Source organism: Pseudoalteromonas sp. Ps84H-4 (genome assembly GCF_024124645.1).
Lineage (GTDB): Bacteria > Pseudomonadota > Gammaproteobacteria > Enterobacterales > Alteromonadaceae > Pseudoalteromonas > Pseudoalteromonas lipolytica_C.
In genome coordinates, this window is record NZ_JAMXSK010000002.1 from 173,015 (window position 1) to 229,899 (window position 56,885).

Sequence of the window (56,885 nt, forward strand, 5' to 3'; positions counted from 1 at the left end):
GCCCATGAGTGACCTTGTAAACCAATTTTGTCTGGATCAGCAATGCCTAAATCAATTAACTTTTGAGTGGCATTGATCATCGTTTGGGTTGACGATTTGCCCGGATGACCAATTTCAAAACGGATATCAGGTAAGAAAATCGCATAGCCATTTGAGGTAAACATCGGGAAGTTAGGGCGATGATTTAATTCCATTTTCGGGAAGTCATACATGCGTTGGCTCATATAGCGGTAGAAGTACACAACCACCGGAACCTTATCGCCTTTTTTGTAGCCCGCTGGCTTGATTAATACGCCTTGTAAATCTTCACCATTAAACCCTTTGTAACTAATGAGCTCAGGTTTTTCACCCCATGCAAAGTTGCTAATTTGTGGGTTTAGGTTGGTAACACGCTGTGGCTTTTTAAAGCTAAAGTCAGTTTGGTAGTAATCAGGGAATTGCTGATATGTTTGCGCAGTAAATAGGTATTTGTCGGCATTTTTTGCCTTTTTCACCACATCATAGCGCTTTTTACCCGATAGTACTTTGCTTACTTTATTGCTTGTTAAGTCAAGCTTGGCAATTTCAGTTTGCTTATCTTGCAGGTTGGTTGCGCTTAGCAATAATGTTTCGTCTTTGGCAAAGCCCACTTGGTCTTTATCAAGTTTAATAACACGATATTGGGTATTGGTTTCTTTACCTTGGGTTAGGCGCGTTGCCTTTTGTGTTGCGACATCAAAAGCCCAAATATCAAATTTGCTGTAAACCAGTACTTGGCTGCTGTCGTTTAACCAGCCTGCAAAACCATAACCCGGTTGAGGTGATGGGTAGTCATGCTTATCATCGGCAAAAATAGCATTAATTGCTTTAGATAAGGTCGAAACCTTGTTGTTACCTAAATCTTTTAGCTGAACTTGGCTGTCTTGAAAAAATGCTGCAAATTGGCCATTTGGCGCAAGGCTTGGTCTAAACGGATAGTCGCTGATGATAGCGGTTTGTTTACCAGTTTTAACATCCACGCTGAAGTAATCTGCGTAAAAACCGCCATACATAACACGTTCTAGGTAAGGTAGGTCTGAGTAACCTAATAGGGCTTCGCGATGAGTATTTAGCGAAACCTCTGGCATGTTTGGTGTGCTAAGCTGCACAACTTGCTGACCATTTACATGATAAACCGCTTGGTAGTGGCGCAGCTTATTGGCTTTGTTCCATTGCTGCTCTTCGCGTGGTTTTATTTCAGCGTCTTTGTTGTGCCAAACGTTTAGGCCTTTTTGGTCGCGAATGGTATCGAAATCATATAAAGAAGCTTCATCTTTGTATTCTTTTGCGGCAACTTTTGCAGCGAGTTTAGGGTGGTTTTCAAAGTATAAACGAGCACCATCTTCAGACCATTTTAGCGATGCTGTTTTGCCAATAGTCCAGCTGCTATCTGCAGAGTGAATGGTTGAAAGCGCCCCGTTTTGTAAAAGCTGTAAGCTGTGGTCACGACGGCGTGTGTCATCATTAACGTAATTACCAATTAACAGCGCTGCGGTATTGCTGTTTGGTTGCCAAGCAATTTTATTTGCCACAACGCCCGGCTCATCAATTAGTACACTCGTTGCAAAGTCATTATTAAGCGCAACTAATACAACTTGGTTGTCGGCACCATTGCTGTAGCTTTGGCTTGCTAATAACTGCTCACCGGTGCTGCTAATCGCATAGCTGAATACATTGTTTAGGGTGTGAGTGGTTTTGTCTTGAAGGTTAACAAGCACTAAATCAAAGCTTTTATCTTTTTTGTCTGGCTTGATTTCGCTGCTGTTTTCGTCTTTTTCTTGGTCGTCTTTTTTATCTGCTTTTTCTGCTTTCTTATCGAGTCGGTAAGCAAGCCATACACCATCATCCGATAACGCGTAGTCTTTTACATCGTTAAACGTTTGTTGCTCACCATTTTTAGTATTCACTAAAACTAGGTTATTTTTTAGTTCATCTTTTTTCTTGGTGGTTTCTTTTTCAAGCAGGGTAGGTACCTGAGTAAAAGCCACCCAGTTTGCTGCTTTATTAATAGTAGGGCGAGTACCGCGCTCAACGCTGGCAAGCAGGGTGTTATTGTTTAATGTATAAACCTGACCTTGTGCATTACCGCGATACGGGTCAGCACTAAAGCTAAGAATTTGGCCATCTTCAGAAAGTTGGGTGCCTTTTGCGTATTTAAAATCAAACACGTCTTTAAATTGCAGAGCTTCTTTCGCACTAACTTGTGCACTACCAAGGCTTGTCACCAAGGCTAAGCTCAAAAGTGATAATTGCGCTTTCATTCATCTTTCTCGTTGTTTTTAAAATGATGCACCCAGTGTAGCGTTTTAAATTAACAATTCGAGTAGATACGATAAGTGGCGTGTTTGGGGAGGTGAGCTGATAGCTGTAAGCTTTAAGCTATCAGCCATAAGCTAAAAAAGAGGTCGGTAGGTTTTGTTAAAAGGGTAGCAGCGGGTTTACCCCGCGTAATTTTAATTTCACCGTTGCGCGATATGAAATCGCGCCTACGGCTAATTTCCTACAACCAAATCTTTTGTAACTCTGGCCATTGTTTTTCAAATTGTGCACTTGGTTTTGCTTTAAAGTCGCTGCGCACGAATTGATTCATCTTACCTTCTACGTAGGCGAGTAAGAAGTTGGCTAGGGTGGTTTCGTCTGATTGAAATGCTTTGCCTTCGCGCAGTTTGCGTTCGCGTAGCACTTGCTTGAACTGAGTTTCTAGCTTTTCAAATAGGCCTTGTACACGCTCACGTAAACGCTCTTGTTCACCTTGCAAGGCATCACCGGTCAAAATGCGGGTAATACCCGGGTTTTTCTCAGCAAAGGCTAATAATAGCAGTAAAATATTGTACACACGTGTTTGGCTTTCTTTCTCATTTTCTAAAATGAGGTTAATGCGTGATAACAGGGTATCTTCAATAAACTCGATTAGGCCCTCAAACATCCGTGCTTTACTCGGAAAATGACGATACAACGCAGCTTCAGACACACCTACCTCAGCCGCTAGTTTTGCAGTTGTGATACGTTGACCTGGGCTGGTTTCTAACATTTGTGCGAGTGCTTGCAGAATCTGCTCTTTGCGATTACTTCTTTTTGTCGCAGGCATGACCATTCCTTTCTTATAATTTATTACTTGCGCTCTTAGGAGTCAGACAAGCCATTTTTTGTGCAAATGAGAGGCTTATGTTAATGTTTTATTCAGTTTCTTTCCAGCATTTTTACAAACGCTTGGCAAGCTCAGTCATCACGCTCATGGCCAAATCTTTTTTACTTCCCATCGCTAAATCTAGCTGCTCATTGTGCCAGAAAAGTGTTAAAGCATTATGATCAGAATTAAAGCCAAGGCCTTCTTTTGATACGTCATTTGCGCAGATCATATCGAGATTTTTGTTCTTTAATTTACCTTGTGCATAGCTTGCAACATCTTGGGTTTCGGCGGCAAAGCCCACGGTATAAGGACGGTTTTTGCTAAGCGCTGCAACGTTTGCGATAACATCTGGGTTTTTAACTAAAGTGAGGGTTAGTTCATCACCTTGTTTTTTCATTTTTTGCTCATGAATTGCTGCTGCACGGTAATCGGCTACTGCTGCACAGCCTATAAAGGCATCTGATTGTACGGCTAGTTGCATTGAGGCGGTGAGTAATTGCTCAGCACTTTCTATAGTAGTAAGCAGGGCATTAGCAGGTGCTTTAATTGTCACTGGGCCAGAAATTAAGTTGACCTTTGCACCTAAAGCAAGTGCAGCCTCGGCAAGGGCATAACCCATTTTGCCAGAGCTGTGATTAGAGATATAACGAACTGGGTCGAGGGCTTCTCGGGTTGGTCCTGCTGTAATAGTAATGGTTTTGCCAGCAAGTAATGGCTCTACTTCAGGTTGTGTACAAAGCGCGACTAACTCGTGAGGCTCTAACATACGGCCTGCGCCTACATCACCACAAGCCTGCTCGCCTTTACCTGGGCCCCAAATAGCCACGCCACGTTCGCGAAGTGTGGCAATATTTGCTTGTGTAGCAGGATGGGCATACATTTGCTGGTTCATGGCAGGTGCTACAGCCACTTTTGCAGGGGTGGCTAATAGAAGTGTTGTCAGTAAATCATCGGCAATACCCATTGCCATTTTCGCTAAAATATTACTGGTTGCAGGGGCAACTAAAATAAGGTCGGCCCATTTAGCAAACTCAATATGGCCCATTGCTGCTTCTGCTGCTGGGTCGAGTAATGAATCAGAAACAATTTCACCGCTTACCGCTTGCATTGTTAAAGGAGTAATAAAGTGTTTTGCCGAGTCGGTCATGACGACTTTAACTTCGCAGCCTTGATCTTTTAAACGGCGGACAAGCTCTGCACATTTATAGGCTGCAATACCACCACTCATACCTAGCAGGATTTTTTTATTTACTGATTTAGTCATTACGTGAAATTTAACTTTTGTCGATATGGGCTAACGATAGCAAATCTTTACCGATAGCATGAAGTTTTCTTTTTCATGACAGGAAAAAACTGGATTTTCTAGGTTTTATAGTACAGTTTAGTCATTGATATAGTTGTTTTAAGGATGAAGCAATGCCATTAACCGATTTACCTCTATCAGCAAGGCCTCGCGAGAAGCTACTTGCTAAAGGTGCTAAAGCACTTTCAGATGCAGAGCTATTAGCAATATTTTTACGCACAGGCGTGCCGGGCATGAATGCTATTGAGCTTGCAGAGCATTTACTCAGTATAAATAGTTCATTGCAAAACTTGTTTAACGCGAGCGAACAAGAATTCTGCGCACAAAAGGGCTTAGGGGCGGCTAAGTATGTTCAGTTGCAAGCGGTACTTGAATTAAGCCGGCGCTATATGCTTGAGCAATGTAAACGCGAGGCACTATTTAATTCGCCACAAGCTGTGTACGACTACTTAACTATTCAGTTGCGTGGTTTGCAGCAAGAAGTATTTATGGTGCTGTATTTAGATAATCAAAATCAATTAATTAAAGACGAAGTACTTTTTTACGGCACTATTAATGCAGCTTCTGTGTACCCACGCGAAGTCGTTAAAGCAGCATTACGTAATAATGCCGCGGCGCTGATTCTTGCCCATAACCATCCAAGTGGAGTAGCTGAGCCAAGTCAGGCTGATAAATTGATCACCACGAAATTGCAGCAAGCGTTAGCCTTAGTTGATATAAATGTGCTGGATCACATCATAGTGGGAGGTGAAAATTGTGTGTCGTTTGCCGAAAGAGGGCTTATATAAAGCTTGTTAGGCTAGAGAGTGTGTTAAAAATGAGCAGTTTAGGGCGATTTTAGAAATTAGTTTAATTTAAATGCAGTTTTTACTTTCCCTAAGGGCATTCGATCTTTATAATTAGCCGCTATCAAATTTACACATGAGCTGATTGGATAAGATCTGTTACTTGATCTTTGCCTGTATAAGCTGTATAAAGAGCGCCCTTCGATTTATCCCGGGGCACAAATACTGGCCTAAGGGAAAATTAAGCTCGAGCGAAGTTATTGGAGATATATAGACATGTCTAAAGTATGTCAAGTTACAGGTAAGCGTCCAGCGGTTGGTAACCACCGTTCACACGCGAGAAACGCGACTAAACGTCGTTTCCTACCTAACCTACAAACTCACCGTTTTTGGGTTGAAAGTGAAAAACGTTTTGTAACACTACGCACTACTACTAAAGGTATGCGTATTATCGATAAAAAAGGCATCGACGCGGTTCTTACAGAAATCCGTGCTCGTGGCGAAAAAGTTTAAGGAACTGAATCATGCGCGATAAGATCCGTTTAGTTTCAACTGCTGGTACTGGTTTTTTCTACACTACCGACAAGAACAAGCGTAACATGCCTGAAAAAATGGAAATCAAAAAATACGATCCTAAAGCTCGTAAACACGTGATTTTCAAAGAAGCTAAAATCAAGTAATTTTAGTTTTCAGAATCTCAAAAACCCAGCCTCGGCTGGGTTTTTTGTTTTTAGCGCTTAGAAAATTTTATTAGAGCACAATAATCTAGCTTGGCTTGCTGTTTTATCTTGCTTAATTATCAATCTAAGCGTAAAATGCGCGCTCATTTCGGCTTATTAAATTTAATTCCTTGCCTTAAACCGACTGGCCGAAACGGTAGAAGGCTCTATTAACCGTAAGGAATATCCATGCGTCATTACGAAATCGTATTCATGGTTCACCCTGATCAGAGTGAGCAAGTAGCTGGTATGATCGAACGTTATACTGGTTCTATCACTGAAGCTGGTGGTACTATCCACCGTCTTGAAGACTGGGGCCGTCGTCAATTGGCTTACCCAATCGACAAGCTTCACAAAGCTCATTATGTTCTTATGAACGTTGAAGCACCTACTGAAGTAATCAGCGAGCTAGAAACTACTTTCCGCTACAACGATGCAGTGCTTCGTAACTTAGTTATGCGTACTAAAGACGCTGTAACTGAAGCATCTCCTCTTGCGAAAGAAGAGAAGAAAGAAGCACCAGCTGCTTAATCGTTTTGAGTTCAAGCATGGCGCTTGCAGTTGAGACAAAAAGATGAGCCAACCGCTTAATCCTTATATGAATCAGCTGACACTATCTGGGGTTGTATGTAAAACCCCAAAATATAGTCAAAGCCCTGCTGGTATACCGCATTGTATTTTTGTTCTTGAACATAAATCGATGCAAGTTGAAGCAGACCTTAACCGTAATAGTTATGTCAGGCTTCAAGTTGTTGCCAGCGGCACGCCATTGCAACAACAGACTCAACAATTGCACGTTGGGCACCAAGTGCAGGTGACGGGGTTTTTAAACCGTCACGAAGGTCGAAGCGGCTTAAGCCAATTGGTCTTGCATGCTCAACATATAGAAAGAATTTTTTGAGGAATTATACTCATGGCACGTTATTTCAGACGTCGTAAGTTCTGCCGCTTTAAAGCGGAAGGCGTACAACAAATCGATTATAAAGATCTAGCTACTCTTAGAAACTATGTTACAGAAAGTGGCAAAATCGTACCTAGCCGTATCACAGGTACTAGCGCTAAATATCAGCGTCAGCTAGCAACTGCTATCAAGCGTGCTCGCTACTTAGCCCTTCTTCCATACACTGACTTACATAAGTAAGCAGCGGATTAACAGTTTTTAAAAGGTGTAGAGACATGCAAGTTATTCTACTAGACAAGATCGCAAACCTAGGTGGCCTAGGTGACCAGGTTGTAGTTAAATCTGGCTTCGCACGTAACTTCCTTTTCCCAAAAGGTAAGGCAGTTCCTGCAACTAAAGCTAACATCGAAACTTTCGAAGCACGTCGTGCTGATTTAGAAGCTAAGATCGCTGAAGATCTAGCTGCTGCTCAAGCTCGCGCTGACAAGTTAGAAGCATTAGCTGAAGTTACACTAGTTTCTAAAGCTGGTGACGAAGGCAAGTTATTCGGTTCTATCGGTACTCGCGACATCGCTGAAGCTATTTCAGCTGTTGGCGTTGAAGTTGCTAAATCAGAAGTTCGTTTACCTCTAGGTACTATCCGTGAGACTGGCGAATTTGACGTAGCAATCGCAGTACACTCAGACGTAACGGCTACTATCAAAGTAATCGTTATCGCTGAAGCTTAATAGCAATATTAAGTAAAAAAGGCCGCGCTTAGGTGCGGCTTTTTTGTGCCTGAAATTTGAGTAATAGCCACTTTCTGAATTAGCCTTAAACACGCTTAATTGTAGCGTTTTGTACCGCTATCAACTCATAGGTTTACGGTAAATGGTATTAGTTTTCACGCTTTAAATACCTAATAGATAATCCTATAATCTTACCTATTTTACAAACAAGCATTCTTTTTTCTTAATTTTATTCTTCTTATTAGTATAATCGGATGAATAAAGGTAAATTGGTTAAAATTGACACTGACAACGCTGTCATTTATATTGTTTTAACAAAAAAGTATTAGAGGTATTAAGATTGTTAAATGCGCTCGTGTTAAGTGGACAAGGTAAGCAACGTGGTTTTACATTAGTTGAATTACTTATTGTTGTAGCAATTATAGGTATTCTCTACAGTGTGGCATTACCCGCTTATACTGAGCATATGCAGCGCAGCCGACGTGCTGATATTCAACAAGAATTACTTCAATATAGTGCAAGTCTTGAGCGTATCTATTCGCGAAATGGTGGATATCCCAATACATTCACAACGCAAGATACTAGCTATTACTCTTTTACTTATACTGCCACCGATAAAGCTGCTGGTGCAGTGAGTGATTTTAAAAACCGTGGCTACAGTTTAAAAGCAACACCTAATACGGGATCTGCACAAGCGGGCGATCGCTGTGGTGAGCTTGTCGTTAACCATGATGGTAGTTACAGCGCGACAGCCAATGATTGTTGGGAGTAACTAAGTTGCGTCGTTTAGTTGGTTTTACCCTAGTTGAATTATTAGTGGTGCTCGGTGTTATTGGGATTTTGGCAAGTCTTGCATTGCCATCTTTTAGCCAGCAGATTTTGCAAGATCGCGTCATTACTACCGCAAATCAACTCAACAACGTTTACAAATATGCACGCAGTGAAGCTGTAAAACGCGATAAGTCGATTCGATTAGTTGTGAGTGATAACCGCTGGGAAGTGACTTTAAATGAAGCCGGTGTTGATACTATTTTAAAAGCATTTTCTGTGACAAAAGCTGGAGTTAGCGTCAATTTGGTCTCATTAACGGTGAGTGCCAGTGGTGAGGTTGATAGACAAGCAAGTATTCGTATTCAAGATGAGCATGTTAACACCACAGACTATGTGATGTGTGTACTTAAAAGTGGGCAAAATTGGTTAGTTGAAAGTTCACAGCGAGGGTGTGCATGAACAAACAAGCAGGTTTTTCATTACTAGAGGTCATGATTTCTGTTGTTATTGCTGGGATAGCGTTATTGGGTTTAGCTGCAGCGCAGTTGAAGTCTTTACAGTATGCGACCAATAGTTTTCATTATACGGTGTCACTTATTCAAGGCCAAAACACAATTGAGCGTTTATGGCCGCATGTCTGTGAAATTCAAAAAACCGATCCCGCTTTGTTTCAGGATGCCACTTTTAGAGAAAGCCTTAAGCCACAAGTAAACGACTACCAACTGACGATTCCGGCTTCTTACAGTAACGATATGCAAATAAATGTTGGCTGGGTTGATAAACGTATGACTGATAACGCTGAAAACCAAATTAGTTTAAACGCCAGTTTTCCCGATTTATCGGCGGCTTGCTAATGATGAAGCGTGGTAAGGGTTTTAGTTTAGTTGAGCTGATGGTTGCACTTGCAGCAGGGGCATTTTTACTTGCAGGCGTGAGTTTATCTTATTCGGCTATTAAAAGTACGATTGCGGTAAGTAAAGAACTTGAAAACGCCCAAGAAGTGATTCGCTTCACAAGTAAAGTGTTCACCCGAAGTATAAAACAAACGCAATTAACGCCAATCGTTAGTGCAGATAACAGCACGATCACAATTACGCAGCCAAGTGGCGTTATTGCCTGTGATGGCTCTATTACCACGTCTCAAGTGACAGAAATCTATCGTTTAAATGGCAACGACTTATTATGCTCGTTAAATGGTGCGGTTGCCGAACGCTTACTAACTGGTATTGAAGCATTATCGTTTAGTTTATCTGGTGACTTGGTCACGATAAGTGTCAAACCACGGGATTTACCAACTCAATTTGGTCAAGGTATCAACATCGATATTGCCTTAACGAACGCAATTTTACTCAAAGCATATGGGAATAGTCGTGTTTAATAAACAAGCTGGTTTTACGCTTTTTACGGTTCTTATTTTAACCAGCATGGCGAGTATTGTGGTGCTGAGTTCATTACGCGAAACAATTGTACAAGAGCGCTTAAGTGGTAATTTTCAGAAAAAACTAAACAGTCGTTTACTAGCCGAAAAAGGTGTTTTTGAACAAGCTAAGTTATTGCAGCAAACTATTAATCGAGAAGGTATTCTCGCGGTTGATGAGTTGATCAATAAAACAAGCGATGCCTCAGGAGTGGGCGTTATCGCTGCTGATGCTACGTTTAATGCCAGTGTAAGTAAAAATGCCGATGGTGAACTAGAAATTGCCAGTTTAGGTCAGCGTTTTGAGGGAGATGCACAAAGTAATCTAGTTGCACGCTTTGCACTGCAAGGAGCTAAAGGAAGCTCTGTATTTACTAATGCGATGGTGGGTTGTAAAGGCGTTAACTTATCGGGGAGTGGCAGTATTGATAGCTACGACTCTAGCAAAGGTAGCTATGAAGAAACAAAATCGAATGATGGCGATGTATCGACCATCGCTGGTGATTCGGATGTTGTGCTGTCTGGTCATTCTCCTATAAGAGGTGATGTTAAGGCTACAGGGGTTATCTACTTAAATGGTTCATCACCGATTATAGGTAATATTCATTCAAATACCGGGGTGTATATTTCACCAGGTAGTGGTTTACGTGTTGACGGTAACGTCTACACGGGTGGGTATTATACCCATCGTGGTGGCACTGTGTCAGGTGTTGTTAGAGCTAATGGCGATGCCAAAATGCAGTGGTCGACGTTTATTACAAATAACCAAGGTGAAGCGCTGGATATTATGTATGGTGGAACAGGTGACTTTAAAGATACCTATAATAATCAGCAAAATGGTGTTCATTACAGTGATAGTAAGTTTAATGTAAACCCAAATGTTGCACCTGTTACCGTTGCAGATCCTAGTGCACCAGATTACGATCCGAGCAACCCAGACACCAACTGTGATCCTCTTATACTTCCAGAGAAAATGGTCGATATTCTCGATGAAGTTACTGACTATGATACTGTTTCGATTGGGCCAACACAGCAATTCAAGCTGAACACTCAAAAAGGTTTTTTTAGTCAAAATGGTCGACAAATTATCTTTCCGACGTTTGCGGATATTTTCTTGTTTGATTCAAATCCACAAACAAAAACAAGCGGTAGTAATAGTAAGGAATCTATATTTGCACTAGACCGATTAAAAATGACCAGTGACGGTAAAATGGAGGTCTCTGGTGGTGATGTTATTTTATTGGTTGATGGTGACTTCTCAATGGAAGGCGACACGACTCTTACAATAAAGAAAGACAGCAGTTTAACCGTGTTAATCACCGGCAAAGTGAGCATTGGTGCGGGAGCAAAAGTGATCACTGAACAAGAAGGGTTAACCAGCAGTGGTCATCCTTCACTGTCATTTTATTCAACATTTAATGGCATCAACGGAGTGCAATTTAGTGGATCTGCAAATTTATATGCTGCGATATATGCGCCCCTCACAACGGTAAAGTTATCTGGTAGTGGTGAGCTATTTGGTAGCGTTCGTGGCTCAAGTATCACAGCGACAGGGGGCAGTGGTGCCCATTACGATGCAAGTTTGTTGCAGGTTAAAAATGGCACGACACCGTCATCTCCAGCTCGTATTGTGTTTTTAGGTTGGCGCTACAAAACCGCAGAAACAAGCGAAGACGAAAGCGACGCATCACCTGCCGAATAACGCAAGCCCCCAAATAAAATTGTGTAAGCTCAATTATTTGTAGCTTACACAAAAAAATTTAATTTCATTTAAACCTTTTGAATCCTCCCTTACGTCTAATACACTAAATTCACAATAATAATCATAAAGGACAACATCCAGGATGTTGATAGATGCAGAACAAGCGTTCGTCCAGCAAAGTGAGCATGCCTTGATCGAGCGGGTTAAAAGCGGTGATCAAGCTGCCTATGCAACACTTTATGAGTTGCATGTGAAGCGGGTTTATAGCCTTTGTTTGCGATTACTTGCAGACAAAGAGCACGCCGAAGATGCAACACAAGAAGTGTTTGTACAGTTGTGGCACAAAATCGCGAACTTTGATGGACGCTCACAATTTTCGACTTGGTTACACAGTGTTACCAGCAATATTGCGATTAGCTACATTCGCAAACATAAAAGCTGGTTTCAAAAAGTAGTGAGTTTTGAACAAAGCGGTATGGATGAGCAAAGCGCAGCAGATTGTGACGGCTTTAACGGCCTCGATAAATTAGTACTGAGACTACCTGAGCGAGCACGTATGGTGTTTGTGCTCCATGCCATTGAAGGTTATCGCCATGAAGAGATAGCAAGCATGCTTGATATGGCGGTCGGTTCTAGTAAATCGCAATTTCACCGTGCAAGGCAGTTATTAAAAGAGTGGTATGAAAATGAGTAAGCCAGAATTTGAACAATTTTTAAATGACTCGCTTAACCAGAAGCAAGATATTAGCCCAGATAAAGATCTCTGGCCGGGTATTGAGCGAGCAATTGCAGAGCCGCAAACGCAGCAAATTGAGAAACCAACTCATGGCTGGAATAAGCTCGCGGCTGTGGCTGCTTGTTGTATTGCTGCACTGTTGACCGTACAGCTTTTTGTCGGTCAAGGTGAATCAAATAGCATGATGGCAATGAGTGATTATTTCACTAAGCAAAAGCAAGGTTTATTGGTGCAGTATCAAAATCAACCTGCATTAACCGATAATTGGCAGCAACAGCTTAAAGAGTTAGAAGAAGCAGAAAGCGCCATCAAGCAAGCACTTGAGAATGAACCTGAAAATCCAGCTTTATTACAAATGCTCTCACAGGTTTATCAGCAACAACTGGACTTAATTAACAAGGTGCATGCACCGAAGTGGCAAACGATTTAGGAGTGACAATTATGAAATTACTAGCTTTAACATTAGGATTATTGCCACTGATGGCAATGGCAGGACAAACCATTAATGAACAAATTGATGTGCCTGTAAATAAACGTATTTTTATTGAAAATCAACGGGGTGATGTACGCATTGAAGGCTGGGATAAGCCTCAACTTAAAATCGAAGGTGAGCTTGATGATAAAGCCGAAGGTTATCGTTTAGATGTGGAAGGCAGCCGTGTTGAATTTATCGTCAAAATGCCGCGTAACTTACGTGGTTGGAATAACGGTGACGGTTCACGTTTAACCATTTACATGCCAAAAAGCAGTGAGCTTGAGTTTGCCGGTGTGAATGTAACCGTCAGTGCTAAAGAGCTTGAAGCCGGCGCTGAAATCGATACCGTCAACGGCGACATTACAGTGCAAAAAATTAGCGGCAACATGAGCTTTGAAACAGTCAATGGTGATGTAAATGCCCATGATCTTAACGGTGATATTCGCTTTGAAACAGTCAATGGTGAAATCAACGATAAAAACTCACAGGGTGCCTTACGCTTTACTGCAGTTAATGGTGATATAAAATCAAAAACCAAAGCGCAAGATGTTCGCCTTGAGAACGTAAATGGTGATATTGACTTTGCCTTTGATGCAATTAAAAAGCTACGCATAAACACAGTAAACGGTGAAGCGGAAGTTCACATCAACAAGCTGCTAGCAGATGCCAATATTCGTTTTGAATCAGTCAGTGGTGACGCCGAGTTTTACTTCCCTGCAGATGTATCGGCAAAGTTTGAAATTGAAGCTCATGCTAACGGTAAAATCGTTAATGAGCTGAGTGATGACAGAGCAACGAAGGCTAAATACGGCCCATCTAGCGACTTAGAATTTAGTATTAACGGTGGCGATGCTGATATCGAAATGGATACGATTAGCGGACGCATTGAACTTCGTAAACAGAAATAACGATTACAGTTCACTCAATTACAATATTTCACTCAATTACAATAAAGCGGGAGGACTTCCCGCTTATACCAATCGTGTTAAGTTGTTGGTCTTAAATAGCGACAGATAAATGAAGTGATAACAAGGCAGAAATTTTGACATGTAGTTACTCTACTTTAGACATTTCTAACGCAGTTAGCGCTTTATTTAGCATGCTAGAATGACCAAATATTTAAGTCGATTGGTATTAACTATTTGCACAGCCTTAGCAAGTCGATAGAATAGAGCCATTCAATTTAAGTTTTGTGAAGTTATGGCCAAACCAGATAAGCAAGTCGACACATTAAAAGTTCCTCCCCATTCAATTGAAGCTGAGCAATCTGTTTTAGGTGGTTTAATGCTTGATAATCAAGCGTTTGACCGTGTTGCTGAGTTAGTGGTTGCACAGGATTTTTATACCCGCACCCACAAGCTAATTTTTGAAGCAATGGTGAGCCTTGCTGAAAGTGGCGACCCTATCGATTTGATCACTATTTCTGAAAGCTTAGAAAAAAATAATCAGTTAAGTAGTGTCGGTGGTTTTGCCTACCTTGCCGAAATTGCCAAAAACACGCCAAGTGCAGCGAACATTGATGCTTACGCGAATATTGTTCGTGAACGTGCTGTTATCCGTGAAATGATTGGTGTTGCGAACGAAATTGCCGAAGCTGGCTTTAGCCCTGAAGGGCGTACCAGCCATGATTTGCTCGACTTTGCCGAAAGTAAAGTATTTAAAATTGCAGAGCAACGCACAAAAAGTACTGAAGGGCCGCAAAGCTTACATAGCATCTTAGAAAAAACCGTCGATAAGATTGAAGAGCTTTATCAGTCGCCGCAAGATGGTGTAACCGGTGTAAGTACAGGTTATACCGACCTTGATAAAATGACGGCAGGTATGCAGCCTTCTGACCTTATCATCGTGGCGGCACGTCCATCGATGGGTAAAACCACCTTCGCGATGAACTTAGCCGAACACGCAGCTATGACACAAGATAAGCCTGTGCTTATTTACTCACTAGAGATGCCTTCAGAGCAAATCATGATGAGGATGCTGGCATCGCTAGGTCGCATTAACCAAACTAAGGTGCGTACTGGTCAGCTTGATGATGATGACTGGGCGCGCCTGTCGTCAACCATGGGCTTGTTGATGGAAAAAGGTAAGATGTATGTTGATGATGCATCGGGCCTAACACCCACAGATGTACGCTCGCGTGCACGTCGTATTGCCCGCGACCATGGCGGTATTAGTATGATCATGGTCGACTATTTACAGTTAATGCGTGTACCAAGCTTATCTGATAACCGTACCTTAGAGATTGCTGAAATATCTCGCTCATTAAAAGCACTGGCAAAAGAACTGCAATGTCCGGTTATTGCATTATCACAGCTAAACCGTACTCTAGAGCAACGTGCCGATAAACGCCCAATCAACTCCGACTTACGTGAATCAGGCTCGATCGAGCAGGATGCCGACTTAATCATGTTTATTTACCGTGATGAAGTGTATAACGAAGACAGTGCTGAAAAAGGCGTGGCCGAAATCATCATTGGTAAGCAGCGTAACGGCCCAATCGGTAAAGTACGTTTAACGTTCCAAGGTCAATTCTCGCGTTTTGATAACTACGCGGGTCCAGCTATGGATGACGAATACTAATGCGCTTAGCCATTGCCGAAATCAACCTTCAAGCACTTGCCCATAATTTAGCGCAAGTGAAGCGCTTTGCGCCTGGTTGCAAAGTAATGGCGGTGCTAAAAGCCAACGCCTATGGTCATGGCTTAGTAAAAATTGCCCAATACTTAAATGATGCCGACGCTTTTGCGGTAGCACGAATTGACGAAGCGTTAGCGCTACGTGCCGGTGGACTGACAAAACCGATTGTATTGCTTGAAGGTTTTTTTCATCAAGACGATCTGCCAATTTTGCTGGCGAATAACTTTCAAACCATCATTCATGATGAGAATCAGCTCACCAGCCTTGAAAATGCAATGCTTGATGCACCGATTGCATGTTGGTTAAAAATTAACACCGGCATGCATCGCTTAGGGATTGCACCATCGCAATTTGAGTCTTTTTACAGTCGCTTAAAAGCAAGTCCTAATGCCCGTGATGACATTAAATTAATGACGCATTTTTCGTGTGCCGATGACATCAATGATGAAAAGACCGCTCAGCAAATTGCTTTGTTTGATTCATTAGCTGATGGCAAAAGCGAGCAGTATTGCCTTGCAAACTCAGCTGGCATTATTGCTTGGCCAAAAGGTCATGGCGAGTGGGTACGCCCGGGGTTGATGCTCTATGGCGTATCGCCAATGCTTAATGGTGTTGGTCAACAGCACGGGCTTGAACCTGTTATGCGTTTAACGACACGCGTTATTGCGATTCGTGATGTTGAGGCTAATCAATGTGTTGGCTATGGTGGCCGTTGGTGTAGTGATAAAGCCACTAAGCTTGCCGTAGTTGCGATGGGCTATGGTGATGGTTATCCGCGTCATGCCGAGCAGGGCACACCGGTTATTATTAAGTCGCAGCGCTATGGTATTGTCGGCAGTGTGGCGATGGATATGATCACGGTCGATATTGGTGATAACCACGACAATATCAAAGTAGGAGATGAGGTGATCATGTGGGGGCCTGAGCTTCCTGTTGAAGAGATTGCCCAGTGTGCGACCACCATTCCTTACGAGTTACTGTGTAATATCACCCCGCGAGTAAGCTACGAGTATCAAGAATAACTATTCTTTAATAAAATACACGTCGCTAAAGCCCATTCGTGCGAATTCTTGATCACGAAAATTACGCACTGCTGCAGAACCTTTTGAAGTCATTTCGACTTGCTGTTCCATCTTTAAATAATTCGTTAAATCAATGCCTTCAGCCGCAGCTATCGCATGATACATATCGCGGTATTTATCTTTAGCAAAATTGATTTCGCGCGGTTGGTTTTTAAATTTATAAGTGATGCGGCGTGCCATAATGAGTCCTCAATGTTTATCGGGGCTGATTTTACACTAAAAAATAGCCAGAGCCATGACTTGTTAGTATAAGCGAGTTACAATGCAATACTTTGAAAATACTCGGTAACGCATATGAAACTTTCAGTAGAGATCAGCAAGTATCCACTTCACCAAGATTATATTCCGTTTATTAAAGGTTTTATTGACCGTGTAAATAGTTATGAAGGTCTAAAAGTGATCACCAATACCTTATCGACACAGATTTTCGGTGATTATGATTTAGTGATGTCTGTACTTAATACTGAAATCAAACGTTCATATGAAGAGTTTGGTAAAGCTATTTTTGTTTGTAAGTTCTTACATGGTGACTTGTCGCCTAGCGAAGACTAATCTCTAAAGTAGCGCGTGTTATGGAATTTTTGAGCGAAACCTTCTCAGGCTTTACTGCCATGTCGCATTGGGAATACATTGCCGTTGCATTGTCGATGGCGTATTTACTGTTAGCGATTAAAGAAAGCCTATGGTGTTGGCCTGCCGCGTTTTTGAGCACCTTTATTTATACCGTGATGTACTGGAATGGCGCACTGTTGATGGAGTCGCTACTTAATTTTTACTACATGTATATGGCGGTATATGGTTGGGTAGTTTGGCGCCGGGGCATGAACAATAAAGATCATCTGCCAATAATTTCTTGGTCGTTGAAGCGCCATGCAGTGATTTTGCTTGCTACTTCATTAGCTTCAGTTGTTATTGGTTTTGTGATGACCAATTACACCCATGCTGATTTTGCTTATTTAGACAGTTTTACCACCTGTTTTGCTGTGGTGACAACCTACCTTGTTGCTAAGAAGGTACTGGAAAACTGGTTATACTGGATTGTGATTGATGCAGCTTCGATGTATTTGTACTTTGAAAAAGGTTATTACCCAACCTTAGTTCTTTTTGTGTTTTACACCATTATGGCAGCGTGGGGCTTTAAAACTTGGTACGAAGAATACGAGCAGCATCAGGCTAAGCCGCTTGCACAGCTATAGATGAAAACTGAGCAACAAATTCACGCGTTATTTGCGCGTTTTGACCCCCATTTAATTATTACCTCAATCAGCCCGCTGGTTGAGGGATTAAGCAATGACAACTACTTAGTAAAAACCTCAAATAAAGATTTCTTGGTTAAGCATTATCGCGACCACTGGCCTGCAATTGGCCTTGCTGCGCAAACGCACTTTGCAAAGCAAAGCTGCTGTCCAGCACCGCTTTGGTTAGAGCAAGCAACCGATACCGCTATTTTTGAATACGTGGCAGGTAGCATTGCAAGCGGGGAGTTCTGTAGTAGCTTATTGCCTGATTTAGTGAATTTACATCGTTATCCTGTGCTAACTGAGCCTATGGATATTGCCTACGAAATTAACTATTACCAGCAAACACCCCGTTACCAGCAACACGCAGAGCTAATTAAGCAATCACTGGCTTATATTGCTTCAGCACCAAAAGATATGGGCTTTTGCCATAATGATTTAGTAAAAGAAAATATCATTGTGAATGAATCAGGTATGTTTTTGATCGACTTTGAATATGCCAAAAGTAACGATGTTTATTTTGACTTAGCGGCGCTAGTGGTGAGTTTTGCACTGAATGACGAGCAGCAACTAGCATTACTTAAAAGTTACCATGCGCTTGTGTGCGACCATTACGAGTTTAACTTATCAGTTGAAAAGCTCGCGGCGTTTCATGCATTGTTTTTACTTTTATGTATTTGCTGGTATGAACAACGTGGTGCGATGGACAAAGTGGCGCCACTGCTTACACAGCTTAACCACTTCATATTAAAAGTTAAAAACTAAAGACCGCCAATTCGCTCGGCAAGCTCTTTATATTTTTTTACGTCTTCTGGATCAAACAAAGGCTCACCTTTGTCATCTTGTGATTTAGAGATCAGTAAATGTTCGCGAGCAAGGCGTTTTACACGTTCAACTTTGACACCTAAAAATTCCGCCACTTGCTCTGTAGACATTAAACTCATGATCAAATTCCCCTTATGCGGCAAAGAATGCCACCTTGTTATTAATTTTACTAAGTATACGTTAATACCTTGGTTCTGCCCGAAAGTGAAGTGTTTTAATGCAAATTGCTGAATTTATGTGCATATAGAGAGCTCGGCGCTAGCATTTAATGACAGATGCCATTATCATTGCCGGGTTGTCATGCTGATATCGCGAGTCAGTACTGGCGACGACAAATGTGCTCTCGTGGTGAAATGGATATCACGTGGCCCTCCGGAGGCTAAGTTGCAGGTTCGATCCCTGCCGAGAGCGCCATTTGCTCTTCACTTTAATATCTTCTAAGCTCGATTTACTCTTTAATAAGACTCAAAAGTAAAATGACCTATCAACCCATAGACTGTGGCGACTACGATAAGTACGAATTATGGTGCATGCATAAATCATTATTGAGTATTACCTTAGTATCTGGTGAACAGGTAGAGGGAAGGGCTGAGACACTCAAAATATTTAACTCCGATGGCGAGCACCTGATTTTGGCGACAAAAAAAGGCGAACATGCCGTCCGCCTTGATTTAATTAAAAAGGTTATCGCGTTATAGCCACTTCTTATTTTTAAAGTAAATGCCAATTCCAACGGTTAGCACCAGCAAGAAAATAATAAACAAGCTAAATGCATAAGGGCTTTCAGTCCCCGGAATTCCACCCACGTTTACACCGAGTAAGCCTGTTAAGAAGCCAAGTGGTAAAAACAGTGCAGCAACCACCGACATCACATACATGCGTTGGTTTAGTTGCTCCGACACTTGGCTGGTAATCGCTTGTTGAATAATTTGCGCACGTTCAATCGAGCTGTCTAGCTCCTCTAAATAACGGATCAACATATTGGTTGTTTCGTTTAAGCGTGCTTTATCGTCTTCATCTAGCCACTTATATTTGTTGTTTAACAAAGTAATAAGTGCTTCTTTTTGTGGTCTTAAATAACGTTTTAACGCGATTGTCTGACGACGAATTTGCGCTAGCGATTGATGATCAAAGCCTTTGTTTGGTTCATCAATTTCATCTTCAAAGCCATCGAGTGTGTCATCAAGGCTATCGATCACCGCTTGCATACGAGACGTTAGGTTTTGCGCTAATTGACACACTAATTCAGAGATTGAGCAAGGGCCATTACTACCATCGAACGATTCAACAACGTCTTGCACCGATAATAAACGGCGTTTACGCGTTGTAACAATAACATTCTCGTTGATGAATAAACGTAACGACACCATATCTTCTGGACTTTGCGCGGGGTTTAAATTTACACCACGTAAAAACAGCATGTTACCGTTGGTAACTTTAGTTAGGCGAGGGCGTGTTTCATCAGCAATAAGGGACTCAAGTTCGTAATCTGTTAATAAGTTACTTTGTTCAAGCCACTGCACTGCATCGGCCTGACTGTAGTCCATGTGAACCCAAAGTTTTCCGTGTGCAGGTTGCCAATTTTGCAGCTCGGTACTATTGTCAATAGCACGTGCGCCGCCTTGTTCGTCTAAGATTAAGACATGAAGTAACCCATTGATCATATTGAGCTCTCATTTTACAAATAGTGCGATATAGTTGAGTATATACATAAGTATAGTCAAGACTATATTAATGAAATCGATTTATCGAGGGGATAAATATATTTCGTTGGAGTTTCTAGCGCTGTAGCGTATAAGACACTTTTTTAAAGAGGGCACATGAATGACCGCAAAAATGATAGTTGGCTGGCGTGAGTGGCTGAGCTTGCCAGAACTGGGCATTGAGAAGATCAAAGCGAAGGTGGATACAGGTGCGCGTACATCTTGTATTCATGCGTTTGATATTGAGGAATTTTCAGAAAATGGCGAAAACTGGGTGAAATTTAGTACCCATCCTCTGCAAGAAGATGTAGAAACAACAGTGTTGTGTCGTGCAAAAATCGTTGAGCGTAAGTACGTGACCAGTTCGAGTGGTCAGCGTGAACTTCGTTACTTTATTGAAACAAAACTCGTTGCAGGAGACCAAAGCTGGCCTGTAAGAGTAACCTTAAGTAACCGTGCAACGATGAAATTTAGAATGTTGCTAGGGCGCACAGCAATGGAAAATCGTATAGTCGTTGATCCGGCTTTATCACACTTATTATAAAAAGGACTTATGACACATTTTTAATGTGTATGAGTTAAACAGTTAAGGTTTTAACTATGAAACTTGGTATTTTATCTCGCAACCAAAATTTATATTCAACACGTCGCTTGATAGAGGCAGCAGAACAGCGTGGTCATGAAGTAAAAGTGATTGATGCACTACGTTGTTACATGAACATTAATTCAGAGCAACCAGAAATTCATTATCGTGGCGAAAATTTAAAAGATTTTGATGCTATCGTGCCACGTATTGGTTCATCAGTAACTTTCTATGGTTGTGCGGTATTACGTCAGTTTGAAATGATGGGCGTATTTCCTGTGAACGAGTCTGTTGCTATTACCCGTTCACGTGACAAATTACGTTCACTACAGCTACTCTCGCGAAAAGGTGTGGGTATGCCAGTAACAGGCTTTGCGAGCAAACCTGATGACGTAAAAGACTTATTAAGCATGGTAGGTGGCACACCTGTAGTAATTAAACTACTTGAAGGTACGCAAGGTATCGGTGTGGTATTAGCTGAAACACGCAAAGCAGCAGAAAGTGTAATTGAAGCATTCATGGGCTTGAAAGCCAATATCATGGTGCAAGAGTACATCAAAGAAGCTGGCGGTGCTGATATTCGCTGTTTCGTACTAGGTGATAAAGTTATTGCTGCTATGAAGCGTCAAGCTCAAGAAGGTGAGTTCCGTTCGAACTTACACCGTGGTGGTAGTGCGACACTTGTGCGTATTACGCCTGAAGAAAGAAGAACTGCGGTTGCAGCTGCTAAAGCGATGGGCTTGAACGTAGCAGGTGTCGATTTACTTCGTTCTGCACGTGGTCCATTAGTGATGGAAGTAAATTCATCACCAGGCCTTGAAGGCATTGAAGTAGCAACAGGCAAGGACATTGCTGGCATGATCATCAATTTTATTGAGAAAACAGCCGCTACAAAAAGAACTGCAACTCGTGGTAAAGGCTAAGAAAATAAGCGCTCTATTAAAAGGAACAGTGCGTGGCTAAGGTTAAGAAAAATACACCGTTTTCAATTTTAGGTGATACGGTGGGGGTTGGCGAACGTAAAACATTTTCTATTGAAGCTGCTAAGCTTTATACCCATTCGCCGTTAAATATTCCGATTGAAGTCGTCAATGGTGTGCAGCAAGGACCGGTATTAATGGTATGTGCGGCCATTCATGGTGACGAGCTCAATGGTGTTGAGGTTGTTAGGCAATTACTGGCTAAGATTGAGCCCTCGCAACTGCGAGGGACAATTATTGCAGTACCGATTGTGAATGTATTTGGATTCATTCACAAATCACGCTATTTACCTGATCGCCGAGATATGAACCGTAGCTTTCCGGGCTCAACCCGCGGTTCACTAGCTGGGCGCATGGCTAATGCATTTTTCTCGCAAGTAGCTATGCATTGCACGCATATTATTGACTTACATACGGGCGCGATACACCGGACAAACTTGCCGCAAATTCGTGCTAATTTAAGTGATCCTGCAACGGCAGCTATGGCGAAAGCCTTTGGTACTCCAGCGGTGATTGATGCATCACTTCGTAATGGCTCATTACGTAGTGAGGCGGCAAATTTAGGTATTCCAGTGATTACTTATGAAGCTGGTGAAGCGCTTCGCTTTGACCCAATTGCCATTGCAGCTGGTGTGCAAGGTGTTGATTATGTAATGCGCCATTTAAAAATGGTACGAGGTAAGCGAGCTAAGAAGCTACCAGAGCCGGTTATTGCAAGCTCAACAAGCTGGGTGCGCGCCGAAGTTGACGGTATTGTGCGTGCACAAGTATCACTTGGTGAGCGAGTAATGAAAGGGCAAGTGTTAGCTTATATCAGCAGCCCACTTGGTGATGCTGAGCTTGAGCTACTCGCTCCGCGCAGTGGTATTGTGATTGGTCAACAAACCATGCCGCTTGTGAACGAGGGGGATGCCGTATTCCATCTTGCTTACTTTGCTCATGCAAATAGTATTGTAGAGCAACAACTTGAAAACTTTATTGATGAAATAAGCGATATTGAAGACGAGTTGAAAACGGCAGATTTAAATAATTAGCCGTTAAAGTATTTTATAAAAAAAGCCGCAATTGCGGCTTTTATTTTTTTGGCCCTAAAATGCGCTTTATGGTTGGCGCTTTAGTCGCTGTTGGTGGGGTCTTTAACACCATCACAGGGCGGGTAACAAAGATGTTGTTTGGGTAAATGACTTTGTGGCCATCAACATGCTCAAGCACCACGTTCATTAACCCCATTTCGATAATACGCCCTTCTAAAAAGTTTGCACCGTCAATTACTCTCACCCAAAAACCAACACGGCAGTCGTTTTGAATAAACATCAGCAAGAAGGCTGTTAGGTTGCTTAGTAACGACCAAGCAGCAAAAAGGGCTACACCCAACATGGCAAAAATGGATGAGCCTAGTACTAACAAGCCGCGCAGCTCTATACCCCAAAAAACTAATACTAAGCATAGCATTACGATCGCCAAAATAATGTTAAGGAGTAGCTCTGCACGGTACTCTCGGTGCGGATCAGCTTTACCTTTAATGGCTTTTAAAAGCAGTTTTTTGGTGGTTTTACGTAGTAGCGGATAGAGCAAAACCGCGATGATTGTCACGATTAAATGATATTGCTCATTAAAAAATTCGACGAAGTCCAAAGGGGTCCCCAAGCTAATAATTTACGTCCGATTTTAGCGCGTTAGTTGCTGAATAACACTAGCTTAAAAGGTATTTTTAACAGTCACAAGCCATTGTACTGAATCTATCTCATCATCGTGATTATTTATCGGTGCGGCAACATCTAGATGGATTACTGTTCCTGCATTGGCACGACTAGGGGCTAAACGAAGACCCACACCGACATTTTGTAGTACATTGCCATTTTCACCATTGTTTTTGTCGTTATACCAAGCTCTGCCAATATCATAAAATGCCGCGCCACCGACTTTGAATAACTGCAATAAATCGTATTCCCAATAATAGCGTTTTTCTAAAGTCACTAAAAAGCTACGATCGCCTACTTGGTAATCGAGCGGGTAGCCTCTGAGGCCGTTTTCTCCACCTAGAGTAAGTTGTTTGTCGGCGGTCAGGTTTTTTGCGTACTGCAGGCGTGCTTTAGCATACCAGCTTTGCCTAAGAGTCGTATTAAGGTAATACTGAACTTGCGTGCTTGTAAAAAGATTTTCAACATCATCAAGGGCTTCGTTCCAATAGCCGTCTATGTCGGCTTTAAAGCGCCAAAGTTGATTATCTCCGCTGTAGTGTGCTTTTGATAATGATAGTGAGTAAATGGCACGACTTGAATCATCGCTAAAGTCTTTGCTTGAATAACCAAGAAGAGCTTGGATATTCCATCCAAGGTTGAGGTCTTCGGTACGATATATGCTGTCGAAGTTTCTTACTTTGATGTAATGATCTTCAAACCATTGCGCACTCACATAGGGGTAACTAAGGCTACGATCATCTGCAATAGGGTAGCGCGTTTGTGAAATGGCTTTAAAGGTCTCTTCGCGGTTTTCAATGCCGAGTTTTATGCGCTGGGTCCAATTATTGGCAAGTTGTGATGAGTGACCAAAGTAAGCGCGGCTTAATACAGTTTTTTGTTCAAACTCACTGACCACATCTCCCCGATAATAAAGTGATTCGCGGCGCTCATCAGAGTAGCTTGTTGCGCCATAACTATAAGGTGTATCGATAGAAAAAAACGGGTAACTTACATCGATGTAATGACGCTTACCATCGTCGTTATCGGAATATTCTAGCCGCCCACGATAGCGGCTTGAAAAGATATTAGGATCATCATAAACAAATAGGTAACCGGTGCGGTCAGCATCATGCGTACGCGAGAACGACACGCGTTTACCCCAACCTAAAAAGTTTGACTCGCGAAATCCAAGGCTTGACTCATTTTCTCCACCGCTGCGGCTGAAACTTATTTCTGGCAGTAAGGTCCATAAATCGCGGGTGACAACATTAACGTGTACATTTCCGTCACAGTCAAGTTTGGCGTTAATACGGGCGTCATACAAATAACCTTGTTTACGCAGCAGTCGCTCAGACTCTAGTAATTTACGTGGATTGTAAACATCGCCTTCTTTGAATAGTAAAACGCTATGTATTACATCCGGCTCAGTGGTCATGTGAGCACGATTAGCAAAGCGAAATAAAAAGTTATTTTCTTCTTCAAGCTCGGTATTAAATACATTGAGCTGCTCAAGTTTTATAGAAGTTATTTTGCTGCCTTCAGCAGCCTGCGGAAGTGGGTTATCGGTATCAAGTTGGCGGCGCAAATTGTTATCTTGGGATTTTAGTGTGCGCTGATTTTGACAATAGTTGCTATCGTCTATGTCTTGCTGTTCTGCATACACGTTCGTTACCAAGCTCACTGGCAACAAAATTAGTAGAGCAACGAAGTGCGACTGCTTAAAACCCATTTACACCCTTAGTTGATTGTTTCCTATACAGTCACTACATACTAAGCGTGGAAAAAAGTCTAGCTTATTATTGTAACTGTGTGACTAAATACTGATAAAGCTCGCCTAATATCTCTGTAGCTTCTACGCCCTCAGCATTTATCCAAATACTTTCACTGTAATGTTCAAAGTTTAGATTAAAACTATGATCTGTAAAGTGAAATCTTAACTGATGTCGATCGGCTCCAGCATCAAAGTCGGCAATTTTTATTGCGGGTGTATGTAAAAACAAGGTAGCCCATAATTCAAAATCTTCGTCATGAGGAGGCTCGCTTGCTTGCACAATGATGACTGCATGTTCTGCATCAAAAGTAAGTTCAGTCATGGTAGTCCTAGTTTGCGGCTAAGTAGTCGCGGATAGTATTTAAAAATGGTGCGCCGTATTTATTTAGTTTAGTAAAACCAACACCCGACACTTTTAAGAACTCGCTATCATTAGTTGGCATAAGTTGCGCCATCTCAGCAAGCGTTTTATCGTTGAATACTACATAAGGTGGCACATCATCCGCATCAGCCAGTTCTTTACGTAAGGCACGTAATTTAGCAAACAGTTTTTTGTCGTAATTAAACTGGGCGAGTTTATCTTGGTATACGTGCTTGGCTTGTAAGCGAGGCTCGGCAAGTTGTAATGCATATTCACTTTTAAGCACTGCACGGGCGGCTTCGGTTAAACGTAACGATGAGCCTTGCGTGATGTCTTGGCTTAATAACCCTTGGTGAATAAGTTGTCTTAAAATACTTAGCCAAAATTCCACGCTGTGATCTTTACCAATACCATAAGTACTTAGCTGGTGGTGATTATTATCACGAATGCGGCTGGTATTTGCACCACGTAGTAGTTCAACAATATAGCCAATCCCAAATCGTTGCTCAGCACGGTACACACAAGATAGCGCTTGCTGCGCAACGAGTGTGCCATCAAAGCTGGTTGGTGGGTTTAAGCAAATATCACAGTTGCCACAGGTTTCGCGCTTATATTCACTAAAATAATTGAGTAAGATTTGTCTGCGGCAAGTTTGTGCTTCGGCAAAGCTGGCCATCGCATTAAAGCGCTGTTCTTCAACGCGGCGTCGTTGCTCGTCTTCAATATCTTCAAAAAAGCGCCGCACGCGGCCTATGTCAGCTGGATCAAAATACATAATCGCTTCTGCGGCAAGGCCATCACGACCAGCTCGGCCTGTTTCTTGGTAATAGGCCTCAATGCTTTTTGGAATATCGTAATGCACCACAAAGCGCACGTTTGGTTTGTTGATACCCATACCAAATGCAACCGTTGCAACCACAATTTGAATATCGTCTCGGGCAAAGCCTGATTGCACAAATTGGCGTTGCTCGTTACTCATGCCTGCATGATAGGCTGCGGCATTAAAACCTGCATCAGCAAGTTTTTCAGCAACATCGTCAACCCGTTTACGGCTGGTGCAGTAAATAATGCCGCTTTGATTCTGCTGCTCTTTTAAATAGCGAAGCAGTTGCACCATAGGTTTGAACTTTTCTTCAATGGTGTATCGAATATTAGGTCTATCAAAGCTGCCTGTGTGCACATACGGCTGGTTAAGCTGGAGCTGTTCGATTATATCGTAACGAGTTGCCTTATCTGCTGTCGCTGTAAGTGCCATCATAGGTACATGCATAAAGCGATGTTTTAACTCGTTGAGTCGACAATAATGTGGCCTAAAGTCATGGCCCCAATGAGACACACAGTGTGCTTCATCGATGGCAAAAAGTGCTAAATTCAGATGACTTAAACGTTCTAAAAATTCATGTTGCAACACTTTTTCTGGCGCCACATACAACAGCTTAATTTGCCCGTAGTGCAATTGCTGATACACCGCTTGCTGCTCTTCAAAGGGAAGGCTGTTATTAATGTATGCAGCCTGTACGCCAAGCGCTCTTAGTTGGGCAACTTGGTCTTGCATAAGAGAAATAAGCGGCGAGATGACCACAGTCACACCATCGAGGATTAATGCTGGGACTTGATAGCATAAGGATTTGCCTCCACCTGTTGGCAGAAGTACAAGCGAGTCTTGTCCGTCTAGCGCTGCGGCTATAATCGCTTCTTGGCCATCACGAAAATCCTTGTAACCAAACACTTGTTTGAGTACGGCGTGTGGTGATCGAACGGGTGTGTTGGACATTGCGGTATTGGTATTCATCGCCGAGCATTTTAGTGGTTTTTTAAGGCGATGTCTTTAGCAATATACCAAATGACCTCAAGATGCAGAATTAAGCGTTTCACAGGTGCTTAATATCAAGGCGTTACTTTTCAACAATGGCAGTCCCTTTTTAGAAGTAAATACATGGGTTTATTTAACGCGTTTTGGTTGCGTCACTGCTTAGTGGGCGTAAAATAATGTTTTTAACCTACAAAGCCAAGCTTATGCCTACCAATATTGAACAGCGAAAAGGGGTTATTTTCGCATGTTTAGCTTTTTTTATGTGGGGTCTTGCACCCATTTACTTTAAGTTTTTGCAGCAAATATCTGCATTTGAAATCTTGATGCACCGCGTTATTTGGTCGGTGTTATTTTTACTTCTTATTATCGCAGCTCGTCATCAATGGCAGCGTATTCGTATTGTGCTTGGGCAACCTAAATTACTACTGATGTTGGTGATAACAGCCAGTTTACTAGGCTTTAACTGGGGCTTATTTATTTGGGCTGTGAACAATAATCATATGCTTGATGCAAGTTTAGGATATTACATCAATCCATTGCTCAATGTGTTACTTGGTATGTTGTTTTTAGGTGAGCGACTGCGTAAATGGCAAGGCGTTGCGGTAGGTTTAGCACTTTGTGGTGTGTTACTTCAACTTGTGAGCTTTGGTTCATTCCCCGTGGTTGCTTTCTCACTAGCCGGTTCGTTTGCCATTTATGGATTATTACGCAAAAAGCTGCCAATTGAATCATTACCAGGGTTATTGCTAGAAGCGCTTATTTTATTGCCTGTGGCGCTTATTTACTGGTGGTTGATGGCGCCTTCAGCAAGCTCTGATTTAACAGCGAATGATTGGCATATTAACCTGTTACTCATCAGTGCCGGAGTGGTAACAACCTTGCCGCTGTTATGTTTTACAGGTGCCGCAAAGCGCCTGCAGTACAGCACGCTGGGCTTTTTCCAATACATAGGTCCAAGTTTAATGTTTATACTTGCAGTGGCTTTTTACGGTGAAGTATTTGATGCTGAGCGTGTAGTGACTTTTGCGTGCATTTGGAGTGCGCTGGCACTATTTAGTTGGGACTCGTATCGACAAAGCCGTAAACAACGAAAGGCGCAATTAGAAGCGGTGACAAAGCCTGTGTAGGCTTAGCTTACTAATTTGTTACGCCCAGTTTCTTTTGCTTGATAAAGCTTTAAATCGGCCTGTTTTATTAGTTCATCCAAACTATAAACAGGCCCATTATGAAAACCAATCGACAGTGTAAACTTGATATGGTCTTTGCTAAATTCAGAGCTGTGCTTTTCGACAAATAAGCGGAACTTCTCTAAGCGTTGCAACGATTCTTGTTTGTCTTGATCAGCAAAATAGACTGCAAACTCTTCACCACCAAAGCGGCCTACTAAGTTATCTTCAAAATACTTTGCCATACATTGCGATAACCCCTTAAGAACTTCATCGCCGGCATCATGACCGTAGTTATCGTTAATTGATTTAAAGTGGTCAATATCAATCATGGCTAAAGAGACTGAGGTATCTGACACTTTTTCAGCTTTTAGATGACTGTTTGCTTCACCAAAGAAATAGCGGCGATTAGGCAGCTTAGTGAGGTAATCAGTGTTTGCTTGTAAACGAATCGTTTTAATGTTTTCAAGCATGTCGACGTTCTGGCTGAGCCGACAATAAAACTCTTCATTGTTGAATGGCTTACGAAGGTAATCGTCTGCGCCTGATTTTAAAAAACGCGTTGATAGATGCAAAGTATCATAAGCAGAAATACCGATAATTGCTTTTTCATCGTTGGAGTATAAACGGCGTATTTCAACACAGAGCTCAGCACCGCTCATGTTCGGCATTTCGTTATCAGTTATTATCACTGAAATTGTTGGGTTTTCAGCTAATACTCTGAGAGCATCGACGCCATCAACGGCTTCAATTGTCTGGTATTTGTGGCGAGCTAATAAATGACAAATTAGCTGACGAGTTGCTTTTGAATCATCGACCACTAACACCAGTATTTGCTCATTGCGAGGTAAACGCGCCAGTTGTTTTTCTAGGTATTGATAGGCTTGTTTATTTTCTTTGGTAATGTAATCAATGATTGGGTGCTTTTCGACGATATTACGCGTGGTTTCGTCAAGGTTACCGGTCATAACAATAGTCGGTATATCGGCTGCGATGGTGCAGGGGACGGCTTCACCTAAAGGTGCGTCTGGGAGAATAAAATCAACCACAGCACAAAAATAATTGTGCTTACTTATAAGCTTTTTTGCTTCGGCTAGATTACCTGCAATGTCAGCTTCATAGCCAACTTTTTGCGCGATATGTTTTTGCACTCGCGCAATGGTTGGCGTATCTTCAACTATTAGTATTCTTCGAGTCACAGCTTGCCTTGTAATAACTTATTGGCGAAACAAAAGTTATTACAAGTTTTAACCCTAAAAGGGTAAAAAAGCAAATCGTTATAAGCTATCTGACTCAGAATAATACTCAACACTTTGCGGTGTAGGACTGGCAATACGTGAACGACCAAACAAAGTGTGAAACTTCGTTTTACAGGTTGTTTGTTTTAGGTATTTCATCCAAGCGCGTTCAACTGGGTTTGTTGCTTCAAGGTTACCGGTAACAACTTGCACAAATTGAGTTTGAAATTCATTTTGTGGTTCTAGGGTTTTGTTGTATAAACCCTTTAATACAACACCATGCTGTTCGAGAATGTCGGCTTCTAGCAAAGTGAAGTGACCACTACGACCAAAACCGCGTGGGAAGTTTTGATCATCATAAAATTGACGTTGGCTTGCAAATGCCTGACGAAGTGATGAAATGTCATTGCTCATGGCTTTATCCTCATGCCCTAATTTCTTGCAGGAGTATGGATCAAGTTGTCGATTTTATTAAACAAGTTATTTTTATCGTAAGGGTAAAAAATGGATATCGATTTATTGAAGACTTTTGTCGAAGTGGTTCGTACTCGCCATTTCGGCAAAGCAGCTGAAAATTTATATATTACGCAGTCTGCAGTGAGTTTTCGAATCAGGCAGTTAGAGCAAGGTTTAGGCGTTAACTTATTTATTCGTCAACGTAACAATATTCAGTTAACAGCACCGGGTGAGCGATTGCTGCCACATGCGCAAATGATCATTACCGGCATGCAACGTGCAAAAGTTGATGTGGCGCTTGCTGATAATATGCATAAGCAAATTAGTTTAGCAGGTACACCTAATATTTGGGATGCTTTTTTACAGTTTGGGATCACAAATATTGTTTCTGCCATGCCGGGTGTATCGTTAGTCGCTGAAGTAAAAGCACAACAAGAAAGCACTCGCTTACTATTAGAGCGTACATTAGATTTAGCGGTACTGTTTGATCCTCCTAAAGTGGATGAGCTAGTTGTTGAACGAATTTGTGAGCTGCCAATCATTCCTGTGAGTGCTTTTGAAACAGCTAACAGCGAAAACTTTTTCGACAATCAATATGTTTATGTTGATTGGGGTACTACCTTTTCTTTGTGGCATGCTCGTGAGTTTAACGGCCACGCGCCTCCTTACTTTAGAACCAGCACAGGGCGTATTGCTCTTGATTTAATTTTGAAGTGCGGTGGTAGTGCGTTTATACCTAAGTTATTAGTAGAAGAGCAGTTAAAAGCGGGTGATTTATACCATGTTGAAGATGTTGCTCATACCTCGCGAGATGTGTTTGTTGCTTATCACAGAGATAATGAACAAACACCTCTTTTAGAAAAGTTGGTAACCTTACTAACTGAGCTGCAAATAAAAACTTAAAATTTATTTAAATTAGCTTTTATGAAAACTTAACTGTGAAACAGTAAGTTACGTTTTTATTTCAGAAATAATTATATTTCGTGAAGCTAAATTGACGATTTTGTTTCAATTGTCATCTTTCTGTCATTTTTCGCTGTCACACTGCGCGCATTGAAACACAACATGTGTTTTTTGTTGCGATTATTGAGGAAACGACATGAAATTTGCAAAGTCTAGCTTATTCCTAGCTTTATTTGGTGGCTCATCTTTTTCTGCATTAGCTGATGTAGATGTATATGGTAAAGCAAACGTGACTGTTCAATCATCAGATGATGGCGAAGGGTCTTTCACAGAAATTAAAAGCAATAACTCACGTTTTGGCTTAAAAGGCTCAGAGAAAATCTCTGAAGGCTTAGAAGCGGTTTATAAATTTGAGTTTGGTGTTGACGTATCTGACGCTGATTCAAAAGGCGACAATGATGACAACATCACTGCACGTAACCAATATGTAGGTCTTAAAGGCAGCTTTGGTCAGGTTGTTATCGGTCGTAACGATACAGCTATGAAGCAATCTCAAGGTAAAATTGATTTATTCAATGACCTTGAAGCAGATATCAAAAATGGTTTCAAAGGCGAAAACCGTTTAGGTGACACAATTTCTTATGCTTCTAAAGATTTCAGTGGCTTCAAAGTATTAGCAACGTATGTGGCTGAAGATGATGTGGATGCTGATAACGGTTACTCAGTAGCGCTAACTTACGGCGATGCAAAACTTAAAGAAAGCAAACTTTATGCATCAATTGCAGCTGACAGCGAAGTAAAAGGTTACGACATTGTTCGTGCAACAGTGCAAGGTAAAGTTGGTGACTTCAAACTAGGTGCTATGTACCAAACACAAGAGAAAGTGGATGGTAGTGCAGAAGCTGATGGTTACTTAGTAAATGCTGCTTACCAAATGAATAGCAACACCTTCAAAGTACAATACCAAGTAATTGACTTTGATGAAGGCGATAAGAAAACAGCTATCTCTGCAGGTGTTGATCACAAGCTTAGCAAAAACACGAAAGTATTTGGTTTCTACTCAACGTTTGATACAGATAATCAAGTTGACCAAGATTACTTAGGTGTTGGTATTGAATACAAGTTCTAATCCAACCCTTGGATAACTCCCTAACTTGTCAGCCCAGCTTATTAGCTGGGCTTTTTTATTGTTTAGTAGGAAATTTATAAATCAGATTGCGCTTTGATTTGCGATCAAGCCTGTGCGTAGTTTGATTTGCCAGCAAGCCAACGTTGAATCAATTTATCGGTAAGCTCTGGATAGTCGTTCAAAATTTTGAAGGCAATGGGTCTTACATGGTCGAGTGTTTGTTTATCGCGGTTTAGGTCAGCAATTTTAAATTCAGCTAGGCCTGTTTGTTTGGTTCCAAGTACTTCGCCTGGGCCACGAATTTCAAGATCTCGTTCAGCAATCACAAAACCATCATTACTTTCACGAAGCACCCCTAAGCGTTTTTGCGCTGTGGCTGACAATGGTGCATGATAAAGTAAAACACAGTGTGATGCAGTTGCCCCGCGACCAACACGACCACGCAGCTGGTGGAGTTGTGCAAGCCCCAGCCGTTCAGGGTTTTCAATAATAATAAGGCTAGCATTAGGCACATCAACACCCACTTCAATCACCGTTGTGGCAACGAGTACATGAATATTACCTGCTTTAAACTCGCTCATAATGGCTTGTTTTTCAGTGGCTTTCATTCGGCCATGTACTAAGCCGACGTTTAGTTCGGGTAGTGCTGCTTTTAATTGCTCTGCGCTATCTTCTGCGGCTTGGCATTGTAGCACTTCAGATTCATCAATCAGGGTGCAAACCCAATACACTTGCCGGCCTTGATCTGTACATGCGGTTTTAACGCGTTGAATGATTTCGTCTCGACGGGCATCAGGAATAGCCACCGTTGTAATGGGCGTTCTACCCGGTGGTAATTCATCAATTACTGAGGTTTCTAAGTCTGCGTAGGCTGTCATGGCTAAAGTACGCGGAATAGGCGTTGCAGTCATCACTAATTGGTGTGGGTAACAGTCACCAAAACGGCCTTTTTCACGCAGTGATAAGCGCTGATGAACACCAAAGCGGTGTTGTTCATCGATGATGATTAGCACCAGATTATTAAACTCGACCTGCTCTTGGAATAACGCATGGGTGCCAACAATCATTTGTGCTTCCCCTGAGGCTATTTTTTCAAGAGTGGTTGCGCGCTCTTTACCTTTGCTTTTACCACCTAACCAAGCGACTTCAATGCCTAATTGATTAAACCATTGGCTAAAGTTGATGCCATGCTGCTCGGATAAAATCTCAGTAGGTGCCATTAAAGCTACTTGGTAGCCTTCGCTTATAGCGGTGAGTGCACTAAGTGCTGCAACTAAGGTTTTACCTGAACCTACATCGCCCTGTACTAAGCGCATCATCGGAAACGGGTGTTGTAAGTCACCTTTGATTTCTGCCACGACACGACTTTGCGCGTTGGTTGGGCTGAAGGCTAAATTTGCTAAAAACTGTTGCTCAAGTTGGTTATGGGGCTTTAAAGGGACGGCTTTTACGGCTTGCCCTTTTTGGCGTAACTTTAAAAGGCTTAAATTTTGCGCAAGTAACTCTTCAAACACTAACCGTTGCTGGGCAGGGTGCATACCTTGTTCAAGGGCGGTTAAATCAACATCGTTTTGTGGGCGATGTAAGGTCATTAACGCATCGGCTAAGCTCATTCCGGTTGGTTGAAACTGTTCTGGTAGTAATTCTTCTACCGGGTATTTAGATAATAGCGCAAGCGCTTGATCGCTAAGCGCGCGAATAGATAATTGTTTTAGTCCTTCAGTAACAGGATAAACCGGCGTGAGCGTGGTATTTGTAGGTTGCTCTGAAGGTGTATCCGATAGGCTGTATTCAGGGTGCGTCATTTCAAAACCAACACGACCACGGCGTATTTCACCAAAGCAGCGAATGATCTTACCTGCACTTAAAGCATTTTTTTGAGCTGCGCTAAAGTTAAAAAAACGCAGCGTTAAACGGCCCGTGCCATCGTTAATTTGGCAAACCAGCATGCGTCTTTTACCAAAGGTGATTTGGCTGGTTTCAATGGTGGCTTCAACACTAACATGGCTATGCGGTTGTAGTTCGCAAATTGAGTGAATACGGGTGCGGTCTTCATAGCGGTGAGGCAAATGAAACAGCATGTCTTGCACCGTATGAATATTTAGCTTAGCGAGGCGCTCGGCCATTTTTGGGCCGACGCCTTTTAATTCTGTGATTGGGTATAATGCTAAGCTAGGGTGACTCAAAGGTGACTCAAATTGTTAATTAGTAGACTATTTTTTCAGTTTACTTGCACTCGTTAGAGGCATCAAGCGATTGCGTATGTTTTAAGGTATGCCAAAACGCTTCATCAGCAACAATGTCGCCGTTTTCATCAAGCTCAGGATAAGGCAGTTCCTTTTCTCGGCATTGCTCAGCAATAATAGGGTGGCAGCCTTCAAATAAAATACGATGCTTAACTTTAGCATCAAGCATATTGCGGTCGTAGAGCCCGGCTACTTCTCTTTGGCGCTGTGCTTCAAATAGAATAAGTGCAGCAGCAACAGATACATTAAGAGACTGCACCATGCCTTGCATTGGAATGATGATGTGCTTATCGGCATGTTCAAGTGCCCGAGTTGAAATTCCATCTCGCTCTTGGCCAACAATAACAGCTGTCGGTTTGGTGTAATCAATGTCACGAAAATCAACGGCATCATCACTGAGATTAGTTGCTAAAATTTGTACCTCAGGATTATGGGCACGCATTGTGGCTACAGCCTCATCAATATTGCGGTGCAAATGAGTTTCAAGCCAATTCTTACTACCGCCTGAGGTATTGTTAGTTAACCACTTTTGGTTATCGGGCCACACTGCATGTACATGATGACACCCCGTGGCATCTGCTGTGCGGGCAATGGCTGATAAATTATGATGTTTATGTACTTCTTCTAAACAAACCGTTAGGTCCGTTTGGCGGCGATCTAACACGCGCTTTACACGCTCAAAGCGAGTTGTATCCATAGTTGTGTGCTCGTTGACGGATTCTATTGGCGCTGATTATACCCTAGGGAACAACAGCACGGCTAATTGGGTTTTGAAGTGAGATCAGCGTTTCTGTTGATTGAATGGCTTCAATCGCTTGGATTTTATTGATCAGTACATCTTGTAAGTGATCAATTGAGCGAGCCATCACTTTGATAAAAATACTGTAATTTCCCGTGGTGTAATAGGCTTCAACCACTTCTTCTAGCTCTTTTAGGTGCAGCAAGGTTTGCGGATAATCACGGGCGTTATTGAGGTTAATACCAATAAAACAACAGACATCATAACCAAGTTGTTTAGCATTAATACTCACTTGTGTGCCTGTAATAATACCTGCTTGTTTCATTTTTTCGACTCGTACATGAATAGTACCCGCGCTCACAGCAAAGCGTTTAGCAAGTTCTGCATACGCTGTTCGGGCATTTTCCATTAATGCGTTAAGGATGTTTTTATCGAGATTATCGATTTGATAATTTTCCATAGTATTTCTTGTTGCTAATTGTTGAATCAATAAATTTTATAGCATTATTTTTATGAAAATTTCAATGTTAAGTTCTTTTTGTTGATGGTTATTGAAAATAATCTTGGTTTAGTTGAGGATTGCTTTATCGGAGAAAGCCAAGCAGCGGGCTTTTCTCATAAAGCAAGTAACAATAACTGGGAATGAGGCCAATTATTATGAGTTCACACTATCTGCAGCAACAGCAGCAAATTAGTAAAGTAAAACAGTTCTTTTCAAGCCAATTAGAACAACAATTAGGGTTAGTTGAAGTACAAGCACCAATCTTGGCTAAGGTGGGCGATGGTATTCAAGATAATCTAAGTGGTACTGAAAATGCTGTCTCGGTCGCAGTAAAAACAATTCCTGGTAGTCAATTTGAAGTAGTTCACTCTTTAGCTAAGTGGAAGCGTAAAACCTTGGCTGATTACGGTTTTTCAGTAGGTGAGGGGCTCTATACGCATATGAAAGCACTTCGCCCTGATGAAGAGTCACTTAGCCCAATTCATTCAGTGTATGTTGATCAATGGGATTGGGAAAAAGTAATTTGCGAGAGCACGGAGCGTACACTTGATAAGCTTAAAGAAACTGTGACATCACTTTATCAGGCGATTAAAGCAACCGAGCGCTTTGTAGCGAGTGAATTTGATTTAACGCCTTTTTTGCCTGAGCAAATCACCTTTATACATAGTGAGCAGTTGCGCCAGATGTATCCTGACTTTACTGCGAAACAACGTGAAAAAGCGGTGGCGCAAGAATACGGTGCGGTATTCTTAATTGGTATTGGCGGCACACTCGCCGATGGTAAAATTCATGACGTACGGGCACCGGATTATGACGATTGGTCAACGCAAACATGCAGCAAATTTGCAGGCTTAAATGGTGATATTTTAGTTTGGAATCCTGTGCTTGAAGATGCTTTTGAAATATCTTCAATGGGCATTCGCGTAAGCCCTGATGCTTTAGCTACTCAGTTAGCGATTACTGGCGATCAGGCTCGCTTAGAGTTTGATTGGCATAAACAGCTACTTGCGAAAAAGTTTCCGCAAACAATAGGTGGTGGTATTGGCCAATCTCGACTGGCTATGTTGCTGTTACAAAAGCAGCACATTGGACAAGTACAAGTAGGTGTGTGGCCTGAGCAACTAAAACAGCAAGTGGAAGGAATTCTTTAAATTAAGATTAATGACCCTGGTAAAAAGAGGCTTTAAGCCTCTTTTTTATTAACTGGTTTTAAACTCTACCTCAACCTTGTTTTCTTCAAGCTTGACCTTACACGGTGGGTATTGGCGGTTTGTACGCAATACTTTGTCGAAAATATGAATTTCTACACCAGAGTGCAGTGTTTTATTAACAATGAGCTTTGCGTCTTCAAGTAAGTCATGTAGGTGGTTCTCAAGCGTTGATAGTTTTTTTTCTAACATTTCAGCTTGCTCACAGTAATGCATTTGTGTGGCACCTATTTTAGCGAGTAACAGTTTTTTCTTCTCAACATCTTTTACTTGATCCGCTTTTTCTATTGCTTCTTGAAGAGTGTCGAGTTGTGAGTCTGTCTGCGCAAGATCTTTTAGGCATTGATCTGTTTGTGCGGTGACGTCGGCACCTGATGCTGCTAAGTTTATTAACATTTTTGCGCCAGATTCATTGCCAATTTCACCAGCAATAACCATTTGTGCATCTAAAATCTCACCGCCAAACAGTTTGCCCTGTGGGTTATCCTCTTGACCAACTTGTAACAGCTTAGTAGCCTTCATGACACAGTGGCTAGATTGACGTTCAATAAGGATATTATTCGCTTCTAAGTAGCAGTATTGGCCATGAGATAAGTGAATATCACCTTGGCAAATAATATTACAGGAAAGACTTTTATCTTCTAGCTGATGACCAATGACGCCTTGCTTTATTGTGATGTTGCCAGCGGCGGATAAGTTACCTGACTCAACGGTGCCCATTACGGTAATGTCGCCTTTGGCGTTAATACGCATGCCCGGTTCAACGTTGTGAGTAACAATGACGCTACCTTCAAAGTCTACGTGACCACTTTTTACGTTTACATCGGCGATAGTAAAAATATCATCTACGCGCATTCCGTTGGCGATCTCAACCGGCACACCTGCAATGACAGAAATAAGTTCTAGTGGGTTGTTTTTAGAGATTTCGGTGCCTTCACCTGCGACCAAAGTGAGGCTCTCTCCCGGTTTGGCGGGAAGTACATCGCCTGTTACAGTAAAGCCTTCTTTTCCTGGAGTCGCTGGAATTTGCTTAATCAACAGCACGCCGGGCTCAACGCTAGCTAATTTACCAAAATCACGCATATCAACAGTGCCATCTTCGCGAAGTTTTGGTTTTTTTAGGCGATCTTTTAGTGTTTCGACTTGTGGCACAAACTTGGATGGCTGACCATCAATTGGAAGACGGCCTTTTGCTAGAACACCTTCTGTTTTGGTGCCTGCTGGTAATTCAAATTGCTGTTGTAATAACTTTTCTAAAAATGCCTGTTTGTAACCTCGTGCTACACCTGCTTTTATTAGCTCTTTTTTGGCGTCTTCTAAGCTCATAACTTTGCCGCCTTCAGCGACTGTTAATTCGCCTATCGCCTGCATTTTGTCATCACTTATTTTTACTTCTAGGGTTGCATCATGTTTAGAGGCAACAACGAGCGTACGCTCATTCGATTCACTTTTAAAAAAGTTATTAATAGAGTCGTGATCAACTCGGCACTCACTATAAGGTGATTTCTCAAGTGCTTCGATGATAAATGCAGCACTTGGTGGCGAATGTTCATGAACATCTAATAAAACGTTGCCATTGTGAGCGAGCTTAAACACGTGGAGATCCTTTTATACAACAATAGTGAAAGGGTTACTTAGTAAACCCAAACCATCTCAAAAATTTAGCTTCTAACTGGTATTCAAGCGCTTCAAATAAGGTTTTGATTCACATAATGGTAAAAATCAATAACGCAATATAAATCGCTTTTTAAACCAATCGTTTGAACACTTCTTTGAGCCTAATGTTTATCGGTGGTACTTCTTCAAATAAATTGCCAACAAAGGCAAAGTAATACGTTGATATTAAGCCTATTTAAAATGCAAACTATGACATTTTGAGGTGATCTGAATACCTTTACTATACAGATTGCTAGAGAATCGTTGGTGAGTCAAGAATTTCGGATGAGGTAAAATAGAAATTTGTCAATAAAAGTGCCAGCAACAAATAGCTGCTGGCATAGCTGATTAGTTTGTTGAAGGCAGCTCCATGATACCGTCAATCTCAATTTGCACACCTTTTGGTAAAGCGCTAATACCAATTGCAGCGCGTGCAGGGTAAGGCTGCTTGAAGTATTGACTCATAACTTCGTTAACAATCGCAAAGTTTGATAAGTCAGTTAAGAAGATATTTACTTTCACCATATCTTGAATTTGACCGCCAGCAGCTTGGCAAACAGCAGATAAATTTTTGAATACTTGGTGCGTTTGTTCAGTAAAGTCTTCTGAGATCACTTCCATTGTTTCTGGCACTAATGGAATTTGACCTGATAAATAAACAGCCGTGCCTACTTTAACTGCTTGGCTGTAAGTACCGATTGCTGCAGGCGCATTATCAGTAGAAATAAATGATTTGTTCATAATTATCCTTGTTACTTTTTACGATAGACTCTTTGTACATCAGGCATCACGCGAATGCGGCGCATAATGTTGGCAACGTGAACACGGTTTTTAACCGTGATACCTAGGTCTATCATGTATAAATTGCTTTCTTTTTCATCGGTGGCTATCTCAACTATGTTAGCTTGGGTTGAGGCTACAACATTGGTTAATTTAGCCAGCGCACCCTGATGATTGATGATCTCAATACGCAGAGCGGCTATATATTCTTTTTCTGGGTTATCGTCCCATTTTACAACTAAGTATTTTGAGCGTTCTTTTTCCCAGCCTCGAATGTTCTTACATTCTTGGCGGTGGACAGTCAGGCCTTTACCTTGGCTGATATGAGCTGTGATGGCATCACCTGGTACAGGACGGCAGCATTTAGAATAGTTAACTAACATGCCTTCTGTGCCTATGATTGTTGCTTTGGCTTTTTTGGCGATGTCGTTTATATCTTCAACATCGTCTTGCATCAAGCGTTTAGCAATTAATACGCTCATAAGATTACCTGAACCAATCTCTACGAGTAATTCAAGTAAAGTATTTAGATTATGTTCTTGTAATACTCGACGGATATTTTCATCTGGGATGTCATCTAATTTTGACTCACCAAGTGCAGAATCTAATAAACGGCGACCAAGCAACATCGCTTCTTCATGTTGTTGGCTTTTCAGATAGTTACGTATACCTAAACGTGCTTTACCAGTTACAACAAAGTTTAGCCACGTCGCATTTGGGTGCGCGCCAGAGCTGGTGATTACTTCAACAGTTTGCCCAGTATCGAGAGGTTTGCTCAAAGGGTGAGGTTTACGGTTTACTCTTGCACCCACACAGGTATTACCTACGTCTGTATGTACTGCATATGCAAAGTCAACAGCGGTTGCTCCCATTGGGAGCTCAACGATACGGCCATCTGGCGTGAAAACATAAATTTCCTCTGGGAAGAGTTCAGTTTTAACGTTTTCTACAAATTCAAATGATGAACCAGCACTTTGTTGCAGTTCAAGTAAGCTTTGCATCCATTGGCGAGCGCGTTGTTGCGCAGTATGTCCTGCGTTATCACCGGCTTTTTTATACATCCAATGTGCCGCTACCCCTTTGTCTGCCATATGATCCATATCGTGAGTGCGAATTTGAATCTCAACAGGAATACCATGCGGGCCAACCAAAGAGGTATGTAAAGATTGGTAACCGTTGGTTTTAGGAACCGCTATATAATCTTTAAAGCGGGTTTCAATTGGCTTATAAAGGTTATGTGCCACACCTAGTACGCGGTAACAGGTATCCATGTTATCGACATTGATCCGAAACGCGTAAATATCCATCACTTCGTTAAATGACAGCTCTTTATTTAGCATCTTCTTGTAAATGCTATATAGATGCTTTTCTCGGCCAGAAATGGTGGCGTCGATACCTGATTCTTCTAAGCGTGCTTCTATTTCTGTTTTAATATTGCTAATGACTTCTTTTCGGTTTCCACGGGCTTTGATAACCTCTGATTTCAAAGCGCGATGACGCATTGGGTATAACGCTTGAAAACCTAAATCTTCCAATTCGTTTTTAATATCATGGATACCTAAGCGATTAGCTATCGGGGCATAAATTTCGAGAGTTTCACGAGCAATACGACGGCGTTTGTCTGGGCGAAGTGCGCCTAAGGTGCGCATGTTGTGAGTTCGGTCAGCAAGTTTAATTAAGATCACGCGAATATCTTGGGTCATCGCCATGATCATTTTTCGATAATTTTCAGCCTGAAATTCTTTTTTATCTTTAAAGCTGAGTTTATCTAGCTTACTCACTCCTTCAACAAGCTCAGCAACGGTCTCGCCAAAAATTTCGGCTAAGTCTTGCTGGCTAAAATCGGTATCTTCAATCACATCATGCATCAAAGCTGCCATGAGTGTTTCATGGTCTAAGTGCATGCCGGCAAGTATTTGTGTAACTTCAACTGGATGAGTGATGTAAGGCTCGCCGCTTGAGCGAGTTTGGCCTTCGTGAGCTTCACGGGCGACCACGTATGCTTTTTGAACCAGCTCTATTTCAGCAGGTGGCAAATATTCGGTTATTTTCTTTTTTAGGCCTTCGAATAGATACAAAGTCACACTCCAATGCGCAAATGAAGTAAATCGGTAACGGTATGAATAGAATATACGATGAAAAGAAGGGCTTGCCAACGGCTAGTGTTGAAATACTAGCCGTTAAGCTAAATCAAAGCAGGGCGCTTGATTATTGGTTGCCACCAACGATAGCAGCAACAGCAGCCATTTCTGCTGCTTCTTGATGTTGTTGCTCTTCACGGTCGATCAGGTCCATAGACGAGCTATTTACTAACCCTTTCTCAATTTCACGTAGAGCAATTACAGTAGGTTTATCATTTTCAGCATCAACGAGTGGATCTTTACCACCAACCGCGATTTGGCGGGCACGACGAGCCGCAACTAAAATTAAGTCAAAACGATTACCAATTGCATCTACTGCATCTTCAACAGTTACGCGAGCCATCTTAGCACTCCAAATAAATTCTTAAGCAAAGGCGTAGTTTACTGTACCAAGTTAAATTCGCCAATAGCTTGTGGTTAATTTTTATCTTATTCTTAAAAAAGTATTATTTAAGTAAGTTCTCTAATAGCGCCTGATGGCGCACAGTTTGGCTTTTTAACGATAAACGTTTAGCCATCACGATCGTTTCGATTTCTGAAAGTGCAGTTTCAAAGTCATCGTTTACAACAACGTAATCATATTCATTGTAGTGGGAAGTTTCAGATTGTGCTTTTGCCATCCGTCCGGCTATTACTTCTTGTGAATCTTGACCACGATTATTTAAACGTGATTCAAGTTCTTCTTTTGACGGCGGAAGGATAAAGATAGTCTCAACATCATCAACTAATTTACGAATTTGCTGAGCACCTTGCCAGTCAATATCTAAAAATACGTCGATTCCAGCGTCTAACTGACTCTCGATTGCTTGCTTAGAAGTACCGTAGTAGTTATCAAAAACTTGCGCCCATTCAAAAAAGTCATTTTTCTCGATCAATGCTTTAAACGCTTCAACAGAAACAAAATGATAATGAACACCGTTTTCTTCACCTGGTCGAGGTGAGCGAGTCGTATGTGATACTGACACTTTCATATCGTTGTATTTTTTTAGTAAAGCACTTATAAGACTTGATTTTCCTGCACCAGAAGGAGCCGATAAGATAAATAAATTTCCGCGAGTTTGCGCCATGATCTGTCTCTAATAAAAAATAAATAGGCTCGGACTATTGCTAACCCAAGCCTTTAATTTATCCATTGTACTTTATTTCGCTAAATGCGCTCAAGTTCACACAAGCGAACCTTTGACATTGAGGAATAAGCTGTATAGATAATCTAAACAGTCTTTTGCAAATTAGATTTTTGCGAAAGCGTCTTGTAGTGGTGGTACTACTTGCTTCTTACGGCTTAATACACCATCTAACCAAACGCGACCGCCTTCTGATTTAACATCATAAGCAGCTTCGATTACTGCTACGTCATCAGACGCAATTAGCATTTCTGAGCCTTCTTTCATGATATCAGTTAACAGGAGTAATACTGAGTGGCGGCCGCCTTCTTCTTTAAGCTTTGCGATGTCTGCTTCAAGATCTGCTTTGATTTCATCAAATACAGCAAGGTCGATAACTTCTAGCTGGCCAATACCTACTAGTTTACCGTTCATATTGAAGTCTTTGAAATCACGCATTACTAAATCGCGTGCTGGCGTGCCTTCAACTGCTGATTTAACCTTGAACATTTCCATGCCAAGTTCTTTGAAATCTTCAATACCAGCGATTTCAGCAAGTGCTTCAACACACTTGATATCAGCCGTTGTGCAAGTTGGTGATTTAAAGATCACAGTGTCGCTTAGGATAGCGCATAACATGATGCCTGCGATATCTTTTGGAATTTCTACATTGTAGAAGTCATACATCATTTTGATGATGGTGTTTGAACAACCCACTGGGCGGATCCAACATTCAAGTGGTGTTGACGATGTTAAGTCGCCTAGTTTGTGGTGATCAACAACACCCACAACACGTGCTTCATCGATGTCATCAGGTGCTTGTGTTTTTTCTGTGTGGTCAACGATATAAACGTCTTCGCCTGCGTAGCTAAGTTTTAGCTCAGGTGCTTCGAAACCGAATTTATCTAGGATAAATTGTGTTTCAGGTGATACTTCACCTAAACGCGTTGGGATCGCAGGTTCATTGATTTGGTTTTTTAAGTAAGCAAGCGCAATTGCACCGCAAATTGAATCTGAATCAGGGATCTTATGACCCACTACATACATTGACATTGACGGAACTCCTTTAAATTTGGCGGATATTTTAGCAAAGTATCGACAGATTGATACATAACAGACATGAAATTTTGTTGATCAATTACAACTGCCAATTAATGTCCTTTTTGGTTACACTTTAAGATATTGAAAACTGAGGAAGATACTGATGCGTTTGAGCCGAAAAGCATGGAATAATGTGGTGATTATTTCGATGCTACTGATGATTTTTTTCTTCAATGGCCTCCATAAAAAGCTCAATACTCAGCCCGTTGAAGAAGGAGTGCAAGCGTTACTCCCAGAGCAAAGCTTCATTTTGGCGATGGCATTTCCAGAATTAAAAATTGAGCGTATCGGCACCTCTTGGCGTAGCCAGTCATTGCAAAAAGCCTCTTGGCAAGGCGATGAACAACAGCTCGAACAACTCGTTGAGCTTTGGCAACATCAAAAACTCACTATTGCCAGTATTCCTGTTAGTCAAATTTCTCAGTCGTCAGCAGATTATGTTGCTTCTGTGTGGTTAGCCGGGGAGCAATTGCCTGCTGTTTATCAGTTGTACCATATAGATAGTAAATATTATTTATTAGATAAGCGGTTACAGCGGGTGTTTGTGCTTGAGCAAGCTGATGCCGCTAAGTTATTTCCGTTATACCCGTTTTAAGAGAGTCTCAGATGCCTGAATTACCTGAAGTTGAAGTGAGTCGGTTGGGGATCACCCCACATGTGCTGGGTCAAACTGTTGCTAAAGTAAATATTCACAATGCGAGCATGCGTTGGCCAGTGCCGGATGATGTCTATCAATTACAAGGCCTTAAAGTGACATCAATTGAGCGCAGAGCAAAATATTTACTACTCGGCTGTGAGCTCGGTAGTGTTATTTTGCACTTGGGGATGTCGGGTAATTTGCGTGTTGTTAATGCAGATGAACCATTGAAAAAACACGATCATATTGAGTTTATTTTGGCTTCAGGTAAAGCGTTGCGGCTTAACGATGCTCGTCGCTTTGGTGCTTGTTTATGGCAGGCGCCAGGTGAATGCCATACTTTGCTGAGCAAGCTTGGGCCAGAGCCATTAACAGATGAGTTTGTGGCACAGCGTGTTTACGAACAGTCGAGAAACAAAAAAGTACCGATTAAACAGTTTATTATGGATAATGCGGTGGTAGTTGGTGTAGGTAATATCTACGCTAATGAATCGTTATTTAAAGCGGGGATCCATCCAAAGCGAGAAGCTGGCAAGGTTTCTTTGCAGCGTTATCAGCAATTAGTGCCTATTATTAAAGAGACACTCGCTGCAGCCATCACGCAAGGCGGCACAACGTTAAAAGATTTTGCTCAAAGTGATGGTAAGCCAGGTTATTTTGCCCAGCAATTACTGGTGTATGGCCGCAAAGGTGAGCCATGTGTTAATTGCGAGGAGCCATTAAAAGAAATTAGATTAGGACAAAGAAGCACAGTGTACTGCTCTAATTGTCAAAAATAACAACGAATCCCTCATCTATGTAGTATTGCAACAGATAGCAAGATAGAGACAGGCTTAAGGAATGAGAAGGTTGTATGCTATTAAACAAATACCTCATAGGATATGTGTTGGTAATGGTGCTTGTTGGTTGCTCAAAAGAGCAACCAAACGAGGTAATTGAAGAAGTTGTTACTGCTAAGGTCAAACAGTTTGATGTGCCATTATACGGAAACTACGTGGCACGCACAGATGCGTCGCTGGATGTTGAAGTACGCGCGCGGATCACAGGCTTTGTAGAAAGTGTTGAGTTTGTCGAAGGAAGCTGGGTTGATGAAGGGGATTTACTCTATACCATTGACGATAGACCTTACCGAGCCAAGCTTAATCGCGTTAAAGCGGCGCTGCAAAAAGACCTAGCAGCGTTGGCTAAAGCCAAACGGGATGTAACTCGTTTAAAACCCCTTTACGAGCAAGATGCAGCAAGCCAGCTCGACTACGACAACGCTATTTCTATTCAAGAGCAAGCGCAAGCGTCATTATCAGCAACCCAAGCAGAGCTTGAAGAAACGAAGCTCGAACTCGAATATACCCGCATTACAGCGCCAATTAGTGGCATGGTAGGTAGCTCTGAAGCTGATTTAGGTGCGCTAGTCGGCACTAACGGTATTTCTTTGCTAACCACTATTCAGCAAATAGATCCTATCTACGTTAATTTTAATATGTCGGCACTGGATTACTTAAACGCAAAACGCCGTATGAGTAGTTTGATGGATCAGCTACAAGCCGAACAAAAAGGTAAAGCGCTTGAAGGATTCGTGCGTATTTCTTTGCCAGATGGCAGCGAATATCGCTACTGGGGTGATGTGAGCTTTACTGACCCTAAGATTAGCCCGAAAACAGGCACCTTTAAAGTACGGGCACAATTACCCAATCCCGACAGTGAGTTATTACCAGGCCAATATACTAAAGCGCGTATAAAGTTGTCGCAGATCAGTAACGCCATTGTCGTCCCTGAAGAGGCTACGCAAGTTGAGCAAGGTGGTATTTATGTGATGGTGGTGCTTGATTCAGGTGTGATAGAGCGGCGCTTTATTGTTGTTGAGCATTATGGTGAGCAAGGTATTGTGGTCAGCGGTGGCTTGAGTGCGGGTGAACTAGTCGTGGTTAAAGGCTTGCATCGTATTCGTCATGGCCAACAAGTGAAAGCGATTTCACTCGAGGAGTTTGAAAAGCATCAACTAACCCCAAACGCCGATCATCAACTGCTCGCCCCAGATAAACCTGCAAAACAGGAAGATAAAAATAAAGCGCAGGGAGTTTAATTATGTTTTCGCATTTTTTTATTAAGCGCCCGGTGTTTGCCATTGTTATTTCGCTAGTTATTTTACTCACTGGCTTGGTCTCGCTTTTTACTCTGCCAATTGATCAATACCCCGATATCGCTCCGCCATCGGTTAAAGTGTCGGCTTCATTTCCGGGAGCAACCGCCGAAACCGCATCTGAATCTGTAGCTATTCCACTTGAACAAGAATTAAATGGCACGCCAAACATGTTGTATATGGAGTCTAAGGCCACTAACTCAGGGAGTGTTGGGATCACACTTACCTTTGATGTTGGTACCGACCCTGATCTTGCCCTTGTAGATGTGCAAAATACAGCAAGCCAAGCTGGCAGTAATTTACCTGTTGATGTGCAAACTGAAGGGGTGACAGTGTCTAATGAAAGCTCAGTCGAGCTTTTGAAGCTAGCGCTGACATCTGATGACCCTCGCTATGACGAAATCTACTTGAGTAACTATGCCAGCATTAATGTTGAAGCGGCTTTAAAGCGCGTACCGGGGGTTGGGCGAGTTCGTAATACCGGCTCGCGCTCTTATGCTATGCGGGTCTGGTTAAAACCTGACATTTTAGCGGGCTATGAATTAACCGTGAATGATGTGAGTGCAGCAATCAAAGCACAAAACAAAGAGGCCGCTGCCGGTGAGATAGGTGCACAACCTATGAAAGATGCCATTAAACTTAACTTTCCGGTACGAGCGCAAGGAAGGCTTAATAAGGTTGATGAGTTTAATAATATTATGCTGCGAGTTAATAGTGATGGCTCGATGATTCGCTTGCGGGATGTCGCAAGGGTTGAGCTGGCTTCCTCTGCGTATACCTTAAACTCAAAACTCAATGAACAACCAGCGACTATTTTACAGGTTTATATGTTGCCAGGCTCTAATGCATTAGCGGTTACTGAGCGTGTTAAGGCAGAGATGGAGCGCTTGAGCGCGGCTTTTCCGAAGGGAGTGAAATGGCAGCTTTTTTATGATGCCTCTGAGTTCATCAAGCTGTCGATTAATGAGGTGATCAATACCCTTATCCAAGCACTAGTTTTAGTGATTTTAGTGGTGTACTTATTTTTGCAAAATTGGCGAACGACCTTGATACCTGCTTTAGCTGTGCCGGTGTCGATAATTGGTACTTTTATCGCCTTGGCTGCATTTGGTTTTACCATTAACAATGTCAGTTTATTGGCTATGGTTTTGGCAATAGGTATCGTCGTTGATGATGCGATTGTGGTGGTCGAAAGTGTTGAGCGACTGATCAATGAGCAAAATATGGAGGTAGTTGCTGCCACTAAACAAGCCATGACAGAGCTTTCAGGTGCCATAGTAGCAACGTCTTTAGTACTTGCGGCAGTGTTTGTGCCGGTGTCATTTTTAGCCGGTATTACGGGCATTATGTACCGAGAATTTGCGATTTCAATTACCGTTGCCGTGCTCATATCAACCTTAGTTGCTTTAACCTTGAGCCCCGCTTTATGTGCGATTTTCTTAAAACCTAGTACCCCCTCAAAGATTAAGATTTTTGTTAAGTTTAATAGCTGGCTTGAAGGTGTTGGCGAAAAATACACCTGGCTCGTAAAGGCTAGCTGTGCAAAAGCAAAACGCAGCTACATTGCCTTTTTTATTATGTTAGTAGGAGGCTATTTTATGTTTAGCCAACTACCAAGCAGCTTTATGCCGCAAGAAGATCAAGGGCGCTTTTTTGTTGATATTACCTTGCCAGATGCGGCAACGGTTTCACGTACCAATGAAGTAATAAGCAAAGCAAACCAATTTGTTATGAGCCATGCGGGGGTGGCTTATTCATTCACTCTAGCGGGTGAAAACCGCCGTGCTGGTAGTGCGCAATCGCATGGTCAAATGGAGGTTATTTTACAACCTTGGCAAGTGCGTGCGGAGCAAGGATTTACGGTCACAAGTGTGATGAATGATATACGTAAGCAGCTGTATGCCATTCCGGATGCTGAGTTTAATGTGTTTCAACCATCAGCTGTGGCAGGGCTTGGTTCGGGCTCTGGCGTTGAGTTTGCACTACAAGAAAAAACAGGAGGCAACTTAACAAGCCTAGTTGAATCGCTTGAGGTTTTACTGGCAAATTTAAATAACCGCCCTGAAGTTGCTAAAGCAAGTAGCTCACTGCGTGGCTCAGTACCTCAGCTGTTTTTAGAGTTAGATAGAGAAAAAGCCATGGCATTAGAGGTGCCGATTGCCGATGTCTACAGCACAATGAAAGTGCTTACTGGCTCATCAACAATTAACGACTTCAACTTATTTGGCCGGGTTTATCGGGTTAAAGTTCAAGCAGAAGATGAATTTAGAGCACGCCCAGAAAACCTCAACGAATTTTATGTGCGTTCTAAAAATGGCGCTATGGTGCCATCAAATGTGCTTGCTAAGCTTAATCTAACAACCGGTCCGTCTGCGATAAATCGCTTTAATATGTTTACCAGTGCCATGGTGAATGTGTCACCAGCTACTGGCTATGCATCGGGTGACGTGATTAAAGTAATTAAAGAGGAAGTGGCTAAATTACCAACAAATATTGGTTATGAATGGACAGGCTTAACTTATCAAGAAATTCGCTCATCCGGTCAACTAGGTATTGCGGTGAGTTTGGCGATTGTGTTTGTTTTTTTGTTTTTAGCAGCGCTTTATGAAAGTTGGGCATTACCATTTGCGGTATTACTTATCAGCCCTATTGCCATGTTAGGGGCCTCTATATTGACCTTGGTGACGGGGCATGAAAACAACTTATTTTTTCAAGTCGCGTTTATTGCATTGATAGGCCTTGCAGCGAAAAACTCTATATTGATTGTTGAAGTGGCTAATCAGCTTTACCAAGAAGGTATGAATGCCGTTGATGCTGCAATAGAAGCCGCCCGTTCTCGTTTTCGACCCATCTTAATGACCGCAGCCTCTTTTGTGCTTGGCGTTTTGCCGTTAGTACTTGCCTCTGGCCCCGGAGCAGTTGGTCGGCAGTCGGTTTCTATGCCTATTTTAGGGGGGATGTTACTAGCAAGCTCTATTGGCATCATATTAGTGCCGTTGTTTTTTATTACCGCAGCACGCTTTGTGAAAAAACAGCAAGCAACCGCCTCTAAAGTGTTAGCAAAGGAGCAAGTTGATGCATAAATTGTTGCCATTATTTTGTTTTGCTTGCTTACAAGGCTGTGCTGTTGGCCCTGATTTTGAAGTGCCTGAGCATAGCAAAGTCACTAACTTTATGGGGGCCGCAGCAACGCCACAGTCTGAAGCTTTAGCTGGCTGGAAGCAAATATATAGCGACCCACATTTGCAAAAACTGATTAGCCAAGCGCTGGTCAATAATCAAGATATGTTAATTGCGCAATCGAAAATTATCGAAGCGCGAGCTCGATATCGGATTACCGATGCCGCTTTATGGCCTGATGTAAGCGTAGGGCTTACCTCAGAACGAGAAGAAGAGCTTAATAGTGGCCCTGAAAACTCATTTGATTTAAAAGGTTACTTAAGTTGGGAGCTAGACTTATTTGGCAGCAATCGGCGCGCAAGCGAAGCCGCACTGGCAAATTATTATAGCCAAGAGCAAGCCCGAAATGCCTTGCAGCTCGCCTTGATTGCTGATGTGGCGCAGCAGTTTTTTGCCCTTAAAGAAGTAGAAGAGCAATTAAAAATTAGCCTGAGCACAATTAAGCTTCGTGAGAAAGAGCTTGAAATTGCGCGTATTCGCAAAAAAGGCGGTATTATTTCAGGGCTAGAACAACGCCAAGCTGAAGTAGAGTTAGAATCAGCAAAGGTGAAGATCCCGCCATTACAGCACAGTGAAAGGCGGATTATTAATCAGTTAAAGTTTTTAATTGGTGATGCCAATGCTGATGTGCAAGGGGGTAATGAGTTATCTGTGCAAATCCTTCCTAAGCAACTACCAACAGGGTTACCTAGCGAACTGTTAAAGCGTAGGCCAGATGTGCAACAAGCAATGTATCAATGGCAAGCAGCAATGGCTGAGATTGGGGTCGAAAAAGCGGCGTTATTTCCAAAACTTAATTTGTATGCTGAGCTTGGTAGTGAAAGTACTGATTTTAATGATTTGCTTGCCAGTAATTCGCAGGTTTGGTTGCTGGGCTCAGAGCTGTTAATGCCAATATTTAATATGGGCCGCAATCAGGCAAATTTAACGGTTGCGGAACAACGGGCTTATCAGGCAAGTATCAAATACCAAAAAACAGTGCTGGTGGCACTGCAAGAAGTGAGCAATCAGTTATCGAACTACCAGTCGGCAGAGCAAAGCTATGATGCGCAAAGAAGCTTGGTGCTCAGTAGTCAAGATTACTACCGCTTAGCACGCCTTAGGTATAGCAATGGTGTTGCCAGTTCACTTGACTTAATGGATGCCCAGCGGCAGTTATTTTCGGCAGAAATAGCCTTATCGCAGGCAAAGAATGACCGTCTGCAAAGCTTAGCAACACTCTATAAAGCCCTTGGTGGCGGATGGTATGATACCAATCCGCAATAATACTTAATCATTTTGAGGGATTAAACCTGTCGCTATCTACGTTAAAAATTTCTGATTTAGAACAACTAAATAACGAAATTTTTGCCTTGCTATCAACGAGGTTTAATTGCCTCAAAATAGATCACTTAATTAAGCGAATTGGTATGAATTGAGCGAACAGGAATTAGAAAAAGTAGTGGATTAATTTAAAGAGCATGCAAAAGCATGCTCTTTAAACACTTATAACTCAAATGGTGCTACGCCAACGGCTTTCATCTTGTAGCCTACTTGAGCAATTTCACCAGACCAGGTTTCTGTGCTGATAACGCCTGTCACTACGATCGCATCGTACAGGCTTTCGATTGGCACACCGCCTTTAATAGTAACATGCACAATTTGGTTTGGTGGCGGTGGTGGTACGTGAATACACGCTCCAAAATAAGGCACTAGTAAAAACTCGGTGATCACTTCGCTATCGCCTTCTAGTGGTACCACAAAACCAGGCAAACTCACTGATTTTCCATCAAGCTCCTTTACCACAGGCGCATCAAGGTCTGGTTGCACCCAGTTTTGCTCGCTACCTTCATGGTTTGCTTGTGCTTGGGTGTCGATTTGGACATGACCTTTGGGAATTAAATCTTCCCAGAAAATTTCTTTTGGTGCGCCAGCATTGGCTGTAGCGCACACAAATAATGTGACTAAAGCGACGAGTTTTCGAAAAAACGGCATAACATTCCTTAAATTTTAATACTCATACCATCAGCAAGAGAGTAGAAATACGCACGGGTTGCAGGAATTAACCCAACAATAAAGCCTGCGACCATTATCGCAGCTAAGAGCATAAGTTCATAGGATGACAATAAAGCTATATTTAGGCTTATTCCGGCATGGCTTTGCAAGTAATCTGCGCCGAGTAGCATTAAAGCATAGAACAATGCGGTGCCAACAATGCAGCCAAGCCCTGTAATGAGTAACGATTCGACACTGATCAAGGTGAAAATATGCCAAGGCCGTGCGCCAACAGAGCGTAAAATAGCAAGCTCTCTGCGGCGTTGATTTAAGCTTGAAAGCAGGCTCGTTAACATGCCAAGTAAACTGATCAGTACCACGACAATAGAAAATAACAGCAAGATTTTTTCCACGATAGAAAGCATTTCCCAAAGTTCACGCAAGGTAACGCCCGGCATAATGGCAAGCAGTGCTTCATCTTTGTATTGGTTGATATTACGACGCACTTGTAAGGTATAAAGCGGAGAGTCAAAACCAAGTAAAAAAGCGGTTATTTGTTTTGGTGTACCCACTAAATCAACATCATCATGCTGGTCGTGGTCGTGGTCGTGGTCGTGGTCGTGGTCGTGGTCATTTGCATCAGCCTGAGCGGGTTGATGTTGATGAGCATGGCCGCCATGAATCTCCTCAATTGCTGCCAGTGGAATATGTAGGGTTTTATCAACAGGCGTCCCCGTTGCTTTTAAAATACCAACCACTTTAAATGGGTTATCGTCATGGTTATGAAAGCTGGTATTGCCCATGCCGTGTGCAATCACCACTTCATCGCCAAGCTGATAGCCTAAGGTGTTGGCAACCTCAGCACCTAACACAACCTCAAACAAGTGATTAAATTCATGACCTTGTGAAAAGCTTAACGGTTGCTTTTTAGCAAAGCGATAGTGCTCAAAATAGTCTTTATTTGTGCCAAGCACAGCTAAGCCTTTGTGGCTGTCGCCAAGCGACATAGGAATAGCCCATTTTACGCCGCGTTGCCCTGTGATGTATTGGTAACTTTTCCAGCTCACGCCATTGTTAGCATGACCAATACGAAATACTGAAGACAGCAGTAGTTGGATGTCACCGGTACGTGCGCCAACAATTAAATCAGTGCCTGAAATTGTATTGCTAAAGCTACTTTTGGCATCGACTCGAACGCGCTCAATCGACATCAGTAGCATAACGCTAATTGCTATCGTAAATAACGTGAGTAGGGCACTGGCTTTACGGTTTAATAAACTTTTCGCGGCGAGTTTAACGAGTAGCATGTGTGCCTCCTTGTAACTCGACAAGGCTGATACTACGAGTAAATAATGTTTGTAGTGTTTCATCATGACTGACAAACACCAGCGTGCTATTTGCCGCGCTTGCTTGCTCAAATAATAATTTTACGAAGGCTTGGCGATTTTGTGTATCGAGTGCTGAGGTAGGTTCATCTGCAATGATAATTTCAGGGCTGCCTATAAAAGCACGCGCAGCAGCAACTCTTTGTTGTTGACCAATACTAAGCTGTGCAACGGCTTGATGTTGCAAGGAATCATTTAGCCCTAAAGCACTGAGTAAGCGGCTTGCCTCTGCTGCTAATGTTGCACTATTTTTTAATGCATTTGTTTGCCTTTGTTTTGAAAACTGGCATCCTAAAGTTACGTTTTCAATAGGGGATAAATAAGGTAATAGATTAAAGTTTTGAAAAATATACCCTATGTGGTCGGCACGAAAACGGTCACGTTGACTGTTGCTAAGCTCGTTTATCGCTTTATTAAGTAATTCGATACGACCTTGATTAGGAATAGTAACACCAGCGAGCAGTGATAATAAGGTTGATTTACCACAGCCGCTTGGACCATGAAGAAAAACATGTTCGCCTTGATCAATATCTAATTTAGAAATATTGATCGTCGGCTCAGGTTGTTTTGTGTGCCACTTGAATAGCACGTTTGCAAGCGTGATCATAACGACCTATCAATTGTTACCATCGCCAGTAATTTAATTTTTTGCGCATCTTAAAGTTACGAATAAAGTTACGTGGTTTTGGCTTAAGTGCTGGATTGCTCAATAGTAATTCATTGCTTGCAGCAAGTACACGTTGACTCGATAAGCCGTCTTGATATGGGTGAAGCTGTTGACAAAACTGCTCAATTTTTTCCATTAATTCAGCTGGTCGTGTAAAGGCATAATCTATCGCCTCAGTTAGCTTATCGGCATCAGTGATATCTATTAGATGTTCGCCAGGTGCTTGGTTACAGAAAGTGACAACAGGCTTTCTTTGTAAGATAAACATCAACAAAATAGACGATGTATCACATAGCATGACATCTGCCGCTTGTAATAGCGGTAATACATTATCGGTCTCGACAAAGGTAAGATTCTCATTTTGAAGCGCTTTGTATTTCGCAACAAGCTCGCTTGGCATTTTCGGGTGAAACTGCATTAAAATTCGCCACTTTCCTTGCTCACTGTACGCTTTTATCTGCTCGTATAATTTAGGGGCAAGAGAGAGGTTGCGAGAAAATGTTGAACAAATTAAAAGCGTTTGCCTTTGATCGCTCTCATCTATGTATGGATTGTTCGCCATTTTCGAAAATAACGGATCAAGAGTTGGCCAACCTGTTTCTTTGGTTATAAAAAAGCCATGTGCTTTAGCTAACTCTGAAAATCTTTTACTCGTATTTGGGCCTTGAGTGCAATATAAGTCAAAACAACCTCTTATATTGAAGTGATCTTCATATCCTCTTCGATTTAACTTTCCTGAGTTAAAGCCATGAAAAACAGCTACTTTTTTACCGGGTATAAAGTTTGGAATAATATTGCCAGGTATAAAAGAAATATCTGGATTCCAATCTATTACCGATTCAATTGAAGTGAGACAAGATTCATCAGAGTGCAAAAAGTCAGGATTAACTTCATCACCCTCTAAAAACCATTTTACTTCGCCTCCGCGCGCTAGAATCTCTTTCTGTAAAGGACGCAAAATAGCGTAAGAGTAGTTTTGAGAAATATACATTAAGTATTTTTTGTCTGCTGTAGCTGCTAAATAATCCAAGAACACCTCCTATTGCGAGACAATATTATAACGAAATCGCGCTTATGACAGCAAAATTACAGAATCGTGAATTATTTATTGTATTTAGTGTTCTTGATTATGCGCAGATAACCGGGCAATGATTGAGCTTTAAGCACGTCTGGATTATTATAGGCGGCCATAACCCCAATCCCATACATGTGCTCACAGGAGCATGCCAAATACTATCGGAGATAGCATGACTAGCTATAAAGTTTTAGACGTAAACGATGATTTACCGATCCGTACAAAAGGTGCGGTTCATAGTGGTAAAGTGCGTTCAGTTTATTGGTTAACTGATGAAGACAGCGCTCGTTTAATTAGTGAAAAAGGGTACCAAGTTCCAAAAGGTACTGAGCTGGCTATTATGGTTATTTCTGACCGCATTTCAGCGTTTGATTGTATTTGGCAAGGTGAAAACGGCTTAAATGGCGTGCCAGGTAAAGGGATTGCACTGAACTCAGTGGCATCTCATTGGTTTAAGCTATTTGATAAAGCAGGCCTTGCAGGTAATCACATTGTTGATATTCCTCATCCATATGTGTGGATTGTCCGTAAAGCGAGTACGGTTAAAGTAGAAGCGATTGCTCGTCAGTATATTACGGGTAGCATGTGGCGTGATTACGCTAAAGGTACGCGTAATTTCTGTGGTATTGATTTACCTGAGGGCTTAGCCGCGAACCAGAAGCTAGAAGAAGTGTTAATTACGCCATCAACCAAAGGTATTATCCGCGGTGTTGCTGACATTCCAGAAGTTGATGATGTGAATATCACGCGTGAAAACATCACGAATAACTTAGCTGTTTTTAACTTTAAGTCTGAAGACGATGTTGCTAAATACGAGCAATTACTTGTTGAGGGCTTTAAGCTGATCAGTGATGAACTTGCACAGCTAGACCAAATCTTTGTCGATACTAAGTTTGAATTTGGTTATGTTGAAGACATTGATGGCTCAGATAAGCTTATTTACATCGATGAAGTGGGTACACCTGATTCATCACGCATTTGGGATGGCCCTGCTTATCGTGACGGTAAAATTATTGAAAACTCAAAAGAGGGTTTCCGTCAGTTATTAATTAATAACGTGCCAGACAGCGACGTGTTATTAAATAAAGACCGCATGGATGAGCGCGAGCAGTTAGCAAAAGATTACGCATTGCCAGAATCTGTGATGCTTGAAGTGTCTAATACTTATGTTGGCATTGCCAGCAAAATAATTGGGCAAGAAATTACGATTCCAGCTGATCCTCGTAGTGAGGTTATTGCGATATTAGATAAAGAGTACGGCTTAATTAAGCACGGTTAACTTTTATCAATCAGATTTAGCAATTTGCTAGGTCAATAATACTAAAGCCAAGCTTTTTTCTAAGAAAACAGCTTGGCTTTTTCTTGCTTTTAACGCTTCTAGTCATTAACTTAAACTAAGATTAACCTATACTAATTAGCTAACTAAGCTAAGCAAGGATCTAATTATGTCGATTTTTGCGCATTGTGCTCGCGCTGTGTGTGGTCTTGCAATATTTTTCAGCTCTATAAACTTATTCGCTGCAGATCTTTCGTTTGTTGTGCGTGACCAATCTGGAGAGCCTTTAGCTAACGCCGTTATTGAGCTTGAAAGTTCAGCACATTCGTCACCGCAATCTTTGCCAGTAGCGATAATGGATCAGGTAGATAAACAATTCTCACCGTCAGTTTTAGTGATCCAACCAGGGCAGTCTGTGGACTTTCCTAACAGTGATAACATTCGCCACCATGTATATTCATTCAAGCACAGTAAAGTATTTGATATTAAATTATATTCAGACCGTCCAGAGCAGCCGGAGCGCTTTGAAGACCCTGGTGTTGTTGTGCTGGGTTGTAATATTCATGACTCAATGGTGGGGTATATCTATGTGGCAAATTCGAACAAAGTCATAAAAACCAATGCTGATGGCAAAGTGACTCTAAACGGCGTGACTTTACCTACTACCTTTACTGTGTGGCATCCTAATCAATTAACACCGCTCACTAAAAAGCAATCAGTCACCTTATCTGAGCAAGGCAAAGATGTAAGCATTAACGTTCAAGAACCTGCACCACGAAACACATTTGGTGAAATGTTTAAGGGCAACAATGATTAATAGTTTAAG

The 56,885-nt window shown here is 41.9% G+C and carries 61 protein-coding genes and 1 tRNA gene (2 of these 62 running past the window's edge); 37 read left to right on the forward strand and 25 right to left on the reverse strand.

Features of this window, described 5'->3' with window-relative positions:
* The 3 genes from NH454_RS03210 to coaBC all read right to left on the reverse strand — a co-directional run.
* Positions 1–2,279 carry the 5' portion of a prolyl oligopeptidase family serine peptidase gene (locus NH454_RS03210; protein ID WP_253038213.1) on the reverse strand. The gene continues 484 nt to the left of window position 1, outside the view, so only the first 2,279 of its 2,763 coding nucleotides appear in the window; it begins with the start codon at positions 2,277–2,279; the stop codon falls past the left edge of the window.
* A gap of 239 nt (positions 2,280–2,518) precedes the next feature.
* Positions 2,519–3,106 (reverse strand): nucleoid occlusion factor SlmA, encoded by a 588-nt coding sequence (slmA, locus tag NH454_RS03215; RefSeq protein WP_063699831.1) that lies wholly within the window; start codon positions 3,104–3,106, stop codon positions 2,519–2,521.
* Positions 3,107–3,218: 112 nt separating this feature from the next.
* Complete coding sequence (gene coaBC / locus NH454_RS03220; protein ID WP_135926191.1) at positions 3,219–4,412, reverse strand: bifunctional phosphopantothenoylcysteine decarboxylase/phosphopantothenate--cysteine ligase CoaBC; 1,194 nt, start codon at positions 4,410–4,412, stop codon at positions 3,219–3,221.
* A 152-nt stretch (positions 4,413–4,564) separates the two neighbouring features.
* Here coaBC and radC point away from each other — a divergent pair, with 152 nt between their 5' ends.
* The 17 genes from radC (at position 4,565) to alr (ending at position 16,344) form a co-directional block, all read left to right on the forward strand.
* A complete protein-coding gene (gene radC, locus NH454_RS03225) occupies positions 4,565–5,239 on the forward strand; it encodes a DNA repair protein RadC (RefSeq protein WP_138557049.1) in 675 nt (224 codons plus the stop codon).
* Between the two features lie 273 nt (positions 5,240–5,512).
* Positions 5,513–5,749, forward strand: coding sequence for a 50S ribosomal protein L28 (gene rpmB, locus NH454_RS03230; protein WP_036973115.1), 237 nt, complete (start codon positions 5,513–5,515; stop codon positions 5,747–5,749).
* An 11-nt stretch (positions 5,750–5,760) separates the two neighbouring features.
* A complete protein-coding gene (rpmG, locus tag NH454_RS03235) occupies positions 5,761–5,916 on the forward strand; it encodes a 50S ribosomal protein L33 (protein ID WP_022946036.1) in 156 nt (51 codons plus the stop codon).
* Positions 5,917–6,144: 228 nt separating this feature from the next.
* On the forward strand, positions 6,145–6,486 hold the full coding sequence (rpsF, locus tag NH454_RS03240; protein ID WP_135926189.1) for a 30S ribosomal protein S6: 342 nt from the start codon (positions 6,145–6,147) through the stop codon (positions 6,484–6,486).
* Positions 6,487–6,553: 67 nt separating this feature from the next.
* Entirely contained in the window at positions 6,554–6,856 is a 303-nt protein-coding gene (gene priB, locus NH454_RS03245; protein ID WP_235382256.1) for a primosomal replication protein N, read from the forward strand.
* A gap of 12 nt (positions 6,857–6,868) precedes the next feature.
* A complete protein-coding gene (rpsR, locus tag NH454_RS03250; protein WP_002962753.1) occupies positions 6,869–7,096 on the forward strand; it encodes a 30S ribosomal protein S18 in 228 nt (75 codons plus the stop codon).
* Between the two features lie 35 nt (positions 7,097–7,131).
* Positions 7,132–7,584, forward strand: a complete 453-nt coding sequence (rplI, locus tag NH454_RS03255; protein WP_135926188.1) for a 50S ribosomal protein L9 — start codon at positions 7,132–7,134, stop codon at positions 7,582–7,584.
* 340 nt (positions 7,585–7,924) lie between these two features.
* Positions 7,925–8,356, forward strand: coding sequence for a type IV pilin protein (locus NH454_RS03260; protein ID WP_206769175.1), 432 nt, complete (start codon positions 7,925–7,927; stop codon positions 8,354–8,356).
* A 5-nt stretch (positions 8,357–8,361) separates the two neighbouring features.
* Positions 8,362–8,814, forward strand: coding sequence for a GspH/FimT family pseudopilin (locus NH454_RS03265; protein WP_135926187.1), 453 nt, complete (start codon positions 8,362–8,364; stop codon positions 8,812–8,814).
* The gene (locus tag NH454_RS03270) at positions 8,811–9,209 is read left to right on the forward strand and encodes a prepilin-type N-terminal cleavage/methylation domain-containing protein (protein WP_235382217.1); all 399 of its coding nucleotides are present in this window, start codon (positions 8,811–8,813) and stop codon (positions 9,207–9,209) included. The genes NH454_RS03265 and NH454_RS03270 overlap by 4 nt, the downstream gene beginning before the upstream one ends.
* A complete protein-coding gene (locus tag NH454_RS03275) occupies positions 9,209–9,733 on the forward strand; it encodes a prepilin-type N-terminal cleavage/methylation domain-containing protein (RefSeq protein ID WP_135926185.1) in 525 nt (174 codons plus the stop codon). The genes NH454_RS03270 and NH454_RS03275 overlap by 1 nt, the downstream gene beginning before the upstream one ends.
* Entirely contained in the window at positions 9,726–11,474 is a 1,749-nt protein-coding gene (locus tag NH454_RS03280; protein WP_235382218.1) for a polymer-forming cytoskeletal protein, read from the forward strand. The genes NH454_RS03275 and NH454_RS03280 overlap by 8 nt, the downstream gene beginning before the upstream one ends.
* A gap of 142 nt (positions 11,475–11,616) precedes the next feature.
* Entirely contained in the window at positions 11,617–12,168 is a 552-nt protein-coding gene (locus NH454_RS03285; RefSeq protein ID WP_235382219.1) for an RNA polymerase sigma factor, read from the forward strand.
* Entirely contained in the window at positions 12,155–12,640 is a 486-nt protein-coding gene (locus tag NH454_RS03290) for a hypothetical protein (RefSeq protein ID WP_235382220.1), read from the forward strand. Before NH454_RS03285 ends, NH454_RS03290 begins: the two co-directional genes overlap by 14 nt.
* Before the next feature lie 11 nt (positions 12,641–12,651).
* Positions 12,652–13,593 carry a DUF4097 family beta strand repeat-containing protein gene (locus NH454_RS03295; RefSeq protein WP_138557044.1) on the forward strand — a complete coding sequence of 314 codons (942 nt, stop codon included), beginning with the start codon at positions 12,652–12,654 and terminating at the stop codon, positions 13,591–13,593.
* 292 nt (positions 13,594–13,885) lie between these two features.
* Positions 13,886–15,265, forward strand: coding sequence for a replicative DNA helicase (dnaB, locus tag NH454_RS03300; protein WP_135926180.1), 1,380 nt, complete (start codon positions 13,886–13,888; stop codon positions 15,263–15,265).
* Positions 15,265–16,344, forward strand: coding sequence for an alanine racemase (gene alr / locus NH454_RS03305; protein WP_235382221.1), 1,080 nt, complete (start codon positions 15,265–15,267; stop codon positions 16,342–16,344). Before dnaB ends, alr begins: the two co-directional genes overlap by 1 nt.
* On the opposite strand, the gene NH454_RS03310 is transcribed toward alr, so the two are convergent.
* A complete protein-coding gene (locus tag NH454_RS03310) occupies positions 16,345–16,584 on the reverse strand; it encodes a DUF2960 domain-containing protein (protein ID WP_054554201.1) in 240 nt (79 codons plus the stop codon).
* A 114-nt stretch (positions 16,585–16,698) separates the two neighbouring features.
* Here NH454_RS03310 and NH454_RS03315 point away from each other — a divergent pair, with 114 nt between their 5' ends.
* Genes NH454_RS03315 through NH454_RS03325 form a run of 3 tightly spaced genes read left to right on the forward strand, consistent with a single transcriptional unit; the run spans position 16,699 to position 18,407 of the window.
* The gene (locus NH454_RS03315; RefSeq protein WP_054563401.1) at positions 16,699–16,956 is read left to right on the forward strand and encodes a YkoF family thiamine/hydroxymethylpyrimidine-binding protein; all 258 of its coding nucleotides are present in this window, start codon (positions 16,699–16,701) and stop codon (positions 16,954–16,956) included.
* A 20-nt stretch (positions 16,957–16,976) separates the two neighbouring features.
* Complete coding sequence (pnuC, locus tag NH454_RS03320; protein WP_135926178.1) at positions 16,977–17,600, forward strand: nicotinamide riboside transporter PnuC; 624 nt, start codon at positions 16,977–16,979, stop codon at positions 17,598–17,600.
* On the forward strand, positions 17,601–18,407 hold the full coding sequence (locus NH454_RS03325; protein ID WP_235382222.1) for a phosphotransferase: 807 nt from the start codon (positions 17,601–17,603) through the stop codon (positions 18,405–18,407).
* Here the strand turns inward: NH454_RS03325 and NH454_RS03330 are convergent.
* On the reverse strand, positions 18,404–18,586 hold the full coding sequence (locus NH454_RS03330; protein ID WP_054563404.1) for a helix-turn-helix domain-containing protein: 183 nt from the start codon (positions 18,584–18,586) through the stop codon (positions 18,404–18,406). The genes NH454_RS03325 and NH454_RS03330 overlap by 4 nt on opposite strands.
* A 220-nt stretch (positions 18,587–18,806) precedes the next feature.
* Here NH454_RS03330 and NH454_RS03335 point away from each other — a divergent pair.
* Together NH454_RS03335 and NH454_RS03340 are read left to right on the forward strand one after the other, a co-directional pair.
* Positions 18,807–18,881 (forward strand) — tRNA-Arg (locus NH454_RS03335).
* 62 nt (positions 18,882–18,943) lie between these two features.
* Positions 18,944–19,165 (forward strand): Rho-binding antiterminator, encoded by a 222-nt coding sequence (locus NH454_RS03340; RefSeq protein WP_138557041.1) that lies wholly within the window; start codon positions 18,944–18,946, stop codon positions 19,163–19,165.
* Here NH454_RS03340 and zntB read toward each other — a convergent pair.
* A complete protein-coding gene (gene zntB / locus NH454_RS03345) occupies positions 19,160–20,131 on the reverse strand; it encodes a zinc transporter ZntB (RefSeq protein ID WP_135926175.1) in 972 nt (323 codons plus the stop codon). The genes NH454_RS03340 and zntB overlap by 6 nt on opposite strands.
* A 160-nt stretch (positions 20,132–20,291) precedes the next feature.
* Between zntB and NH454_RS03350 the strand changes: the two genes are divergently transcribed.
* From NH454_RS03350 to NH454_RS03360, 3 genes are read left to right on the forward strand one after another with little or no spacing between them, the layout of a single operon-like run.
* Positions 20,292–20,714 (forward strand): ATP-dependent zinc protease, encoded by a 423-nt coding sequence (locus tag NH454_RS03350; protein WP_135926174.1) that lies wholly within the window; start codon positions 20,292–20,294, stop codon positions 20,712–20,714.
* Between the two features lie 56 nt (positions 20,715–20,770).
* Positions 20,771–21,676 carry a 30S ribosomal protein S6--L-glutamate ligase gene (gene rimK / locus NH454_RS03355; RefSeq protein ID WP_135926173.1) on the forward strand — a complete coding sequence of 302 codons (906 nt, stop codon included), beginning with the start codon at positions 20,771–20,773 and terminating at the stop codon, positions 21,674–21,676.
* A gap of 32 nt (positions 21,677–21,708) precedes the next feature.
* Complete coding sequence (locus NH454_RS03360) at positions 21,709–22,767, forward strand: succinylglutamate desuccinylase/aspartoacylase family protein (protein ID WP_253038214.1); 1,059 nt, start codon at positions 21,709–21,711, stop codon at positions 22,765–22,767.
* Positions 22,768–22,807: 40 nt separating this feature from the next.
* Here NH454_RS03360 and NH454_RS03365 read toward each other — a convergent pair whose 3' ends face one another.
* From NH454_RS03365 to recQ, 4 genes are all read right to left on the reverse strand, one after another.
* Entirely contained in the window at positions 22,808–23,368 is a 561-nt protein-coding gene (locus NH454_RS03365; RefSeq protein ID WP_135926168.1) for a mechanosensitive ion channel domain-containing protein, read from the reverse strand.
* A 63-nt stretch (positions 23,369–23,431) separates the two neighbouring features.
* Positions 23,432–25,144, reverse strand: a complete 1,713-nt coding sequence (locus NH454_RS03370; RefSeq protein ID WP_199527344.1) for a POTRA domain-containing protein — start codon at positions 25,142–25,144, stop codon at positions 23,432–23,434.
* 67 nt (positions 25,145–25,211) lie between these two features.
* Entirely contained in the window at positions 25,212–25,508 is a 297-nt protein-coding gene (locus NH454_RS03375; RefSeq protein WP_253038215.1) for a DUF3630 family protein, read from the reverse strand.
* A 7-nt stretch (positions 25,509–25,515) separates the two neighbouring features.
* Entirely contained in the window at positions 25,516–27,339 is a 1,824-nt protein-coding gene (recQ, locus tag NH454_RS03380; RefSeq protein WP_138557039.1) for a DNA helicase RecQ, read from the reverse strand.
* A 224-nt stretch (positions 27,340–27,563) separates the two neighbouring features.
* Here recQ and rarD point away from each other — a divergent pair, with 224 nt between their 5' ends.
* Entirely contained in the window at positions 27,564–28,487 is a 924-nt protein-coding gene (gene rarD, locus NH454_RS03385; protein WP_135926164.1) for an EamA family transporter RarD, read from the forward strand.
* A gap of 2 nt (positions 28,488–28,489) precedes the next feature.
* On the opposite strand, the gene NH454_RS03390 is transcribed toward rarD, so the two are convergent.
* Both NH454_RS03390 and NH454_RS03395 read right to left on the reverse strand, forming a co-directional pair.
* Entirely contained in the window at positions 28,490–29,725 is a 1,236-nt protein-coding gene (locus NH454_RS03390; protein WP_253038216.1) for a diguanylate cyclase, read from the reverse strand.
* A gap of 78 nt (positions 29,726–29,803) precedes the next feature.
* Positions 29,804–30,178, reverse strand: coding sequence for a DUF413 domain-containing protein (locus NH454_RS03395; RefSeq protein ID WP_135926162.1), 375 nt, complete (start codon positions 30,176–30,178; stop codon positions 29,804–29,806).
* 90 nt (positions 30,179–30,268) lie between these two features.
* Here NH454_RS03395 and NH454_RS03400 point away from each other — a divergent pair, with 90 nt between their 5' ends.
* Positions 30,269–31,123 carry a LysR family transcriptional regulator gene (locus tag NH454_RS03400; RefSeq protein WP_135926161.1) on the forward strand — a complete coding sequence of 285 codons (855 nt, stop codon included), beginning with the start codon at positions 30,269–30,271 and terminating at the stop codon, positions 31,121–31,123.
* A gap of 196 nt (positions 31,124–31,319) precedes the next feature.
* A complete protein-coding gene (locus NH454_RS03405; RefSeq protein WP_253038217.1) occupies positions 31,320–32,252 on the forward strand; it encodes a porin in 933 nt (310 codons plus the stop codon).
* Positions 32,253–32,356: 104 nt separating this feature from the next.
* Here the strand turns inward: NH454_RS03405 and recG are convergent, their stop codons facing one another.
* Genes recG through asnC form a run of 3 tightly spaced genes read right to left on the reverse strand, consistent with a single transcriptional unit; the run spans position 32,357 to position 35,697 of the window.
* Positions 32,357–34,438: an ATP-dependent DNA helicase RecG gene (recG, locus tag NH454_RS03410; protein WP_253038218.1), complete on the reverse strand. Its 2,082-nt coding sequence runs from the start codon at positions 34,436–34,438 to the stop codon at positions 32,357–32,359.
* A gap of 40 nt (positions 34,439–34,478) precedes the next feature.
* The gene (gene trmH / locus NH454_RS03415) at positions 34,479–35,195 is read right to left on the reverse strand and encodes a tRNA (guanosine(18)-2'-O)-methyltransferase TrmH (RefSeq protein WP_253038219.1); all 717 of its coding nucleotides are present in this window, start codon (positions 35,193–35,195) and stop codon (positions 34,479–34,481) included.
* Positions 35,196–35,238: 43 nt separating this feature from the next.
* The gene (asnC, locus tag NH454_RS03420) at positions 35,239–35,697 is read right to left on the reverse strand and encodes a transcriptional regulator AsnC (RefSeq protein ID WP_062567385.1); all 459 of its coding nucleotides are present in this window, start codon (positions 35,695–35,697) and stop codon (positions 35,239–35,241) included.
* A 197-nt stretch (positions 35,698–35,894) separates the two neighbouring features.
* Between asnC and asnA the strand changes: the two genes are divergently transcribed.
* Positions 35,895–36,890 carry an aspartate--ammonia ligase gene (gene asnA / locus NH454_RS03425; RefSeq protein ID WP_135926157.1) on the forward strand — a complete coding sequence of 332 codons (996 nt, stop codon included), beginning with the start codon at positions 35,895–35,897 and terminating at the stop codon, positions 36,888–36,890.
* A 48-nt stretch (positions 36,891–36,938) separates the two neighbouring features.
* On the opposite strand, the gene NH454_RS03430 is transcribed toward asnA, so the two are convergent.
* The 6 genes from NH454_RS03430 to NH454_RS03455 form a co-directional block, all read right to left on the reverse strand.
* The gene (locus NH454_RS03430; protein ID WP_138557035.1) at positions 36,939–38,543 is read right to left on the reverse strand and encodes a FapA family protein; all 1,605 of its coding nucleotides are present in this window, start codon (positions 38,541–38,543) and stop codon (positions 36,939–36,941) included.
* A gap of 408 nt (positions 38,544–38,951) precedes the next feature.
* Positions 38,952–39,344, reverse strand: coding sequence for a RidA family protein (locus tag NH454_RS03435; protein ID WP_135926155.1), 393 nt, complete (start codon positions 39,342–39,344; stop codon positions 38,952–38,954).
* An 11-nt stretch (positions 39,345–39,355) separates the two neighbouring features.
* On the reverse strand, positions 39,356–41,461 hold the full coding sequence (gene spoT / locus NH454_RS03440) for a bifunctional GTP diphosphokinase/guanosine-3',5'-bis pyrophosphate 3'-pyrophosphohydrolase (RefSeq protein WP_135926154.1): 2,106 nt from the start codon (positions 41,459–41,461) through the stop codon (positions 39,356–39,358).
* Between the two features lie 130 nt (positions 41,462–41,591).
* On the reverse strand, positions 41,592–41,867 hold the full coding sequence (rpoZ, locus tag NH454_RS03445; RefSeq protein ID WP_036973056.1) for a DNA-directed RNA polymerase subunit omega: 276 nt from the start codon (positions 41,865–41,867) through the stop codon (positions 41,592–41,594).
* A gap of 103 nt (positions 41,868–41,970) precedes the next feature.
* Positions 41,971–42,591, reverse strand: a complete 621-nt coding sequence (gene gmk, locus NH454_RS03450) for a guanylate kinase (protein ID WP_253038221.1) — start codon at positions 42,589–42,591, stop codon at positions 41,971–41,973.
* A 162-nt stretch (positions 42,592–42,753) separates the two neighbouring features.
* Positions 42,754–43,680: a manganese-dependent inorganic pyrophosphatase gene (locus tag NH454_RS03455; protein ID WP_253038222.1), complete on the reverse strand. Its 927-nt coding sequence runs from the start codon at positions 43,678–43,680 to the stop codon at positions 42,754–42,756.
* A gap of 151 nt (positions 43,681–43,831) precedes the next feature.
* Here NH454_RS03455 and NH454_RS03460 point away from each other — a divergent pair, with 151 nt between their 5' ends.
* The 5 genes from NH454_RS03460 to NH454_RS03480 all read left to right on the forward strand — a co-directional run bounded on the left by NH454_RS03460 (position 43,832) and on the right by NH454_RS03480 (position 50,948).
* The gene (locus NH454_RS03460) at positions 43,832–44,323 is read left to right on the forward strand and encodes a hypothetical protein (RefSeq protein WP_235382228.1); all 492 of its coding nucleotides are present in this window, start codon (positions 43,832–43,834) and stop codon (positions 44,321–44,323) included.
* An 11-nt stretch (positions 44,324–44,334) separates the two neighbouring features.
* On the forward strand, positions 44,335–45,144 hold the full coding sequence (mutM, locus tag NH454_RS03465; protein WP_138557032.1) for a bifunctional DNA-formamidopyrimidine glycosylase/DNA-(apurinic or apyrimidinic site) lyase: 810 nt from the start codon (positions 44,335–44,337) through the stop codon (positions 45,142–45,144).
* 74 nt (positions 45,145–45,218) lie between these two features.
* On the forward strand, positions 45,219–46,445 hold the full coding sequence (locus NH454_RS03470) for an efflux RND transporter periplasmic adaptor subunit (RefSeq protein ID WP_253038223.1): 1,227 nt from the start codon (positions 45,219–45,221) through the stop codon (positions 46,443–46,445).
* Between the two features lie 2 nt (positions 46,446–46,447).
* Positions 46,448–49,585 (forward strand): efflux RND transporter permease subunit, encoded by a 3,138-nt coding sequence (locus NH454_RS03475; RefSeq protein ID WP_253038224.1) that lies wholly within the window; start codon positions 46,448–46,450, stop codon positions 49,583–49,585.
* On the forward strand, positions 49,578–50,948 hold the full coding sequence (locus tag NH454_RS03480; RefSeq protein WP_253038225.1) for an efflux transporter outer membrane subunit: 1,371 nt from the start codon (positions 49,578–49,580) through the stop codon (positions 50,946–50,948). The genes NH454_RS03475 and NH454_RS03480 overlap by 8 nt, the downstream gene beginning before the upstream one ends.
* 219 nt (positions 50,949–51,167) lie before the next feature.
* Here NH454_RS03480 and NH454_RS03485 read toward each other — a convergent pair whose 3' ends face one another.
* The 4 genes from NH454_RS03485 to NH454_RS03500 are packed head-to-tail and all read right to left on the reverse strand — an operon-like array spanning position 51,168 to position 54,738.
* Complete coding sequence (locus NH454_RS03485) at positions 51,168–51,656, reverse strand: DUF3299 domain-containing protein (protein WP_135926146.1); 489 nt, start codon at positions 51,654–51,656, stop codon at positions 51,168–51,170.
* A gap of 8 nt (positions 51,657–51,664) precedes the next feature.
* On the reverse strand, positions 51,665–52,963 hold the full coding sequence (locus NH454_RS03490) for an ABC transporter permease (protein WP_253038226.1): 1,299 nt from the start codon (positions 52,961–52,963) through the stop codon (positions 51,665–51,667).
* Positions 52,950–53,648 (reverse strand): ABC transporter ATP-binding protein, encoded by a 699-nt coding sequence (locus tag NH454_RS03495; RefSeq protein ID WP_138557027.1) that lies wholly within the window; start codon positions 53,646–53,648, stop codon positions 52,950–52,952. The genes NH454_RS03490 and NH454_RS03495 overlap by 14 nt, the downstream gene beginning before the upstream one ends.
* Before the next feature lie 16 nt (positions 53,649–53,664).
* On the reverse strand, positions 53,665–54,738 hold the full coding sequence (locus tag NH454_RS03500) for a CDP-glycerol glycerophosphotransferase family protein (RefSeq protein WP_235403855.1): 1,074 nt from the start codon (positions 54,736–54,738) through the stop codon (positions 53,665–53,667).
* A gap of 217 nt (positions 54,739–54,955) precedes the next feature.
* Here NH454_RS03500 and NH454_RS03505 point away from each other — a divergent pair, with 217 nt between their 5' ends.
* From NH454_RS03505 to NH454_RS03515, 3 genes are all read left to right on the forward strand, one after another.
* On the forward strand, positions 54,956–56,062 hold the full coding sequence (locus NH454_RS03505; protein WP_235382237.1) for a phosphoribosylaminoimidazolesuccinocarboxamide synthase: 1,107 nt from the start codon (positions 54,956–54,958) through the stop codon (positions 56,060–56,062).
* Positions 56,063–56,228: 166 nt separating this feature from the next.
* Positions 56,229–56,876: a methylamine utilization protein gene (locus NH454_RS03510; protein ID WP_138557025.1), complete on the forward strand. Its 648-nt coding sequence runs from the start codon at positions 56,229–56,231 to the stop codon at positions 56,874–56,876.
* Positions 56,869–56,885 carry the 5' portion of an EAL domain-containing protein gene (locus tag NH454_RS03515; protein ID WP_135926141.1) on the forward strand. The gene runs 2,299 nt beyond the window's last position, so 17 of the gene's 2,316 nt are visible here — the first part of the coding sequence; it begins with the start codon at positions 56,869–56,871; the stop codon falls past the right edge of the window. The genes NH454_RS03510 and NH454_RS03515 overlap by 8 nt, the downstream gene beginning before the upstream one ends.

Excerpts from the sequence above, each read along its gene's own strand:
- slmA (WP_063699831.1), bottom strand. The coding sequence starts at position 3,106 with ATGCCTGCGACAAAAAGAAGTAATCGCAAAGAGCAGATTCTGCAAGCA.
- coaBC (WP_135926191.1), bottom strand. The coding sequence starts at position 4,412 with ATGACTAAATCAGTAAATAAAAAAATCCTGCTAGGTATGAGTGGTGGT.
- radC (WP_138557049.1), top strand. The coding sequence starts at position 4,565 with ATGCCATTAACCGATTTACCTCTATCAGCAAGGCCTCGCGAGAAGCTA.
- rpmB (WP_036973115.1), top strand. The coding sequence starts at position 5,513 with ATGTCTAAAGTATGTCAAGTTACAGGTAAGCGTCCAGCGGTTGGTAAC.
- rpmG (WP_022946036.1), top strand. The coding sequence starts at position 5,761 with ATGCGCGATAAGATCCGTTTAGTTTCAACTGCTGGTACTGGTTTTTTC.
- rpsF (WP_135926189.1), top strand. The coding sequence starts at position 6,145 with ATGCGTCATTACGAAATCGTATTCATGGTTCACCCTGATCAGAGTGAG.
- priB (WP_235382256.1), top strand. The coding sequence starts at position 6,554 with ATGAATCAGCTGACACTATCTGGGGTTGTATGTAAAACCCCAAAATAT.
- rpsR (WP_002962753.1), top strand. The coding sequence starts at position 6,869 with ATGGCACGTTATTTCAGACGTCGTAAGTTCTGCCGCTTTAAAGCGGAA.
- rplI (WP_135926188.1), top strand. The coding sequence starts at position 7,132 with ATGCAAGTTATTCTACTAGACAAGATCGCAAACCTAGGTGGCCTAGGT.
- NH454_RS03270 (WP_235382217.1), top strand. The coding sequence starts at position 8,811 with ATGAACAAACAAGCAGGTTTTTCATTACTAGAGGTCATGATTTCTGTT.
- NH454_RS03275 (WP_135926185.1), top strand. The coding sequence starts at position 9,209 with ATGATGAAGCGTGGTAAGGGTTTTAGTTTAGTTGAGCTGATGGTTGCA.
- NH454_RS03285 (WP_235382219.1), top strand. The coding sequence starts at position 11,617 with ATGTTGATAGATGCAGAACAAGCGTTCGTCCAGCAAAGTGAGCATGCC.
- NH454_RS03290 (WP_235382220.1), top strand. The coding sequence starts at position 12,155 with ATGAAAATGAGTAAGCCAGAATTTGAACAATTTTTAAATGACTCGCTT.
- NH454_RS03295 (WP_138557044.1), top strand. The coding sequence starts at position 12,652 with ATGAAATTACTAGCTTTAACATTAGGATTATTGCCACTGATGGCAATG.
- dnaB (WP_135926180.1), top strand. The coding sequence starts at position 13,886 with ATGGCCAAACCAGATAAGCAAGTCGACACATTAAAAGTTCCTCCCCAT.
- alr (WP_235382221.1), top strand. The coding sequence starts at position 15,265 with ATGCGCTTAGCCATTGCCGAAATCAACCTTCAAGCACTTGCCCATAAT.
- NH454_RS03310 (WP_054554201.1), bottom strand. The coding sequence starts at position 16,584 with ATGGCACGCCGCATCACTTATAAATTTAAAAACCAACCGCGCGAAATC.
- NH454_RS03315 (WP_054563401.1), top strand. The coding sequence starts at position 16,699 with ATGAAACTTTCAGTAGAGATCAGCAAGTATCCACTTCACCAAGATTAT.
- pnuC (WP_135926178.1), top strand. The coding sequence starts at position 16,977 with ATGGAATTTTTGAGCGAAACCTTCTCAGGCTTTACTGCCATGTCGCAT.
- NH454_RS03325 (WP_235382222.1), top strand. The coding sequence starts at position 17,601 with ATGAAAACTGAGCAACAAATTCACGCGTTATTTGCGCGTTTTGACCCC.
- NH454_RS03330 (WP_054563404.1), bottom strand. The coding sequence starts at position 18,586 with ATGAGTTTAATGTCTACAGAGCAAGTGGCGGAATTTTTAGGTGTCAAA.
- NH454_RS03340 (WP_138557041.1), top strand. The coding sequence starts at position 18,944 with ATGACCTATCAACCCATAGACTGTGGCGACTACGATAAGTACGAATTA.
- zntB (WP_135926175.1), bottom strand. The coding sequence starts at position 20,131 with ATGATCAATGGGTTACTTCATGTCTTAATCTTAGACGAACAAGGCGGC.
- NH454_RS03350 (WP_135926174.1), top strand. The coding sequence starts at position 20,292 with ATGACCGCAAAAATGATAGTTGGCTGGCGTGAGTGGCTGAGCTTGCCA.
- rimK (WP_135926173.1), top strand. The coding sequence starts at position 20,771 with ATGAAACTTGGTATTTTATCTCGCAACCAAAATTTATATTCAACACGT.
- NH454_RS03370 (WP_199527344.1), bottom strand. The coding sequence starts at position 25,144 with ATGGGTTTTAAGCAGTCGCACTTCGTTGCTCTACTAATTTTGTTGCCA.
- NH454_RS03375 (WP_253038215.1), bottom strand. The coding sequence starts at position 25,508 with ATGACTGAACTTACTTTTGATGCAGAACATGCAGTCATCATTGTGCAA.
- recQ (WP_138557039.1), bottom strand. The coding sequence starts at position 27,339 with ATGAATACCAATACCGCAATGTCCAACACACCCGTTCGATCACCACAC.
- rarD (WP_135926164.1), top strand. The coding sequence starts at position 27,564 with ATGCCTACCAATATTGAACAGCGAAAAGGGGTTATTTTCGCATGTTTA.
- NH454_RS03395 (WP_135926162.1), bottom strand. The coding sequence starts at position 30,178 with ATGAGCAATGACATTTCATCACTTCGTCAGGCATTTGCAAGCCAACGT.
- NH454_RS03400 (WP_135926161.1), top strand. The coding sequence starts at position 30,269 with ATGGATATCGATTTATTGAAGACTTTTGTCGAAGTGGTTCGTACTCGC.
- NH454_RS03405 (WP_253038217.1), top strand. The coding sequence starts at position 31,320 with ATGAAATTTGCAAAGTCTAGCTTATTCCTAGCTTTATTTGGTGGCTCA.
- trmH (WP_253038219.1), bottom strand. The coding sequence starts at position 35,195 with ATGGATACAACTCGCTTTGAGCGTGTAAAGCGCGTGTTAGATCGCCGC.
- asnC (WP_062567385.1), bottom strand. The coding sequence starts at position 35,697 with ATGGAAAATTATCAAATCGATAATCTCGATAAAAACATCCTTAACGCA.
- asnA (WP_135926157.1), top strand. The coding sequence starts at position 35,895 with ATGAGTTCACACTATCTGCAGCAACAGCAGCAAATTAGTAAAGTAAAA.
- NH454_RS03435 (WP_135926155.1), bottom strand. The coding sequence starts at position 39,344 with ATGAACAAATCATTTATTTCTACTGATAATGCGCCTGCAGCAATCGGT.
- rpoZ (WP_036973056.1), bottom strand. The coding sequence starts at position 41,867 with ATGGCTCGCGTAACTGTTGAAGATGCAGTAGATGCAATTGGTAATCGT.
- gmk (WP_253038221.1), bottom strand. The coding sequence starts at position 42,591 with ATGGCGCAAACTCGCGGAAATTTATTTATCTTATCGGCTCCTTCTGGT.
- NH454_RS03455 (WP_253038222.1), bottom strand. The coding sequence starts at position 43,680 with ATGTCAATGTATGTAGTGGGTCATAAGATCCCTGATTCAGATTCAATT.
- NH454_RS03460 (WP_235382228.1), top strand. The coding sequence starts at position 43,832 with ATGCGTTTGAGCCGAAAAGCATGGAATAATGTGGTGATTATTTCGATG.
- mutM (WP_138557032.1), top strand. The coding sequence starts at position 44,335 with ATGCCTGAATTACCTGAAGTTGAAGTGAGTCGGTTGGGGATCACCCCA.
- NH454_RS03470 (WP_253038223.1), top strand. The coding sequence starts at position 45,219 with ATGCTATTAAACAAATACCTCATAGGATATGTGTTGGTAATGGTGCTT.
- NH454_RS03475 (WP_253038224.1), top strand. The coding sequence starts at position 46,448 with ATGTTTTCGCATTTTTTTATTAAGCGCCCGGTGTTTGCCATTGTTATT.
- NH454_RS03480 (WP_253038225.1), top strand. The coding sequence starts at position 49,578 with ATGCATAAATTGTTGCCATTATTTTGTTTTGCTTGCTTACAAGGCTGT.
- NH454_RS03485 (WP_135926146.1), bottom strand. The coding sequence starts at position 51,656 with ATGCCGTTTTTTCGAAAACTCGTCGCTTTAGTCACATTATTTGTGTGC.
- NH454_RS03490 (WP_253038226.1), bottom strand. The coding sequence starts at position 52,963 with ATGCTACTCGTTAAACTCGCCGCGAAAAGTTTATTAAACCGTAAAGCC.
- NH454_RS03495 (WP_138557027.1), bottom strand. The coding sequence starts at position 53,648 with ATGATCACGCTTGCAAACGTGCTATTCAAGTGGCACACAAAACAACCT.
- NH454_RS03505 (WP_235382237.1), top strand. The coding sequence starts at position 54,956 with ATGACTAGCTATAAAGTTTTAGACGTAAACGATGATTTACCGATCCGT.
- NH454_RS03510 (WP_138557025.1), top strand. The coding sequence starts at position 56,229 with ATGTCGATTTTTGCGCATTGTGCTCGCGCTGTGTGTGGTCTTGCAATA.